Origin of the sequence: Bacteroides sp. 4_1_36, from assembly GCF_003466325.1 — a bacterium.
GTDB lineage: Bacteria > Bacteroidota > Bacteroidia > Bacteroidales > Bacteroidaceae > Bacteroides > Bacteroides uniformis.
The window spans coordinates 1-57671 of the sequence record NZ_QSOX01000018.1 but is presented as its reverse complement, the minus strand read 5'-3'; the positions used below and the strand labels follow the sequence as shown (position 1 = coordinate 57671).

The window sequence follows — 57671 nt, the reverse complement described above, 5'->3', positions numbered from 1 at the left end:
AACTCCTGATGAATCGTATCGTTCCGCAGGAAGTGGATGTCCTGCTTGTACAGGTTCGGAACGGAAAAGAACAGGGTGATAATCCCGATAAAGCACAGCACCATCAATACCGTAAAGGTTACAAACCAGCGTTGGTATTTACGGTCTTCCACAACCTTCACTTCAATAGGCAATGGAGATTCCTGATAGCTCACCCGTTTCTGTATCCATGTTACTCTGCAACGTAGGTTCGGAAACTCATGCAGGCTGAACAACTCTGGCAGTTCCTGCAAGAAATGCAGGTATTGTTTGGTTTCCATCAGCACTTCCAACTCCATAGTTACACGGATAACACTTCGTTTCATTATCTTGGGTTTCCCCGATACACCCGTAGGTTTGGCTACATTGACAGGACGGATATCCGAAGCCCCGTTATCCACGCTCATGGCAAGTTCCACTCCGGTACTACCCAAAGAGGGAGCATCCGTAGGATGATTGCCAAAAGGTGAAGAACTGTTTCGTTCTCCTTCCATGCCCTCATATTCTGCTATCAAGTCCGCTATCTCACGTACTTCGGTCACGGTTATGTTCTTCGCTTCTGCATCGGCAAAGGTCTCCACTTTAACTTTGACTGTATTAGTCAAAAAGGCTTTTATCTTCTCTTCGCTTTTTTTATGGATGAGGTAGCTGGGATACTTCTTTGTGAAGTTCCGAGCTACGTTTTCCATATAATCCATTGCATAGTCATAATTATGCCTAATAGATAAAAGGAACACGAATGACAAAGTAAAATGATTTATATTTTGCTTTTCGCTCATATAATATATATATTTTATTTCAAGTTACAATTTATCTGCTCGTTCGAATACATCTATCATTTGAACATTCATATCAATATAAGGAATCATTTTTACAATGCTAATATTATCTATACTTTCATTGCCCCCCATTGATAATGTAGGGAAATATCCATAACATTCATCAAAATCTATTTCGCCAATTTTTTCTTTTACAAAGGCATAGTTTTCTAAATCAAACCATCCTTTTAAAAAACTTTGATTGGGAATTACCTTATTAAAAATAGCTACAAAATTGTCAGGAATAATCAAAGATGTCCCATATCTAATATTTAAAAACACTACATAGTTCCCAAATTTTTTATTCTTAACATAAGCAAAAACATCACCAAAAGCAGTACACATAAAAGGCAATAAGGATTCATCATCATCCATTATATAACATTGATTTATTATATCTTTTAAATCATTAGGTTCTATAACTTTAAAAAGTCCATTATAATAGCTACCCAATCCAACCTCTTTCCACAAAGAATTTAATTGTTCACAGCTATAGTCACTATATTTCAAAATGAATTCTTCATTCACATTCTGTGTTATCTTTGAATTAACACTATTAAATAAAAACATTTCATACATAACTTTATTATTTTATGATTTCTAAATCTTCTGCAAAAATAACATTCATCTTTATATATTTCTGTTGTTCTTCATCTATTTTAGGAGGACCTTCTAATACCTTTAGTAATTCATCTTCCAAATTTTGGGCTCGTCCCTTGTCTTTAGTACCCCATTGAGAACCAATAGATGAATTTATTCTTTTATCTCCCATTTCAGTCACATCATCAAAATTTCCACCCGCAATTTGATCTGGATTATGCAAAGCTGCCAATGAACTTAATCCATCTTCAACTTTCTTTGTAATTTCATCATATTTAAAATTTTCAGCTGATAACAACATATAATCAAACATTTTACGTCTTTTATATGCATCTCGAGCATCATTTTGAGCAGTTTGACTAGACGAACGTCCTTTTTCTTTAAATGTCTTTCGATTAGTTAACCATTCAAAAACTGTCAGTTTATTAATCCCATCTTCTTGCATTTTTAGTTGTCTCCTCATTTCTTTTTCATAATGAGGATTATTTTGGAATTTTCTTTTCAATTTAAACGGAGGTTTCACATGTATAACAGAAAGTATAAAAATTGTTACAGAAGATGAGGATTTTTCTGATATATAATCATTTTTATCATTTTCTTCTTGTATAGAAGAAGCATTTCCATTAGAAACATCCGACACCTTCCAAACCTTCTCCCTCACCTCCAGATTATTCCTCTTGATAATCCCCGGCGACAAATACGCCACCATCATCATCGGAGCGTTCCCGACACTCATGTATTCCTCTATTTTCACGCAATAGCAATCCCAGAACCGGAAAATATCCGCAATCTCCACTTCGTTGTAGATGAAATGGATTTCCCCGTTGTGCATGGTTCCTTCGTTCAGCCAGTCATAGAAGAACTGCTCTTCACCCTTGCACTCAAACGCGAGCGTGATCAGGTCTCCCTCGACCGGCAGACACTCCCGATTGCCGATTTCCTCGCAGACTTGGATGTGGAGTTGCATGATTTTTCTCAGATTCGGGTCATCATAGTGCCGGACGTGGCACCGATAGTTATAATAGAGTATCGGCACCTCCCTTCCTCTTATTTTCAGAATAGTTTCATAAATCATGATAATACAGTTTCAGGTGAATGACTAAGGTAATAAATCACGGCTGATCCAGTAGTACGTCTGCCCGTTGGATTGGAATGACTTGCCGGCGGCTTCGTCCAGCAGTTTTTTCTTTTCCTTGAAATATTCAATCAGCATGTCCAGTTCCACATCCGTAATCATTTTCTTTTTCCGCAAGTCCTTGACACGGTAAACCTCAAAGAAAGGATAGTCAGCCGGACAGGAGGTAAACCTTTGCAATACCTCTGACAGGGGCATTCTCAGGAAAGTCTTTCTCCCCACCTTGCAATATCTGTCCCTGTTGCGCTCTGAAAGGAAATGTCTGACCAGTTTTCTTCTTACATGTCGGGTTGAGGCATATTCCGGCACGTTCAGGCTGTCCGTCTTGATGCGCACGGTCGATTCTTCGGTGTCTGTCTGTAGATAGTCGTCCGGACAGTCGCAAATATCCGCTTTCGCCCGCTTTTTCTTTTTGACCGCCTCGTATTTATAGTCCACAATCAGTTTGGCGGGTGCTTCCACATATTTTCTCAACCGTTTGAACTCCTCTTCATTGACAAGCAGGTAATAGTCCAGTGTGGAGGACAGCGAGTCCGGCAATGCGACAGGTTGCGCAGGCAGGCTCCAGGCGGGTTCGATACCCGGAAGTACGGACAATATGGGTTGCACATCCGGCTGGCGGATATGGTAATAATCTGTCATTGTTGAGTCCGTCCTATATCGGTGTGTACCCACTTCATCGAATGCCCTTGCCAGGCTGTTGCTCAACAGGGTATTGTCAAACTTCACTTGCAGCAGCATGGAGTCCACGGCGGCGGTCAGTCCTTCCAATTCCAGCGATTCGTTCTTTTGCGGAAACACCAGCCATCCCTGCGTCATGCTCCGGTTGGGAAAATCCAGGCAATAGATATTATGGTTCACCTCCGCGTATTCGCTTTCATTCCTGATTTGCTCGGGATATACAATCAGCTCCCGTTTCTTCCGGCTGATGCGTGGTGCCGAGCAGTCTATCATGTTCCCGATTTGCAGCACGAAGTTGTTGAAGTTGTCCGGCTCTCCTCCATAGAGCTGGAAACCAAGCAGACGGCAGTTGTTCTTTACCAATTTGTTCACCAAGGTGGAGTCCGCCCACTCGCTGTTGAATCCTTTGTCTCCGATAACAACCAGAATATTGGTCTCATCCGGACATTTATTGAATTGTTCCACCCCGATTTGAAGGCCGGACCAGTTGCCGAACCGCCCGTATGTGGGTTTCAGTTGCCCGGCATTGCGTGCCTTGGCGGAAAGGAAGTCAAGCAATTCCATGTAGTCGGGAGTCAGCTTGCAGATAGGGTCCTCCCGGTTGTCCGGTTCGTTGAAGGTAAGCACGGCGCCGAACTTGAAAGAAAAGCTCTCGTCATTTGCCAGTTGCGACTGTAATCCCTGGATGGCATTCACCACGGCAGGAAACCGCTGGATGGTGCTCTCTTTCCCTTCAAGGACGAACATGAGATTTATTTTTCGCAGGTCCTCCTCAATCTTGTGTTTGAATGTGCCGTAATATATCGGATGCCCGTTGACGTTCAGCACATAGCTCTCCCGTTTGTCTATGACCGGCATCGGCACATGCGTTCTGAAACAGAACGCCGTATCATTGTGCCGGTAGGACAACACCGGGCTGTACCGGATGGTGGGTTGGTTATCGGCGAATTGCAGTTTTTGTCGCATCTCATCGGATGACAGATGTAAGGTGTCCTTCCGTTCCCGGTCTTTGAAAACAAGCGTGCTGTCCGGCAGCGAGGCTATGTCTATATGGAGCTGCTGTTCGGGAGCGGTCAGCAACCTCCCGTCCATCCATCCGATGGCGGTCTGCCCGATACTGTCTGCGTCAAGTTGCGGTTTGTTCGCCACGAGGACACATCCTTTGTCCGCAACTGTTTGATAAGGATACACGATACCGTAGAATGGGATTTTGCCCGCTTCTTGCGTCAGGTCGGGATTTTTAAACAGCTTTACGGAATCGTTGGCAAAATAGGCATCGGGATCGGCAAACGCCAGGGTGTCGGTCAGCATGACCACCTGCTTGTTCTTGAATCCCGTAACGACATCGGTAAAGCCGCTCCGGGTCAGCAACAGGTCGTTCTGGTTGATCCACCCGCAATACTTGGCCTGCTTCCACTCTTTCAGCCTCCCGTTTTTCAGGATGGCGGGGTCGTACCGGATCAGCCGGAGCCAGTCACCTTTTCGTTTGATGACTAAAAACGCGTCCATATATTCCACCGCCTGCATCTCGTTCTTTCCGCTCGGACTCAGATAGGTCGTTCCGGCTTCACGGGCAAAAACGATCCACGGGGTATGCCTGAACAGTGTCTGGCTGCGTGGAACCTTCACTCCTTCCACGGAATAGTTCCGCATATACTCACGGGGGACATTCTTTATCCGGGTAAAACGGTGTACAGGTCCGCAGGATATCATACAGGCGATACATCCGCAAATCCATCCTCCTTTAACAAGTGCCGATATATAGTTCTTTTTCATGCCTCATTCTATTTTTTTGATTCGGAAAAGCGTTCGTGCTGAGTTACCATCAGCTGCATCACACATTCGTTGTTCAGGTTGTTTCCCATATCGACGAACACCTCGTCTATAAGGGTTTTCCTGCGTGCTATGATTTTCAGTCCTTGGCAATAGGAATAGAAATCATTCTTCTTGCTGTTGTTGACAGTTACCGCTATGTCCGGATTTCCGCAAAGGTATTTTTTCAGGATATAATTGTAATGGGTATTGAACGGCTTGCCGTCCACGATGGCCTGCAAGTGTTCACGGATGTCATTACCGATAATGACAAGCACGTCCGTCGAGTCGTTCTCCGTATATTGGGGAAGGATTTCAATGGTGTGCCTGACCGGATATTGGGTATTCTCCGTAGTCAGCAGAACCTCGTATATGCCAGGTTCTGTATAGGCGTAGAGCGGGTTCTGCTCCCGCGAATCGACAATTCCGGACTCTCCGAACTGCCAGCGCCATTCTTTCGACGGACCGTATCCTTTGAAAGATACGATTTCTCCCTGGAAGGCGGTTGCAGGTGCTTTCATCCTGACAAGTTCGTCGCTTCCGTAGTCATCCCGGCTCTTGTGTACTGTGATGATCTGTTTCCTTTCCAGTCCTCCGTCCACCTGAAGGCGTACTTGGTAGCGGCCGGGTTCCTTGAACACATATTCTCCGCTTCGTTCGTGTGATATGTCCCCGTTGCCGAACTCCCAAAGCCAGGAACGTGCGTTGCGGGTGCTGTCCGCGTAATGGACGGCTTCTCCGGTTTCCACCTCTATGGGGGTCAGTGTCATCCGTATGGTACGGTTGGAAAAGAACAGCCGGATCAGTATGGCGACAAGAACGCATAGCAGCATGGCTGCGATTACGAACAGAATCTTTCTGGTATAGATTTTTCCCATGTCATTTTCCATTTTTAGTGCCCGAGCGCAGGTCTTCCTCTTTTTTCCGCAAGCCGATCTCGCACTCTTCCAGATTGGCTTTGAACAGGCTTATGTTTTGTTCGATGCTCCATAGCTGTTTCTTGTCGGACAGCCACATGGCATAAAAGTCGGCAATATGCATGAACAGCTTGTAACGCTTGTCCCAGTTGTTTCTTTCGTATGTGTTCCGCAAGTTGTTTATCAGATAATGGATATCGTCCTCCTCATATTGGGCATAAACGCCCGGTTCAAACGCCTCGATCTTACGGAACAGGGAGTCTGTCGGAAGCTGGCATTCCGCCTGCTCCTGTTGGAATTCCTTAATGCGGTTCATTTTGATTTTCACGAACTCTTTCTGTTCAAATATCTTAAAATCCGAATTCCACATGAATATCGCCAGACAACACGCTACGGTCGTCAGGAAAAAGAACAGGAATACATAGGCATGCCCCATGAAGATTTCCCGTTTGTTCATTGTCTTTCTGTTGTTATCCATAAATTTACAGTTTTATTTATGATTGTTGTTGGGACCGACATTCAGGTTACGCCGTGTCTTCCAGTTATCCTGAATACATTGCATCAGGTCTTTCTTCACCATCTCTTCCTGGATATTCAGCAGACGGATGGAGTCCTTTACTCCGAGGAAGATGTTGATGTTTCCCAAAAGTTGCCTGTAGAGCCTGCAATCCTTGGCATCCATGCCCTGGACATATTTGAGCAGGTTCATCTTGCGTGTACTGACAACGCTTTGTAGGAGCATGTCGTTGATCTGGGGGGAAGTGTTCATCAGTTTCATGTACTGGTAGACGGAATCCACGCTGTTCGACAGGGACAGCTCCTTGGCATAGATGTGGTCATACTCCAGTGCCTGTTCCGTAATCCGCTTTACTTCTATGCCGGAGGTCTTCAGGAAACAGGCAAAGATGGTTACCGCAAGGATGATGCAGCACGTCAGATAGCCTGCGAACCTCAAATAGGCTTTCCTTACTTCTGTGTTGTTTTTCGGTTTCATATAGAATAATTTTTGTGTTTATAAATAAGTGCTGATGCCCAGATAGGCGCCTTGTTCGTCTGGGGTCCCCAGTCTGAACCGGGCATCTTCCTGTTGGATGATGTAGCGGATCTGTATCTCCTTGTCCGAAGGGAGGAACAGCTCCGCCAGCGCATTCAATATTTGGCAGTCGATGGCACCGGGGAAGAAACTTTCCATCCGCCGGGCGGGCAGGGGGCCGATTTCCATCAGCATCCGGAAAGTACCGTCGGCAAAACTGTTTCCCAGAACCATATTGTCTCCCAGGATACAGCTTCCCAATTTGGGAATAAGGCCGGTATCCGCTTCCACCACGCACTTGTCTCCTTTCCTGAGATGGACGGGCACACCCGTCAGGATGGTCATGCACTCGCCGATCTTGGAGGGACTGGCCGTAATCTGCTCCATATAGGCAAGCATATGGACAAGCATGACCGCCAAATGGGTTGGCAGCAGTTCCAGCACGGGCCATTGTCCGGAAAAGATACTCACGAAATCCGGATGCACGTTCATCTCGTCTATGCGGCGTTCCTTGTTTTGGAAAGTGACCAGCATATGGTCCAGGGAGATTTCAAAAGGCTTGAAGAAACGGCGGGCGAAGAACTCCTCTTCCCGGTGGACACGGATTTCATCCAGCACCTGCTCCTTCGATATCTTTTCGGACTGGTAAAGGTTCTTGTGGAATATGCCTTCGGGCAGTGCGTCATAAAGACTCCGCCTGTTCACATAAAGATACAGGTAGTCCGTCAGGTCGTAATGGGAATATTCAGAGTGGATGTCATGAATGTCTTTCGAGAATCCGCGCCGTATATCCCCCTTTCTGGAAATGAGGGTACGTTCCGCGTCATATCCGGCTTCTTTCAGCCCGCTGGCAACCACTTCCGCCTTGAAGTCCGTATCCGGCAGGTTGAACGAATGGGGATGTTCGTCAAAACATACGATTTTATCTGTTTCTTCTGTCATGGCTGTTCGTTTATGAGGGATTAATCCAAGATGTTCCAGCGTGATTCGCTGGACTCTTTCGGTTGTCTGGAACGTTCGGCGACCACGATGTTCTCTTTGTGCTTGCCGATATACTCCAGACGGCTGAGAGTGGTCCACAAGTCATTGAACAGGTATAGGAAACGTTCTGCCGTAACCATCAGCTGGCGGATATTGTGGTGGTTGTACAGCAGACCGCTGTTTTCCCTCAGCAGACCTTCGTAAGCGCCTGGGGTGATGCCGTTCCACTCGTTGAAATATTTCAGCAAGTCCTCTTTCTCTTCCTTGTCCATAAAACTCAGGCATACATACAGATGATGCGCCAACGTGGAGAACACGTTCAAAAAGCGCAGCGGCGAGTAATACTGCCCCTCATTGCGGAAAGAGAAATAGATGTCGGATATGAACAGCATGACATGGCGGCACAGCATACCGATGTTGGTGGCAAGGTCGGTTTGTTTCTCCGCATTCTCCACCTTGGCAAGGATGTCAAACGAGGCTTTCTCGATGGAATCGACAAGCTGGCCGAATTTGGTATAATAGCCTTTCAGGTCCGGATGACTGGACATGCTCGTGCATGGAGGGATGAAGTTTCCGTCCACCTCGCAACGGTTCCCGTTCTTACGCAGGCGGCCGATCAGCAGGAAGTGTCTTCCTAACTCGCTTCCGTCTGTCTGTCCGGTCGGTAACACGCTCAATGCGTATTTGGGCAGGGCATTGGGCTGGCGGGGGCTTATCTCTTTCTCGTCCGGAACGCCCGATGGCAGATGCTCGAAAGGGTCTGCCATCAGTATGACATCCCAGCGCCGGTCCTTTTCTTCCGTTTCATCCGTGGAGATATGGAAACTGGCGGTCAGCTCGTCATCGTCACCGGCATCGTAATCTATCAGGTAGCCTCCGGCCGTAAGGGCATGGCAACGTTTCAGACGGACTTCCAAAGTGCCGGTAACAAGTTCCGTAATGCTGAAATCACCGGAAACGGATTCTCCTTTTCTGAACGGCAGGAGTCCGTAGGTGTTGCGGTTCAGATAAAATGACTGGTATTCGCACAACCGGTCCGTAAAGTGGTCTTCCTGTTGCGTGAAATGCCCTTTGTTGACAGGCATTCCGTCCGCCCAGTTTACCAGCGGGTATTTTTTCTTCTGGCTCTGTTTTCCTATCATGACGTCTCTATTTAAAATTCATTATACTTTACAAGTTCGTTCGCCACACGCTTGGCAATGATTACATCGTGCTGTTTCAGCCTGTTGTCGGCAAGCGTGAGGTCCGGGTCTATATAGAACCGCCTTTTGAAAAAGGAGGGTTTGGTATAGAATACCCATTCGTAATATGCACCGCCCTCGTTCTTGTACACGATGGGAGAGGATGGCGATTTGAGGTTGCAGTCGTCGATCATGCGCTGGAACCATTGTCCGAAGATAACATCCTCGGATGCCTTGCCGGTAATACGTTCCGATGCCGGATCGTCCACCTTGCGGAATATCTCCACATCCATCACGATGCTCCGTTTGCGGTTGATGCGCAGGGTGTCCGAGTCATATTCCTCTGAATACTTCCAGACTTTATAGATTTCAATGGGTATGTCAAAATAGCTGTTCACCGTTTGGGTATACAGGAGCGGGAATACAAAAGGCAGCAGGCAGGTGGAGGCCCAGACTCCATACTGGAGTTCGTTGCAGAGGTTGAAGACCACGGAGAACAGTCCGGCTCCCAATAGCGTGACCGTAACCGTCAGCAGGCATTGGATGCCGAATGATGGCATCTCCTTGCCCGAGGCGAATACCTTGCGCAGGATGAACCGGTTATAATGTCCGGCAGTCCAGTACAGGACAACCAGCAGGATATAGACATAGGGCATGAAGCTATAGTCCATAAACCCGCACAGGGCGGGCAGGGCAAGAATCATGCCGCACAACAGCAGATATACGATCAGTTTTCTATTGTTGAGCAGTTTGTTCTTGCGTGCGATAAAATAGGCCGCGATTCCGAAAATCACGGTTAGCAGCGGCATCAGCAGGTACGATGAAATGAGATGTTGGGTAACTGGGTTCATAAGTATGATATTTATGCTTTATTGTATTCTATGAATATCCGGTAGTTGAATGTGTCCGGCGAACAGGCCGAGAGTTTGGTACGCAGGTTGTCTTTTATCTGTTTTTCCTGCGAAGGCTCATCCAGTTTCGTTCCAAGAATCAGATGGACCTCTTTGGTACGCACCAGCCCTTCATGGGGCATCGGGCTGATCTCCACTCCGTTCCGGATTTCTGTCCGCACCAATAGCTCACCGAGTTCCTTCTTGCAGAAACTGGCTATGTCGTTTTGTGTCAGGATTCGGCCGTGCGAGATGAAACCGTATTTGTAGATGTCGATCTGTTCCCTGTTTTTGGGGGCTTGTTTTCCACCGTAGGTGGTGCTGACCAGCGCGAGTGTCTTCGAGTCCAGATAAGTGGTGGCATTGGGTGACAGGTTCACACCGGCCTGTATCCGGTTGCCCACCTCGCAGTTGGTGGTCCAGTATTTGACGGTAATCTGTCCCTTGCCGGACAACTGGTCGATCATCAGATAATAGGGAGTCTCCCTGGACTCGTTCATGCTGTCGGCTGTCTGCTTCATTTGTGCCATCAGTTGCTCCATCTGGGTGGTAAGTGCCTGTAGCTTGATGCTTGAAACGGCATGGAAGGCATGGGTCTCGTCATCGAGCAGGTCTGACAGGTAGCCGAGCAGTTCCTTGGCGGAACGGGAATCGAAACGTTCGCATCCGCCTTTGCGGATGGAGTAGGTTCCATTGCTTTCCGTAGAATCCTTTTCGGGATAGAGAAGTTCATGATAAGTCTTCCCGTCGGAGTCTTTCACGCTGTGTACGGACAGCAGGGACTCATGGTTGCCTGTGCGTAATGGCACCACCCTGAAGGTGTCCTCAAGGGGAGTTGTTTGTTCATGCAGTGTCTTGTTCTCGACAGGTACGATATTGATGCCGGCATGCAGCTCTTCCAGGACTTCCGGCGTGAAATGGGCGGGAAACTGTATCTTCACCCAGACCAGCTTGTCCTGCATTTTCTCAAGGACGGCTTCTTTGAAGCAGGAGCGCAGGATGTCCGGAAGGTTTTTCTTCCAGGAACTGTCAAATGGAAAGGATTGCGATACCTTCAAGAAATGTTTGCTGTAAATATCCATGACTTCCCTGTCTATGACGGACATCACATCGTAGTTTTGGAAAAAGGTACGGGTCGGCTCTTCCGGTATGGTTGTCCTTTCATGGATGCCTCGTTCCATCACAACCGGCTTCCCCTCTACGGACCATTCCGTACAGGGGAGCAGGAGCAGATATTCATAGCTCTCCATGAGGTTTGGGAAATCCAGATAGAAGGAAAAGTCCTCAAGGTCGGAAATGGATTCATCCACCGCCACCCCTAACCAGACGGTACGTGGAGGCATCCTTGTTTCCGTACGGGCAATCATGGTCTTTTCCAAGGTTGGGGCTATCCGGTAGAGAAGGTCGTCGCAGACCATATATTTCACATCGGCTTTGTGCAGAAGGGTATCGCAGGCAGGATAAAACGACACGCTTCCGGTCGATAGTTTTCGGGTAAGGGAATCGCTCTCGTAATACATGCCTGACTCCCTGGTTATCTGATAGCATGGCTCTATGGGATAGGCGTGTACGATGCCGTGTGCGGGAAAGGGTGAGGTCAGTATGCCCGGAGTAAGGATTCGGGCGGTCTTTTCCAGCAGCCTGGTCTCGATGGCGGTAAAATCCTCTCCCAACATATATACCTCGTTGGACAAGGCTTCCAGCAGGAGCTTGACAACCGGGTCGAAGTTCTCCGCCTTTTTTATTCCCCAGAAAGCCGCGGCGTATTTCAGCATACGGTTTCTGATTTGCTCTTTATTGTATTTTTCTGTACTCATACGCCTCTTATCGGGTTGAAATGGGTCCTAAATAAATCACATAATAGAAACAGCGTTTTTCTCCGGTATGCACCAAGGTTCCATATACATATACCTGTACACGTTTCTTTACGGCGGGAGCGTCGAACACATTGTCCTGCCGGGTGGTGTCATCAATGATGACCCGGACATTCACACCCGTAAGCCGCTTCTCATGCTGGGTGATCGCCTTGGTGATGTATTCCGAGAATTGCCCTTCCCAACGGGTGTGTGAAACGATGCTCTCAAAGTCGAGGAAAAAGATCTCACAGCCGAACTCCTTGTCAAAGGCATGTTCGCCGGGAGCCGTACTGATAAGCAGCTCGATAAACTGGTCGATGGACTCGATTTCCGAACAGGATACGAGACGGCTGTTTTCCACATCCTCGCTGAGCAAGGCGCCAAAATCCAGGGGCAATTTGCAAAACTTTGTTTCCATGCTTGTCAGTGCCATTCGTTTTCAAATTCTTCGTTCGTAAATCTCATCGTCCTTGCCGCAAACAGAAGGACGATGCTGCCGGAATGGGATATACGGTCAACCTTGCGTTGCAGGCGGATGCAGTTCCCTTCCACAAAGCGCAAGGCAAATGCCGCCTGTTGGTCAGGTTGGTCCTTCTGATAAATCCGTATTTCGCCGTCCTCACGGGAGTCGCTGTATGCGGCCCATCTCAACAGTTCGTTACCCGGCATACCGGTAAGGGTACAGGTGACGAATCCGCCGTATGCCTCACCTTCAGGCAACCCGTCACGGTCTGTATTCCGCTTGAATTGCAGGTCGAACTCTTCAATGCTGTATGTCTCATGGCAGACGGACATCCGCATCACGTAGCGGTCATCCGGCATTGAGGATTTTTTGTTTTTGAACAATGAAGTGAACCAGTTCATGATTATAAGTTTAAGTGACACGAATCGCCGGTCTCCATTTCCCGGAAGTGGATGAATAGTGAGGTACGGCTCTCTTTGGTTGTTGAATGTACGTTGAACTCAAGGCATTTTGCTCCCTTGAAACGGATGATCTCTTTGGGAGTACCGGGCAGGCCGGAAGTGTTCATCACCTCTCCGTCCTTCAGGATTCTTGAATTGAACATCCATTCCAAGAGTTCCTCCGTTGGAAATCCGGCAATACTCACCCGTATTTTGCCGCCGTATGTCTTTCCGATTACTTGCCCGCTATAGGTGGTCTGTTTCCGGAAGTCATACTCGTAGCCCAGCAGATCGTATGCCTGCACTTCTTCATGCTCCGAGGGTTCGGCTGTCCAGAACTTGATATACGATTGTACACTCATATCCTTATACTTTTTTATTCTTCTTCACTCGTCAGATTGGTTTGCAGCATAGCGGTCAGAGTCCGTTCCTCGTTCATGCGTGACTCCACGAACAGTACTGTGTCTTGGCTGTCCAGATGCTTGCGTACATAGGCCCGCAGGTAGGCTTTGAATGCCTGTACCTTCGTCCGGTATTCCTCTAAAGGGAGGGCGAAGATGTCTTGCGTTCCTACCCGTTCCAATCCGTATTTCTCCAGTTCTTCTTCAAATGACTTTTTTGATTGGTCATTGGAAATTGTATAAATGATTAATGTTTTATACTCTTTCATAAATTATTGTTATTTAAATTGATAAAGAAAAAACATCAACAAAAGGCCAACCGTTGGTATTACATATCTAATACTTAACACTGTCTTATCTGAATATTTAACATTGTAAACATTGTCTTTATATTTTTCTAATAGGGTATTAATTCTTTTCTTATTGTAAAAAAGGTATATTATAATCCAAGGAAGAAAACAACCTATTATCCCTATTATAATTCTTGTTTCTTCAGATGTATTTGGTAAAAAAAAATCTCCTGTTAAAACAAATGATAGTATTAATATAATAAACAAATAAGTAATTGTAACAATTTCAGATAGAACGCATGTTGCTCCAAAACGAGGAAATTCCTCATTCTTAATACTTATTATGTAATATCTATAAAATAAATAGTCAATAATCTTTTTCATACAAATTATTCATTATAGATTTAACCACTCGGGTATTATCTGGCACTATGATAAAATCATCGTCATAATGTCTCTGCACTTGATGATATTTCCTACCTTTTCCTAAAATAATTCCATTTTCATCACCCAAACCAATTTTTCCAGCATAATGATCTATCCAATCACCTAAAGACTTTTCAGTATTTGCATAAAGTAATATATCTATACCTACAACAACTCCACCAAGTACCCAAGAAACAGGAAATGCTGATGTTAGCATATAAATTGAAACTAAATGGGAAACTTTTAACTGTTGAGAGTGTAAAATATCAAAAGCTGTTAAAGCACTATTTGCCCATAAAAGACCTTTTTTTATAGTCTTTAATGTATTAGGTATTAATTTGTCATTTAATTTTTCTGAAGATACATTTATTCCGTTATTTTTCAAGGATTGAGATAAATTCTCAGAAAATTCTCTTGCTCTATATAAACGATCTAAATAAGGGGGCGTTTTCAAGAATTTATCATAAAAATTTTTTTCCATTACAAACATCTCATTCAAAGGACCTACAGCGGTACCTACCACTCCACTCGCAGCAGATAATCCCCATATTATTTCTGTAATATTTGTACTAAAATTATATTCAAAAGACTGTAATTCACCTGTATGCTCTATTTTCTCACAACAACATCCTTTCAACTCACCATTATATTTGTAAGACAATATTTCTACATTTACCATTGTATCATTACCAAGAGAGTATAAATGAATCTTTAAATCATCACTTGAAAGAAGTGTTTTCTTCTCGCCTTGATATACAACATAATAATTACCTAAAGAATCTTTCTTTAGAATATTGTTTTTTAATTTATCTGCGACAAGATTAAATCCTTTATTTTTGCTCTCTTCTGACTGATCAACACATTGAATATCAATTATTTTAGAATAGCAATCGTTTCCTTGTACAACATCATATGGTAGGCGTTGTACAAAAGCATATCCCAATCCAAGTACATGACCTGTATAAAAATTTCCTATCTTATTATTCAACAAGAACAAGTCAGGATAAATTATCGTACTATCATTTTCTTTAGACATATTTCTTTATTTTACCCAGTTATTATCAAATTCAATACCATTCATATTGATTATTTGAGGAGATAGCATTAAACTGGTATTTAAACCTATACCTATCCCTATAGAACGTTTCAAACTGATACAGTACGCATTCGTAAACGCCACCTCAAATATCACCCCAGACGTACCGGTCTTGAACAGCACTGCCCCGTTCTTTTTCACCCACGGTTTAACAGCCCATCCGTAGATGTTGTTTTTCACCGTCTGCGAAAGGGTTATCATGATTCGTCCCCCTCGCACTTCGCCTTCCGGTTGGTTCTTTAGGTTATCTACTGGCTGGTGAAAACCTATTTTGAACTGTTCCACTGCATATTCGTCGCCGTCAACGCTGAATATGACATTCACGTTGCTGTCCACTTGCGGAAAATTAAAAAGTCCCATAACGCTGCTGTTTTTAAAACACCCACTGATTTTCAAATTCTTCTGTACCGAATGCCAGCTTCTGTGCCTGTACGGTCAGTTTGGTCGCAATATAGCTTTTGCCCTGCCGGATATAGCTGATTTCCATATCCACACAAGTCGCTTTCTCAAAGAGTATCTTTTCGAGTGTGGAGCCTTGGTTGTCATGGACAACGATGGCTCCGCTCTGGTATTTACGGGCATCCAGCATCCACTGGATCATGTCACGGTTGGGAAGATGAGGGTAGGTCACATAGAACGTACCGCCTTTTACCTCGGTCTGTGCCTGTCCTTTGATGTCTATCCCTTGGGCAAATCCGAATTCGCAGCCGATGAGCTGGTAGCTGTCCTTGTACATGTCGGTCAGTGAGGAGGCAGCCAGGTTACCTATCTTTAAGAATACGGTATATCCAAACATACGATACTTGATTATTGGTGAATATTCCAGGTTAATTCATTCTGTTCGTCCAGACCTACCTCCAGACTTTTTCCTTTGCCCAACTTCTCGTTGATGATAAGCCGTGAAATCGGTCTGCGCAGGTAGTTACGGATGACCCCGGCAACTTGGCGGGCACCGTATTTGGGAGTGAAGCCTTTGTGGGCGAGCATTTTCCGGGCATCATCGCTGATGGTGATGCCGATACCCTGCTTGTCCAGAAGTTTTCTGACTCCGTTGAACTGTATATCGAATATTTTTAGGAGTATCTCTTCACGGATGGGGGAGAACGGAACGATTTCAGACAGGCGTGCCAGAAACTCCGGTCGGAAATACTGTCCCATTACCTCCATGATCTGGGTGGTGGGCGGAACATTCCCGGATTCAAGTTGCCTGGTCAGCCATTCACTGCCCACGTTGGAGGTAAACAGCACGATGGAGTTGGAGAAATCCCCCTCTTTGCCTAAACGGTCATGCAGCTTCCCCTCGTCCATGATTTGCAGGAAAATGTCATATACGGACGGATGCGCTTTCTCTATCTCGTCAAAGAGGACTACGGCGTATGGCTGTTGGCGTATTTTATTGACTAACATACCGCCTTCCTCATAGCCCACATATCCCGGAGGTGCTCCGTAAAGCAGGGCTGCGGAATGTTCCTCCTTGAATTCGGACATGTCAAAGCGAATCATGGATTTCTCGTCATTGAACAGGGCTTCCGCCAGTGCTTTGGCGAGTTCGGTCTTGCCGGTACCGGTCGGTCCCAACAGGAAGAAGGAGCCGATGGGCTGTCCCGGTTTGTTCATGCCGCTACGGGATTCAAGGATGGCGTCCGTCAGCGTTTTCAAAGCCTGGTCCTGTCCGACGACGCGTCGCCGCAGATACTCTTCCATATTGAGTAGCCGTTCTTTCTCCTGTGATTGTATCTTGCCGATAGGAATGCCTGTCTTGCTGGCGACAACGGCGGCCACCTCGTAGATGCCTACCTCCTCTATTTTCTTTTCGGCAAATTGAAGGATGGCGTTCAATGCGTTTCGCAGATAAGCGGCGAGTTCTTCATACTCCTGTAATTCATGGATATCCGCCTCGTCAGGGATGACGCCTAAAAGGATAGGGCTTAATTTGTTGTGCATTAGGAAAAGCAGCGTTTTCAGCTCTTCCGTCTTTTCATGGGGCTCTTTCTCTTCCTTTTCTATCTCATCCAATCCGGACAGCAAAGTCTCCGTGTCCTTTTTCCCTGTTTCATTGACCATCTTGATGGCGGAAAGCGTCATATCCAGCAGACCGATGGCGGAGTCCGGCAGACGGCGGTCTTTCACGTACCGCTTGGCAAGACGTACACATTCGGCTACGGCATCGTCGCAGATTCTTACCTGATGGTAGTCCACATATTGTTTCTGCACGGAGTGCAGCATTTGGATGGCGGACTTTATGTCCGGCTCGCTTATCTGCACGGTTTCGAAACGGCGGCTGAAAGCATGGTCCGGCTCAATGATCTTGCGGTATTCGTCAATGGTGGTGGCGCCGATGACCGTCAGGTCGCCGTGCGACAGTTCGGGTTTCAATACATTCCCCGCACCGGAATTTCCTTGCCGGTTGTCCAGCAGTACGTGGATTTCGTCAATAAACAGGATGGCATTGTCGATATTCCGCAATTCTTTCAGGATATTTTTCAGGCGGTCCTCAATCTCTCCTTTATAGGTGGCTCCGGCAATCAGGGAGGCGTTGTCTAACTCGAAGACACGGGCTTCAGCCAGGAACGAAGGCACCTTATGGTTGACAATATCCCAGGCTAACCCGTAAACCAGTGCTGTTTTTCCCACACCGGCATCGCCGACTATCAGAACATTGGACTTGCTCCGGCTTCCCAGTATCTCCATGACCATACGGTTTTCACGGTCGCGGTTGATGACCGGATGCAGCCTGTTTGCCGCAGCCGCGGTAAGGTCCACGCAATACTTTGCCAGAAAAGAGGACGAGGCGGAGGCCGGAACATAGGCATCCGCCGTGGCGGCATGAGAACATACCGGCTGTCCGTTACCTATATATATGGAATGGATATCCTTTTCCAGAATGGGGAAAGACCTGAGCTGGTCACTGGAAAAAGCGACACCGGGCTTTGTCAGTGCCAATAGCACGCAGATGGGATTGATGTCGAACAGCCCGAACTGGATTCGTGCGTCATCGGCGGCTCGGAAAACGGAGTCTATCTGCTCCGATGGCTTGATCTCGGACAACCGGGTGGATTTCGGGCATTGCTCGATGTACACGTCCGCCCACTCCTCCAGATAGCCTAAATCCTTACCTATACTTATTATAAAATCTCGTAGCCCTACATCCTTATGAAGTAGAGCCTTCAACAAATGCGAGGGAGTATAACACTCGTTCGCATTTTCACGAGCCACTGCAAGTGCTATGTTAAGCGCAATTTTTACAGAATCATCAAGATTAATGAAACCAACTCCTGTATCCATAATCATTAAGATTTAAAAATTGCGCAGGAGAACATTGCAAATATAAGGCAAAAAAAATAATCCAGCTATTTTTGACCATTGTTTTTTTATGCTTGTGAGCATGTTTCCAACAAAAACAAGAAAAAATCCTCGAAAGTTCTTTGTAGTTTTCAGAAAATGCCATATATTGGGCGCAGAAATTGAAGGACAAAGACAGGGTAACAACAGACCGCCTCTGACCGGATATTTCAAAATCAATTTATTGTTTAATTTAAAACTTTGAGACTATGGCATTTAAAGCGTCATTTAAGTTCTCGGACTCAAGAGAGTTTGATGTATTGAACTGGAGAGTCAAGTTCAATCGTGATGTGGACCCCAAAGGTCGTCCGGCATCTGACATTTATGGTGGCACAATCTATGTGGAAGTCGAATCGACTCCCGATACCATTGTGCTGGATAAAATGTTCAAGCAGTACCAGCCTGTAAACGGAAACATCGTCTTCAAGAAAGCGGATGAGGATGCCAAAATGAAGGAACTGGTGTTCGAAAACGGTTACGTGGTAGAGTATGAGGAGGCACTGAATGTGGCTAACGCCTATCCGATGACAGTCAAGTTCGCCATTTCCGCACAGACCGTGAAAATGGACGAGGCTACGTTTACACAGGATTGGCCGGAAAACAACTAACGGTTGTTTCCTAATCAAAGTTTTAAGGTGCCGGAATATACCAATTCCGGTTATTTCGGCACCAAAAAACATACCGACTGGTCGGTTTAATAATTGAAATTCATAGTTTAAGATAGTATGGGAGCAAGTTTTCTGAATTTGGTGGCTACTAAAGTGACCGTGAAAGGAGAAGAGCAGAAGTTCGTTTCATTGTGTCTCCGTCAGGGTTTTAACCGGCATCACACCTTTACCGTGGTGGTGAATTATCTGTCGCCTAACAATACGTTCCAACAAACCCCGGAAAAATTCATCGGTTACATCGGGGAGACCGCCAGCATTTCGTTTGCCCACAAGCAGACGGGTGAAAGTTATGATTTCGAGGGTGTCATCACTCGGGTGGAAATGGTTGGAAGCATGGGTGAGACAGGCGGAGTGGCCATTCATGGAGCAAGCCCTACGATACTCTATGAGAACAACAGGACACTCGACTCATGGATGGACCAGTCCCTTTCCACCATAATAAAGGAGGCGACACAGGAATATGGAAAGGTCAACCTGGTTTCCAACCCCAAGTATGCGACGCCTATACCTTATATGGCGCAGTATAATGAGAGTGTCTTTGACTTCATGAACCGCCTCTCGGCACTCTATGGGGAGTGGTTCTATTATGATGGGACAAAAGTGTATTTCGGAAAGCCGGAGAAGGACAATACGGAGAAAATCGTTTACGACATGGATCTGGAAGAAGTGCGTTTGGTTGCCAACCTGATACCGGGAAAATCTGCAAGATACGATTATGTAGCGCAGGAGAACAAACAGCATAATGCAGATACGCCCGCCAAACCGGATGGTATGAACGATCTTCAGTCCATTGCACACGGTTGCTCCGAAAAGGCATACGCCGCAAAAACAACCTCGGCAGCCAATCCTCATATAACGGACAAGGCTGGATTGGACGAGCAGATGAAAGTCGTCAGAAACGAATCCGGAGCCAATCTATTGAATATAAAGGGCATAGGAAAGACTTGCCGGATCAGGATCGGCGAAATCATTGATGTCTCTTTCCCTGACAGGATGGGTCTGTCTCCTTTAGGAAAGTTCCGCATTGTCGAAGTCGTGCACGAGGTACGCCGTGACGGACACTATACGAACTCCTTCGTCGGTATTCCGGACGGTACGGTACATATCCCTGTCCCCGATGTGAGGCTTCCGCTGGCGTTGCCGGAACTGGCTACGGTAAGGAAGAACGATGATGAGAAGGGGCAGGGACGCGTGAAAGTGGCTTTCGACTGGCAGAAGAATGATAAGACAACCAATTGGATCAGGGTGCAGAGTCCGAATGCGGGAGTAAGCGATGCGGTTCCCAAAAATCGCGGATGGGTATTTGTCCCGGAAGTCGGAGACCAGGTCATGGTCGGCTATGAGCACGGCAATCCGGATCGCCCTTATGTAACGGGAGCCATGTTCCATTCCGCTTCGGGAAAAGGTGGCGATGAGAACAACAAGACCAAAAGCATCATCACACGCAGCGGTAACGCCATCGTTTTCGATGATGAGACGGGAAGTATCGTCATTACTGACCGGACGGGAAAGCAGCTGATTCTGCTGGACGGCACGGATGCCATTACCGTCATGGCGAAAAAAAGCGTTACCATTACCAACGAGGATGAATCGGTCATCATAATGGACGAAAAGTCGATAGGCTTGCAGGCGGATACCATTTCCATTGAAGGCAGGAAAAGCGTGACGTTGTTGTCCGGCAACGAGAACATGGTACTCAGCAGCGAGAAGAATATAATCAGTGGAAGCGGTACCAATATAAAAATGGAAGCGGCCAAAGAATATGACCTGACCACCCGGACTGGGACGCTCAACGGTACGAACCTCGTAATAGAAGGCACGGCGGATGTGGCGGTTTCGGGAGGAATGGTAAAAATCAATTCGTAATCCGGTTGGTTATGGGAGCATCTGCATCTGTTATACAGGAATATTACAAAGCGGTCGATTACTGGGCGGACATAGCCGGTAACAGGGACTGGAAACTGTCTGTATGGATTGTCGGTCAGAATGATGTGGACCTGGTGGACAGGTTTTTGGAAATAGAACGTTCTCCGGTAGGACGGTTCGACGATATATTCTTTCGTTTTGATACTCCGTATAAGGGGGATGACGAGGAATACGCCGAACAGCTCTGGCAGGAATATGCGGGCTGGTTCTCGGAAAAGGTTGAGGAGAAGTATGATATTCTCAGGGCTCTGCGGCACGACGGGCTGTTGAAGGAAGAATATACCCCCGATGTGTCGGTTGAACATACGGCGGGCAACTTGTGGAGAGAGATGTTGCGTTTCAAAGCATGTATCTCCCGGTTGGATGATGCCTTTTTCTGTCTGTACTTTCCTCCGGAACAGGAAAGGGGGTGCTCCCGGACAGGATGGTTCGGCAATGTGCTGAAAGAGGGCGTCCCGCAGGGAATCCGGATGACAACCATTGATTTGAAAGGGAACAGGAATGTCAGGCTGGACGAGTCCCGGGAGGTGGTTTGCATACGCCCCCGGTTCGATATGGCGGCGGCATTGCATAACCGGATGGCACGGTCGGATAGCGGTAATGACCTGATTGCGCCTGAAAACCGGTTCAAGCAGCAGGTGACGGTTGTCATGGATTGTACACAAAAGCAGGATTGGAAATTATTGGACAGGGAAATCCGAAAACTATTGGATATTTCCAAAGAAATGAAGGATACGAATATCCGGACTTCCGCTCTGTTCATAGCGTCTGAGGCGTGTTACGCGATCCGGGAATACAGGCATAGCATGAAGTACAGCGATGCGACCATCAAAGAGGCGGAGAAGGCGATGGAAAGTGGCGAAGCGGCAGGATACAGTTATTGGAAAATGGCCGTATCCATGAAAGCGGCGATTCTGACGGCCGGGAAAAGACGGGAGGAGGCGGTTGCCTTGTATGAAGGGATGGCACGGAAAGCCATCACGCAAAAAGACCCTTATTATGTCATGGAAGGCTACCGCATGTGTGGTTTCCTGCGCTACGAAGATGGGAAGATGGAACAGGCTTTCGAATATTTTTTGCTCGCCCTGTCCGGGGGGAGTTACCTTTCCGGGGAAATCAGGCGGAGTTCCACGTTCACTTACGCGGCACATCTGGCTCTTCACACAGGAAGACAGGTTCGTTCCCCGCTTGATGTCTCGATTTTGGAAGGACAGCTCCGGGAGTGGCTCGGGGACGACTGGAAGGAATTGGTGGACAATCCGGACATGCAGTTGGCGAAGGCCAGAAGAAAAGGGGGGATTTTCAATTGACAGAGATTTAATTAACATATATTTTTAATTTAAAATTGAATAAGTATGGACCTTGGAAATTATGGAATCGGCGGAAACGAGGTGAAGATTGACGCTTCCGAAGGTATTGCGGAAATTCCACAAAACCGAACGTTATTGGTGGAACAGTTGACAAAAGACGAACCGGTGGCTCCCGAAGTGATCGCAGGCTTGACCAACATCGACGAAGTGTTTGCACATTTCCGGCCGGAAATAGATATCGAGTTCTCGGATGCGGAGGGGGCTCCCGTAGAGGAAAATTTCCGTTTTCAAAATGTCGGCGATTTTTCTGTCAAGAAGATGACGGAACAGAGTCCTTTCTTGTCCGGGCTGAATGCGGAGAAACAGTTTGCGGACAGGATGGAGAAGTCATTGCGCTCCAACAAGGTGTTGCAACGGGTACTGGAAAATCCGGAGACACGCGGGGCTTTCGTCAATGCGATTTCCGCCATTTTGGACGATTTGAAGAACAACGAGAAGTCTAATCCTGCTAATGAATGATAGTTATGAGCGAACAGAATACACAAAGAGAAGCTGCCGTACAGCAGCAACAGGCTGTGGAGCAGTCCAGAAATCTGAATGCAGAATTGCAGGTTCTGGCTAAGTTTGGAGGTTTTAATGTCCTGGAATCTTCCGTGGACGGCATACAGAACCTGAACCCGGAACGTAAGGCGCGGCGGAACATATTCCTTTCCGATCCTGAACGGACGGGTGAGCGCAAGGAACTGAAAAAACGGCTGGAAATGTGGCTGGATATGCTGGAGGGTAACAAATCCATCGGCGAGATGGTGGAATTGTGCCAGAAGAAATCGGCGGCGGTATCCGGTCTGCTTTCCCAAAACCAGTTGAAGGCGGTAGAGGAGGTCAAGCAGTTGGAGAAGTCTTACCGCACGGTCATGCTCTTCTACAAGAATACGGATTCCGACAAGATCAAGAACATCTCCATCGTGAACGCTTCGATGGACCAGCTTACCGATTTGGACAATTCTTTCTTCATTGATGCCATTGCGAACGAGCTTCGTGCGAACTATGACCGGTTGGACTTGCGTACCAACTACTCTCTTTTGGTTATTCCCGGGTATTTGGGTTCCAACAAGGTGATTGAAAAATGGGCAAAGATAGCACATGACAACAAGGTGATGATTTACACCGATTTCGCTGATTTGGAAAAGCCGGATGACGTTATAGAAATGTTCTTTGACTCCAACCTTTCGGGAGGCGATGTGTACAAGTCTAATGTATGTATGACCTGCAATTACCTGGTGGGACGCGGACGTTATGCGGAACTGGGCGAAACGGAAGATTTGTTGATTCCTCCTTCTGCGGCGTTGGCGGGCAGTGTGTACAAGACGGTAATGGCACAGGTTACCGCCGGAAAGAAGTACGGTTCCATGAGTGAGGTGGACGGGGTTGCATTCAACCTGAAAAAGAGTGAGATCTCTGAAATCGAGAAGATTGGCCTGATTCCGATGGTGAAGGAGTACGGCAAGGTGATGGCTTTCTCTGCCAAGACTCTGTTCAATGGGGATAATCTGGGATTGCAGACCTATTCCGTGGTCCGTGTGTTCGACTGGGTGACGAAAGTGCTGATGGACTTCCTCAACCGCCGTGCCTTTGAAAACTGGAACAGCAAGGCGGAAAGGGATTTGCGTGGTCAGATCAGCAAGTTCTTGGACAGCATACAGGGACCCGGACGCTTGATTGAGAAGTTCAAGATTCTTCGTTTCGAGCGTGACCCGAAGCAGAAAGACCGCATTTTCCTCGACATTCACCTGACTCCTTATTTCCCGGCAAAGAGTTTTGTCATCAAGCTGGAAGGTACAAAAGGGGATGACGAGAACGACTGGAACAGCGATTATGCGCAGGATGCATAGATAAAGTCCTTTCTTAGACGGCCGGAGTGTTCCGGTTGGTGACTCCGGCTGTTTTCTTTTTTACATTCTAAAAATTTCTCACCATGTCAGATGTGTTCAAGAATATAGCTGACGCTACCGGCGATAGTAGTGTCAGACGGGGCTTTGCCGACCTTTTTGCAGACTCCAAGGCGGCTTTGGACGAGATTCAGGCTGGTTTGGGCGGAATGCTTCCTTCCATGCCGGGTATGCCTGTCGCCAAGTTCGGCGATCTGTCCATAGGGATAGACATGCATCCTACCGTCACCCCTCCCTCCCCCATCATGCCTGTACCTCACGTGGGTAAGGTGTACGACCTTATGGCGGACATCATGGCAGGCATAGCGGCGGCTATTCCGCCTGTGATCGGCGGAGTGGCGGGAGTGGCATGCAGCATCCTCAAGAGCATGGCCCCGTCGGTAAAGGTACACAACCAGTGGATTGCGCAGGCGGGCATCGGCATTGTGCACCTGCCTGCGTTCGTGCTGCATCCGGCTCCGTTGGTCAGCGGAATGTCCGAGTCGGAAATGTGGATGGGTAGTTCCACAGTCCTGGTGGACGGTGCGCCCTGTTCCACCCTCACACATCCGGCGCTCTCCTGCAATATCGTAGGAGTACCCACAATTCCCCGCAAGGGAAAGCCCAAGAAGGTGAGCAAGGCTTTGCTTGCTCCCACTTCCATGCTCTCTACCATCACATCGGTAGGCAAGCCTGTGCTTGTGGGCGGACCGCCTACCATTGACATATTCGCGTTGGCAATGAAGTTCGGGCTGAAGGGCTTGGGTAAAATGTGGAAGAAGATAGGTGACCAATTCCAGAACCTGATTGACAGACTGAGAAAGAACGGTATGAACAAACTGGCGGACATCCTCCAGCCCATAAAATGCAAGACATTCGGCGAACCGGTGGATGCTGCCACAGGCAGGGTATATCACACCAACGTGGATTTCGAGCTGCCCGGCCCCATCCCTATCGTCTGGGAACGTACCTATTACAGCGACGCCGCCGTGGACGGTCCGTTGGGGTATAATTGGCATCATAGCTACAATCTGGGAATACGGCAATTGGAGGAAGGAGCCTTTCTGTTCCGCCATGCTGACGGACGGGAGTCTTTCCTGCCCGTGCTGAAACCCGGAGATTGCTATTTTGACCGCAAGGAGCAGTTGTCCTGGACGCTCGACACTCGGGGTTATCAGCTTACAGACATCCGGGGACTGCAATACCGCTTTGACGGTCCTGAAAACCGTTTCGGCTACCGCATGGTGTCAGGCATTTCTGCGAAGGATGGGTTCCGGGTCCGCTTCGAATATGCTTCGGGGGGAAGGCTGGCAGGAATCATATCCTCACGGGGAGAATTCCTGAAAGTAGAGACCGACGAGTCGGGACGGGTACTCTGCGTATCCGTAAATCAGGACGGTGAGGAGGTGAAGCTGGTCCGCTACCGTTATGACGACCGGGGCGACATGGTGGAAACCATCGATGCGCTGGATGTCAGCAAGCATTTCGTCTATTCCGGCGGGCACCTGCTGGTACTGCTTACCAACCAAGGGGGTATGTCCTTCCATTGGGAATATGAAGGTAAGGGGGAGAATGCCCGCTGTGTGCATACATGGGGTGATGGAGGCGTGATGGAATATTTCATCCGTTACGGCAAGGGATATACCCATATTCGTAACGGGGAAAGTGCCGAAACCGAATATTATTACGGTGAGGACAAACTCATCTATAAGATAGTGGATGCCAACGGAGGAATTACCCGTCATCAATACAACAGCTTTCAGGAGCTGGAGGTCACGGTCAATCCCGAAGGCTATACCCGTAAGACCGCCTACAACGAGTTCGGCCGGCCGGTGCGGATAACGGACGAAAACGAGGAGGACACCTTCTTGGACTATGACAAAAACCGTAACTTGGTTTCACTCCGCACACCGGGAGGCAAAAGGCTTTCATGGGACTATGATGAACAGGATCGGGTCATCAGCCGTACCACGTTGGGCGGAGAAACAGTGAAATATGCCTACGAGGGAGGCGTGTTGCGAACCATAACGGACGGACAGGGGCGTGTCTATACGCTCACATTCAACGGACGTTACGATTTGGAGCTGCTGCAGTTCCCCAACGGGCTGTTCCGTCGGTGGGAATATGACGGCAGGGGCAGGCTCGTACAGGCGGTGGATGTCAAAGGCAATGCCACCCGTTATGCCTACGACCGGGCGGACAACCTGATACGGCTGGAAGAGCCGGACGGCAATGTGCACCTGTTTGAGTACGATGCCATGGGGAACATGGTACATGCCAAGGACAACATCCGTGAGGTAAAGTTTACCTACGGGGCGTTGGGGGTATTGAAAAGCCGTGAGCAGGACAGGCACTGGATTACGTTCGGCTACAACAGTGAGTTGCAGCTCCGCCGCATCGGCAACGAGGCAGGCGACAACTATTTCTTTGAGCTGGACGGGCTGGGGCAAGTCGTTACGGAAATAGGTTTCGACGGCTTGCGGCGTGAGTACGAGCGCGATGGTGCGGGACGTGTTACCCGTGTGAACCGCCCCGGGGAAAAATGGACGGAATACCTGTACGATGGATTGGACAATATCTTGAAGGAAGAACAGTATGACGGAGAGGTGTCTCTTTACACGTATGACAAGGACGGAATGCTCATCAAGGCGAAGAACAGCGAGAACCTGCTGGAGTTCACCCGCGACAGGAAGACGGGACAGATTATAGAGGAAAAACAGGGAGAATATATCGTCAACCGCACGTACGACAGCGAGGGCAACTGTACCCGCATCACCAGCAGCCTGGGAGCGGACATCCGTCATACGTACGACCGGGAAGGCAACTTGCAGACCATGCAAGCAGGCGAGAGCTGGCAGGCGTCATGGGTACGTGACAATACTGGGCTGGAGGTGCAGCGAAGTTTCTCCGGCGGTGTGACTGTCAGGACGGAACGCGACTGTTTCGGCAGGGAGATACGCAAGTCGGTGCGGTCAGGCGGCATAGAGAAAGGTGCCTACCGCTACCAATGGGGCATCGCCAACCGCCTGCTCTCCAAGGAGAACGAGTTGACGGGTACTGTCACACGGTACGACTACGACCGTTTCGACTTCCTTATCCGGCAGGAGACTATGCAAGGTTCGGAAACGGATGTTATTTACCGTGTGCCGGACTTCGTGGGCAACCTCTTTGAGACACCGGACAGGAAAGACCGCAAGTACGGTGCCGGAGGAAAACTTTTGGAGGACCCGGATTGTTTCTATCATTACGATGACGAGGGGAACCTCGTTTTCCGTGAGTTCAAGCAGTTGCAGGAAACGGGCGTAAAGTTCGACTACAAGCGCATGGAGAAGGAGCGCGGCATCCGCTGTCTGGCTACAGGTACAGGATGGTTCTACGAGTGGACTTCCAACGGGATGCTGAAGAAGGTTATACGCCCGGACGGAAGACCGGTGGAGTTCCGGTATGATGCGTTGGGGCGCCGCACTGCCAAGCGGTATTTCGGAAAGATCACACGCTGGGTGTGGAACGGAAACGTACCTTTACACGAATGGAGCTATAAAGCCATTGGCTTACAATCGGACGAAGAGGAAAACATCCCTCCAAAAGAACCGGTAGAAGATATTACTACCTGGGTGTTCGAGGCAGGTACATTTGTACCTACGGCAAAGATACAGGATGGCAAGCAATATTCCATTGTGTCCGATTATTTGGGTACACCTATACAGATGTATGATGAAAAAGGATACAAAACATGGGAATGTACTTTAGATATATATGGGAAAGTCGTAAATTTTGAAGGATTTTTTTTAAATGATTGCCCTTTCAGGTTTCAAGGACAATATGAGGATAAGGAAACAGGACTGTATTATAATAGATTCAGATACTATTCACCTGAAACTGGTAGTTACTTTTCACAAGATCCCATAAGACTATATAGTTCTAATCCGACATTTTATGGATATATATATGATACCAATATTGGTGTTGATATTTTCGGATTTACAGGAACTTATATGTTTACAGATGGCAAGAAGTGGTATATAGGGAAAGGACCCAAAAGTAGAATGTACCAGTCTATGGATATTAGAGTTGGTGGATACACAAATGTCACAAAAGGACTACATATTGATTATGGTAATAATAATACAGGTCTCATGGTTGAAGCAGCACTTATGAGGCGAAATCAAGCTGTCACAAGCATAGATTTTCTAAACCAAATCAATTCCCCAGGAGAAAAGATGTTAACAGATGCATATCAGAAAAACAGAGCATTATACGATGATATAATGAAAAAAGCAGATGATTTTGAAGCTGAATTTAAACAATTAAAAGGAATAAAATGTCATTAGATAAAAATATACGAGAAAATATTGATGGAAAATATCTAACAATATATGCAGATGATTTTCTAGAAGGTATAGAATTTGCTAGACAAATAAAAATATCTCAAATTCAGTTTGTCAATATGTCCAATGATATATTGATTGACTTTATTAACATAGAAAAACTTTCCGAGTATTTGCAAGTAATATCATTTGTTGGCATTTGGGAAAATATCTCAAATTTAAATTCAATCTATTCTCTAAAAAATATAAAGAAAATATATATCCAACAAAAACAAAAATTTACAATAGACATCTCTAAATTCCCTAATATCATTCATTTGGGATGTGAATATTGGAGGGGAATTTTATTCGAGAATGCCCTTTCTTTGACAAGTCTTGTTTTGGTAAAATTTGCTAACAATAATCTACAACAATTAAAAAAACTAAAGAAGTTAAATGCACTACATATATATTGTTCAAAAATTAAAGAATTAAAAGGGATTGAATATCTACCAATTGAAATATTATATCTTGCAAGAAACAAATATCTAGAAGATATTTTAACTATTGAACAACTACCACAACTAATTAAATTGACAATTGAAAAATGTAGCAATGCGTCAATAGATGCAATTCACTCTAACATTCTAAATAGGATAGATATACAAATAATAAAATGAAAGTTAGAATTTATGAGAAAATAACTCTGTATAATTGAATTCTGCGAATCAAGACGTTGGTACCCATTCCGGTGGATTTATAATCCCATTATGATACGGAATTCTAACACTATCAATAGGAGATGTAAGCCTAATAGGGAGTGGTCTATGTTCAGTAAAAGTTTTCAAACGATAAGGTTTGGAAAACAATCTTTTAAAAAACGCCACTCCTATTTCCGTTTTGGGTGCAAAAAGGATATGTTTTCAAAACAGACAGACCGATTCATTCCTATTCTGTACAAAATAAACATGGGACACGAAATAGATGCGAACTTTATATTAGTTCCTATGTTTGTAATTGCAAAATAGTTTGCTAATAAAATAGCATAAGCCGTGAGTATTATTATATTTGATTTAAAAATCAACAAATATCCAATATTTAAAACTTATGCTAGTACAAAGAAACGAATTAAATTTCTCCATCCCTGCGGATTTATAATCTGCCGGTTATGAGTATTAGGATTGGTAATTCTTAAATTTCCTCTGAAAGTATATGGAGGTAAGCAAGATACCAATCTTTATAAATTTGCGATTGTTTGTTAATTAGTAAAAGGACTTAAAATAGAAAAGGTATAATCAAGCTGTACAAGAACTCTTATCTAAAACATAGCATAATGCAGATAAACAGGATATGAGTTTTTGGACAGCTTTCTATTTCTACTAAAAATACACCAAGACTGTACAAAGCATTACCCCCACATCACTCAACTCATGATCCAAATCAAACCTCAACACATAAAAAACGCCATTATCCACATAACCAAAACACCTGTTCCGCTGAGTAATTCTGAATTTCTTAACGCCTTTCTTCCATAGGTCATCTGAAAAATAACGCTTGATTTTTTTATTCTTAATTATACATTTTGTAATCCAGCCCTTTGTCCGTTGCTATGGCATCCCAATCCAATTCCTCTATTTTTTGGAATGAACCAATAAACTCGTTTCGGTTCTCATCGTCAATAAGGGAAAATCCATGAGTATCATCAATAAGACTGAAATCAAGTTTCCCTCCGCCAATACGGGCTTCCGGTGCTGTCAGCAAATCATTGATAGTTCTAAAACATAAGGCTAATAATCATAACTTTTTTAAAACCGGGTTTGTCGCTTCCGTTTTTTAAATTACCTTTGTAGTTACTTAGTATAAATGAAACATATTCAATGATTAACAGCATATTATTAACTGATTTTACAGGCTTTGCAAATACCCGGTTTGATTTCACCAAAGGGATAAACGTCCTTATTGGCAAGAATGGTACGGGCAAGACGCACGTTCTCAAATGCTTGGCGGCAACTTTGCAGGCACGCCATGACTTCCTCGGCAAGAACTCAGCTTCCAAGGAACAGTTTGAGTATATCTTGGCGGAAGACATGATATTTTATTTCAAGCCGGATGTCATAGGCAACCTGGTCAACAAGGGAGTGCCTTCAGGCAGGGCAAACATTACAGTCACGATAGACGGCAAACTGTTGCAATACAGCTTCTCATCCGCATCCAAAACAACTGTAAAATTAGAAACGGACGAAAAGTGGGACGACCGCCACTTTATCTATATTCCCCCACGTGAGATGTTCTCTTTGTTCGAAGGCTTTATCGGTTTGAGCAGTAAACGTGAAATCTCATTTGACCAAACGTATATCAACCTGGCACACGCGTTGTCACTCCCCATATTGCGTGAGTCGGAAGACAATCCGTTGAAACCGGCCATCGAGTTGCTGGAGCAGGAATTGCAGTTCAAGGTCTTGCAGATGAACGGACGTTTCTATATACAGACAGAAAAAGGGAACATGGAAGCGCACTTGGTAGCCGAAGGACTCCGCAAGCTGGCTTCCATCTTGTACCTCATACTGAATGGGGAAATCAATGCGGACACCATCCTGTTCTGGGACGAGCCCGAAGCCAACCTGAATCCGGCTCTTGTGAAAGTCGTGGCAAAGTTTATCCGCGTGCTTCAGGAATGCGGCTTGCAGATTTTCGTCGCCACTCACGACTACCTGCTTACACATACGCTTTCTCTCTATTCCGAATACAAGGAGCACACGAACATATCCGTCAAGTTCTTCGGCTTGAAAAAAGAAGATAAGGGAATCATGGTAGAGGAAAGCGAAACCTTGGCAGGCATACAGAACAATCCGATATTGGAGGAATATGCGGCATTTTACGATTTGGAACAACAATTCATCAGCAGATATGAGTGATTTTCAGGAAAGCGGTATAAGCTTCAAGTTTAGTTCTCCCCAATGGGCTGTTGTCAAGTATGATGAACATTTGGCACACAAAAAGGTAAGCAATGCCTTGCAACCTACCAAGGCGGTGGACTTCTTGGGCATTCACGATAACAGACAGCTGTTCCTGGTCGAGGTGAAGAATTACAGGGGGCATACGCACGATGCGGAGACTCAGGAGGTTTTTCAGGCAAAAGGCGATGAGTTGATGCGCAGGATTGCAGTCAAAGTCAGGGACACGATTGCTACGGCAACCAATGCGGCACGTTTCTCAACCAACGATGAAGATTTTTTCACCCGGATTAACCGGTTGCTGCTTGACAGGCAGAAAAAGATAGTCGTCATTGCCTGTATAGAACTGGATGTGGCAGATGAAAAAGGACATAAGGTCCGTATGAGTATTTGGATGCAAAAACTAAAGCAAAAGTTGTCTTGGTTACATGCTGCTAAAATTTCCATCAATCCGGTTGAAAATATTTCCGATGTATTGCCGGATACGGAAATCTCGTTCTTATAGTCTCCCGTCGGATTCTGGTATCCTTTGCCACCGTTCTTTTATGCTCCCTTTTTATTGCGGATTGATTGCGTAGCCTGTTTATGTATTGTTTTCTGAAAAATAAATCCTGCATTTTCCTCTTGTTTGAAGGGAAAAAGATATATTTGCAAAAACAGACCCGTTAATCGGTTTGTTGCCGAACGGAAAGTGTTTGCTCGAATGAAAATAGAATATATTATTGAGGTTGCAGTGATTTTCGGCGAAAAACGGAACTCCGGTACGAAACTTGATGCCTACATTTGCACTGTTAACAAAATGTTTCACTTAAAACCAATTGTTTATGGACTATACCCAAAAGATTAAGTTGCTGAACGAACTGATGCTCAATGCAACGCCGCAAAATGTAGATTTCACGCCGCAAAATGGCAATTATTGTGTGACGCTGATAGCTACGCGGCCTGTTCACACTTGGGGATATCAAAAACGTAATTTCAAGATTAAGGGACGGCTGGAAGAAGGCAAGACAATCTCTGCCGACTTGATAGCGGAAAATGAAATGCTTTTTGGAGTGGAAAACCTGCCTTACGTGGCACACGAGGGTGACCGTACCCCTATCTTCAAGATTATTCGTGCTTCCATTTTCTGCGCTTATGCGGGCTTGCAGCTCACGGGCCTGCATCGGGGAATGCGGAAGATTGCCTGGTCAGATTATCCTTTCAAAAAATCGGATAAGGAAGAACAGGCAAAAGCGGAAATCAGATTCATGAAAAGGCTGGCATCGGTAATGACTGTTCCGGATCACTGTATGATAGGACGTTCCGTGGTGACCCATCTCACTTCCACCCGTTTGCGGGATGTTATACTGTACAACAAAGAGTACGAACCATCCTTATATGAAAAGATAAAGGATTCCATCGAATCCTTGTCTCACTTCATTCCGGCAAAAGACCATGCCGACAATGTGGTTCCCGATGTGTTTGTCTCCCAACAGGATTGGGAAAATCCCCGTGACACTTATGGGCATCAGGTCGTCATACTCAACGCCAAAAGCAAAAGGAAAGAGCAGTTCTGGTGGGATTACCTGAAACTCAATATTTTCTTGAGCGATTTGGAGTATTATTTCGGTTACTATATCTTGATGAACCGCTGGCAGATTCCGATGATCCAAAAGTGGATTGCCGAATACCGTGAAAAAGGTCTCTTCGAGTCCCAGCGTGCGAAAGATTATCTTTTGTTCTATTTGAAAGCCGGAGAAAAGACACCGGTTCGTGTTTTAAACTCTCAGGGGGTACAGGTTAATATAAAGATGGTTTCGAGATAAGACAACTGCATATTGTTCCTCATAGGGAAAAGCGAATAATGTACATTTTACCGGTATTTTTTTGCCGATAGGATGCATAATTGGCTTTTCCCTTTGTTTTTGTTGGGGATATTTATACTTTTGCACTCAAAAAAATACCGTCCAGTCGGTATTTTTTTTGAGTGCAATAAATGGAATATGGATGAATTATCGGAATATGGAATGAAAAACACAGGGGAACATCTCTGTTTGAAATTCCACTTTCTGTTTGGGTTCCCCTATGTTAAACAAACCGACTAATCGGCTTATTTGAAAACAAATATAGTGAAAAATAATATATCGCATAGGAAACAAAAGATAAAAAGGTGTTGCAAATCGGTGTGCCGTAAATGCATAAAAGGCTTTGACTCATATAAAAAAGGCATATTTAATAATACTAAAACAAAATGCATATTCTTTTAAAAAGAACTACTTTTGTATGATGCAAAAAAAAGAATATCATGAAAGGAACAAAAGGTTCAGAAACAAAAGCTTTAATAAGGGAGACTGCTTTCAAACAGTTTCTGACAAAAGATTATAGCATGGTCCCCTTAAAAGATATAGAGAAAAGCCTCAATTTGTCGAGAGGATGTATGTCATATCACTATCCTACAAAACAAGAATTGTTTATTGATGTGATAGATCAATATATACTCCGAAAGCAGGATGTTGACAACAAACTGCAAACTTCAAAGGCCATGTCTTTATATGAATTTATAGAACACTATATTGTTAATGTTGAGCGTACTATGAATTATTTAACTCAGTTCATCTTGCCGGAAGCTAAAACTAATGGAACACGAGCATATATGAACTTAATTCTACAAGCTGAAAAATTTTATCCTAATTTCACAAAAGAAACAACAATAATAACACAAAAAGAATTGTTGTTGTGGGAAAGAATATTGAAACAGGCTCAGAATGAGGGAGAAATAAATAAACAATATGATTGCAGGTATCTTGCCAAACAGTTTAAATATCTTTTCTTTGGGCAATCTTATAATGATGCCCTAGAAAACGGATTAAATATACCAGAGCTAAAAAAGCAATTTATATTCATTTATAATTTAATAAAAATATAATTTAAATGCAGAAAGAAGTTTTTATAACAACAACAGCAGTTTACTTCCCCAACTCTCCTATAGGCAATGACCAAATAGAGGAGTATTTGGGCTTAATTTCCGGTTCACACTCTCGTGTCAAAAACATTGTGCTTAGACAGAATGGTATAAAGCAACGCTTCTATGCCATTGATACTAATCAGACTATGACACATACTAATGCAGACTTGGCGGCACAATCTATATATAGTCTGTTGGCGAAACATCCTCTTCCAATGCAGGATTTGGATTTGTTAGCGTGCGCAACTGCTAGTCCGGATCAGATATTACCCTCACACGCCTCTATGGTACATGGCTTGCTAAAAAACAAGCCAATGGAAATATATTCATCAGCCGGTATTTGTTTGTCATGCATTCAAGCATTTAAAATCGCTTATTGGAGTATTTTATCTGGTGAAAAACAGAATGCTGTTTGTAGCTGTTCAGAATTGGCATCAGCTGGCTTGCTATCCAAAAACTATGATTTAGAGTATGAGAAATGCGCTAATCTTGGAATAAAGCCATACATGGCATTGGAGAAAGATTTTCTACGTTTCATGTTGAGTGATGGGGCCAGCGCTGTATTGCTTCAAGACAATCCTGGTAATGAAAAGGCTTTAAAGGTTGAATGGGTGGAAATGACCTCATTTGCGAATGAATTACCAACATGTATGTTTATGGGGGCAGAAAAAACAGAAAATGGAGAATTAAAAAGTTGGAAAGCATTTAATTCTCAAGATTTTGTAGATCGTTCACTCTTTACAGTAAAACAAGATATTAAATTATTGGAACAAAAGGCTGTACCATATTGGGCAAAACATATCAAATATTGTTTAGAGAAACACAAAGTATCACCGGATACGATTTCTTATGTACTGCCTCATGTTTCTTCCATGTTCTTTTATGACAAAATAATAAATGAGTTGAAACAAACGGGAATCGGAATTGATGAGGGCAAATGGTTCACGAATTTGCCAAAGGTCGGCAATATCGCTTCAGCAGCTATATTCGCAATTTTGGATGAGTTCTGGAAGACGCACGAACTTACATCTGGAGAAAAAATATTGCTGCTTGTTCCTGAAAGCGGGCGTTTTTCTTATGGAACTGTATTATTAAGTGTGGTTTAAGTTTGGAAATAAACGATAAATAGCGTATTTTTGCGCAGATAAAAACGACATAGTATAGTATCATATATCATCTTTCAAACGAAAAGTGGAAAATTTCAAAGAGATAAGATGGAATATGACAGCTTGCGCTATATTAAGATATATAGCACAGGTGCGTCAGCTTCATCTCTAGGCATTCCACTGCCACGTTTGGGTTGTTGATTGCATCTGTGCTATTTCTTCTGTAATATAGCTGTAAGATGAACCCGAACTTGAAACAAAGGATTATTAAGGAGGCGTATAGGTTATTCATCGCGAAAGGTATGAAACAAACTTCATTTTGTGATGTGGCGTTTGCCGTGCATAAATCCAAGGGGGCCGTCATTCATTATTTTCCTTCCAAAAGACTGTTGGTGGATGCGGTTGTGAAAATGTGTTTTTTTCCTGCATCCCAACTTCCAACCGAAATAGACTCAGCAGTAGAAAAAAATTGGGATGAGTTTCTAAGGCTGTACCGGAATCCGATAGAACGGGTGATAAACAGTTTTCCTGAACAATTGAATGGTAATGGCTTGATGCATTATATGCAGTTTGTATCTTCCGCCCACGAGTATATGGACGATTTTTCTCAAATGTACCAGGAACTTTTTGCCAAGGAACAGGACTTCCTTTCAAATATGGCTTGCAACCATAAGATGTGTGTAAACGATACTGCGGAATTCAGCAGGCAGATATTGAACACCTCCATCGGTAAGACGTTTTTGGGTATGTTCTTAAAAATGTAATCTCAACGTTTGTATTTCTTTCCTTTTTTTGAGCCACAACATTGGTCTTTAGGCAGATAAGCTGTTAAATATCATTTGCTGAAACAAATTCTCCTTTCATTATTCTTGGAAAAAACTTACCTTTGCAAAACAAACCGACTGGTCGGTTTATTTTGCAAAGGATTTTTAATTGAGTATAACTAATCAGAAAAGGAAGTAGATAATTGAAAAGCTGGAATAAATTGTTGGGACAATCTTTATGTTCGCAACCTCTTCTCGCCCCAATAGCGGTCGGGTACATCACCAAAATTATAATCATAAGCTGTATTGTATACGCCGGTATCCATGAATGGAAAGAGATGAAGGTCCGGGAAGTGGAAGTCCGGGGAATCAACCGTCAGAAACATGACATGAATGATATATATGTGGAAATGCTTAGCCTTTCTTTATTGTGTGAAACCTTCATGGAATGGAACGAGCAGGATTTTCTTACATTCCGCAAACGGAAACAGCATATTGACAGCTTGTTATATGAATTTAACAACAGCAATCCCAACTCCCACATGGACAGTATCCGTACTTTATGGAAAGACAAGGAACTGTATATGCAAAAAATCATATCTCTGGTGCATAAACAGGAAGAGGTCAGTCAGGAAATTGCGGCACAAATTCCGGTTATTGCCAGACAAAGTGAACGGGAAACCAATAAAAAGGGGGGATTGCTGAAGAGGCTGTTCAGAAAACGTGATAAGGCGGATTCCCCCTCCACGGCTTCCATGCTTTATGCACTCAACCAAAAGGTAGTGGGCGAACATCAGGCATATACCCGGGAACTGGCTGAGCAGACGAACTATTTAGCCGGAAAGAACAGAATGTTGAACAAGCAGCTACAGCAGATGATTGTACACATGGACAAGGCGGCAAGAACAGAGCTGAAGAAACGGGAAGATAGGATTGCAAAGGCTGAAAAACAATCATTTGCCGTAGTCATTGGTTTGACGGCATTCATGATACTGTTATTAGTAGGGTCTTATCTGGTTATACACAGGTATATGATACGCATAAACCGCTATAAAAGAAGATTGGAGGATACGGTCCGGCAGTTGAGGCAGACTGTCGTTGAAAACAAGAAGCTGATTGAAGCAAGAAAAAAAATCATGCTGGCGGTGACGCACGATTTACGTTCTCCGCTTGCCACCATCAGCAGCTATGCGGAATTGCTTGCCACGGAGAGGAGGACGTTGAAACGTAAGGAGTATAACCAAAATATACGGCAGGTGGCAGAATATATGGCTTCCATGCTGAATGCCCTGCTGGGATTTTTCCGTTTGGAAAGCGGCAAGGAAAAAGCCAGTCCCGCCCCGTTCAGGTTATGCTCTGTCATGGAGGTATTGGAAACGGATTTCCTGCCGTTGGCGGCAGGAAAGAACTTGTCCTTAAACATGGAAAGTGCCGGGGATGCGGTTGTTGTCGGGGATAAAAAAAGAATAATCCAGATAGGGAGCAACCTGTTGTCAAATGCGATTAAATTTACAGAACAGGGAACGGTGACATTACGTACGCGATTTGAAAAAGGGATATTGGCGCTTACGGTGGAAGATACCGGAACCGGTATGGATGACGAGGAGCAGGCGCGTATTTTTACGGCATTCGAACGGCTTCCCAACGCGATTGCGGAAGAAGGGGTCGGCCTTGGGCTTTCAATAGTCAAAAGCCTGGTCGAGTTGCTGGAAGGCAGGATAGAGCTGACAAGCCGGAAAGGTGTAGGCAGCCGTTTTACTGTCTACTTGCCCTTGCCTGTGGCAGAGGAAAGTGTGAACGGCAACGACAAGGACAGGATTCCCATACAGCCGTTTACGGTTCTGGTATTGGACAATGACACCGTCTTGTTGGCTGCGATCAGGGAAATGTTCGCGCATCATGGAGTCACTTGTACGGTATGTGAGAATACACGTGACTTGATGGAACATGTACGTTGCCAAAGCTATGACCTGTTGATTACGGATTTGAAAATGCCACAGATGAACGGGTTTGAGGTGCTGAAACTCCTGCGCATGGCAAAAGTGGGAAATTCAAGGAGCATTCCGGTCATAGCGGCAACCGCTTCGGGGAGCTGCAAGGCGGAAGACCTGCGTGAGGCGGGGTTTTCGGCTTGTTTGAAAAAACCGTTTTCGGCTGAGGAATTGTTGCAGGTATGCGCAGAATGCTTAGGAAACGAAAGGCAGTTGGAACAAATTGATTTCCATACTCTGTTGGAGCATGGAGACAAAAAGGCGATGCTTGATACCTTGATTGAGGAAACCGCAAAGGATATGGAAGCGGTGGCTGAGAGTGCGGAAAAGAATGATCACGAGGCACTGAAGGAGTGGGTACACCATCTGACATGCTCATGGGAGATTATTCATGCCGGTAAACCGCTACGTGAATTGTTTGCGCTGCTTCAGGGTTCCGGGGAGCTTTCGGTTGAAGAATTGAAACGGACTGTTCAAAAAGTATTGGATAAAGGAAAAGAAATAATTTATTTGGCACAACAGGCAAAGAAAATCTATGAAAGTGATTGTTATTGAGGATAATATCTTGTTCTGTGACTATATCTGTAGTCTTTTGCAAAAGGCGGACTTTAAGACAATGAAGGCACACGGGCTGGCACAGGCAAAAAAAATGATTAGGGGTTCCATCCATGAGGATGATATGGTATTGGCGGATTTAAGGCTGCCGGACGGGGAAAGTACCGCCTTGTTGAAATGGATGAGGGATAACGGGTACATGCATCCGTTCATAATGATGACCAACTATGAGGAGATACATTCTGCCGTCCATGCCATGAAATTAGGTGCGGAGGATTTTATCCTCAAACCACTGGTTGAAGACAAGCTGTTACCCGCCATAAGAAAGATAAAAGCGGCAAACGATACTTTTTCCAAAGTGATTTACGAACGCAGGAGTGCCTCTTTTTGCGAATTGAACCAATATATCCACCTGGTTGCACCAACAGACATGACAGTGTTGATACTGGGGAACACGGGAACCGGAAAAGAACATCTGGCAAATAAGATACACAGGAGGAGTCTCAGAGCCAACAAACCGTATATTAAGGTTGACTGTGGCAGTTTGTCCAAAGATCTGGCCGCTTCCGCCTTTTTCGGCCATGTCAAGGGAGCCTTCACAGGGGCTACCGAGGAAAAGGCGGGGTATTTCCTGGAAGCGCAGGGAGGCACCTTGTTCATGGACGAAGTGGAGAATCTCTCAATAGAGACACAACGGATGTTGTTGCGTGCCATGGAGGAACGGAGCTATCGTCCGGTGGGCGGGAAACAGGACAGGCGGATGGATGTGCGTATCATCGCGGCAACCAACGAGGACTTGTTCCAGGCGGTGGCCGAGAAACGTTTCCGCAAAGACTTGTTGTATCGTTTCCATGACTTTACGATTACCGTACCTGCGCTGCAAAATTGTTTGGAAGACATACTTCCCCTGGCGGATTTTTTCAGGGAACAGTCTTGTGCGGAACTCCGGAAAGAGGTGGTGGGTTTTGACGGACCGGCAAAAGAAATGCTGTTGGGGTATAGCTGGCCGGGAAATGTCAGGCAGTTGAAACAGGTTGTTTATGCGGCGGTATTGATATGCAAAGGAAATTTGATAACTCCCGATTTTTTACGGTTGAAACAGACGGAAACGGATGCTCCGAATTCTGCCAAGAAAAAAAAGATAGACAAATGTTTGCAGAAAGACGAGAAAAGGAACATTGAACAAATCAAGACGGCAATATCCATATCCAAAGGAAACCTGACACAAGCGGCGGCGTTGCTGGGAATAAGCCGCCCCACCCTTTATAAAAAAATGAGCATACATGGTATTAGCAAATAATATGTTAAAAGGACAGGCGGATGGATATTGCCAGAACAGTTTCCCCCTTCATCAAAGGAAAATCGAATTAGTCTTGCCAGCCGCATTTCCTACACTTTTTTCGTGAAAATTTTCCTTGCGGCTTCGCCGTGGAAAATTTTCACGAAAAAGAATGCGGCGGCAATCCAAATTCGATTTGAGAAACGATTACAGGGGCAAACTGCGACCGACGTGACGCATGGATAAAAAATATCGGATATTGAGGAAGGCATATCTCATACCCCACGAAATCCCACATGTACCGTCTGGGGTATAGGTCTCACAAGAATCTTTTCGCAAAAATAAAAGAAGCCATGAGAAGACAGGGGGCTTCAGCTCCCTCCGCTCTGCATGGTTCCGCATTGTTTGTTCCGCCTGCTCCTTCTCCTGCCATACATACCGCTTCTCTTTTTTCTTGTCGCATATTTCTTTTTGCCCGGCTTTCCCCCTGTTCGCCGACATTCCACCCTCATCTGAAAACCACTTTTTCAGACATATGATGACATTTGATGACATCTGATGACACCTTTTTGAAAATCAGCGTTTTATTCAAATTTAGCCTATACATTTGAAGCGTCAAAGCAATTTATTAACCCCTAAAAGGAAAATGTATGGCACAGGAAAAGAACCTGAACGAAAAGCCTAAACGGACCCGAAAACCGAGGGCTAAGAATGATGCACTTCCGGTGGAACAAATCACCGAACTGATGCTGGTCCATAACAAGAGCGACCCGAAAGCCGGTGTACAAGTAGTCAGCGAGATCGACAAGGACGGGAAGGTCAAGACGGTTCCGGCGGACGAGAAGAATGAGAACTCATTCCTGAAATTCGACAAGAACTCGAGCATACTCGAAAACTTCATCAAGAATTTCTGGAGCCAGCTCAAGGAACCTACCCATTTCCGCCTGCTCCGCATGACCTTCCACGACTACAAGATGAACAAGCAGGCCATCAAGGACCTGGCGGAAGGGAAAAAGACGGACGCAGTGAAGGAGTTCCTCAAACGCTACGAAATCCGTCCGAGAGAAAACAAGAAGGAACAAAGTGTAAACCAAAAAGAAAAAACAGCTATGGCAGACAAAGAGACACAACCGCAGGAACCCCTGCAACAGAGCGAGGTACAGCAGGCGGCACAGCAACAGCAGCAGCCCCAGGCTCAACAGGCAGCGCAGGAGTCGCAAGGACCGCATTACCGGTATAATGAGAACATGGTCAACTGGGAGGAGTTGGAAAAGGTCGGAATCTCAAAGGCTTCGCTGGAACAGCAGGGACTCCTTGATTCCATGCTGAAGGGCTACAAGACCAACAAGCTGGTGCCCCTGACAATCCATCTTTCCGGTTTGCTGACAGCCAAACTGGATGCAAGGCTCTCACTCATCCCGCAACAGGATGGACAGGTGGGACTGGCCATTCACGGCATACGCAAGGAGCCGCAGTTGGAACGCCCTTATTTCGGATTCAACTTCAGCGAGGAGGACAAGAAGAACCTGCGTGAGAGCGGCAACATGGGGCGTGTGGCGGAACTCAACCTGCGTGGCAGTGAATATACCCCCTGCCTGATCTCCATCGACAAGAACACCAACGAGCTGGTCGCTGTCCGCCAGGAGCATGTCTACATCCCGCAGGAAGTGAGCGGGGTAAGGCTTACGGACGAGGAAATCAGGTTGCTGAAGGAGGGACAGCCCGTCAAGGTGGAGGGCATGACCTCCAAGGCGGGAAAGGGGTTCGACGCCACGCTCCAGTACAGCGCCGAGCGCAGGGGGCTGGAGTTCATCTTCCCGAAAAACCAGATTTTCAACGAGCGTTCCATCGGGGGCGTGCCGCTCTCGCCCACCCAGATAAAGATGCTCAGCGAGGGGCATACCATCCTGGTGGAGGACATGAAGTTCAAGAACAGAAACGGGACATTCTCCTCATTTGTCACGATAGACCAGACAACGGGACGCCCGAACTACACCCGCCACAACCCGGAAACGGGGGAGATCTATATCCCCAAGGAAATATGCAATGTGCAGTTGACACCCGAGGACAAGGAAACCCTGCGCAAGGGACAGGCGGTCTATCTGGAAAACATGATCGGACGTACGGGAGAGGAATTCTCCTCGTTTGTCAAACTGGACATGAATACCGGAAGGACGATGTATTCACGCACGCCGGACGGGTTCAACGAGCAGCAGGCGCCACGCATCCCGGCGGAGGTTTACGGTCATGTGTTCACGGCACAGGAAAGGGCGAACCTTCAGGATGGAAAGACCATCCTTGTCGAAGGGCTGAAAAACAACGGGCAGTCCTTCAGCTCCTACCTGAAAGTCAACCCCTATTCAGGACAGTTGCAATATTTCCAGGAGAATCCGGATATCCGCCGGGATACTTCCCGTCGTGCCGCACAGACGGAGACCGCACAGGGGCAGCAGCAGGAACAGAAGAAAGGCGCTTCACAGGCGGTATAACCCGGCCAAAGGGAAACAGAACGAATTACACAAACCTAAAATCCCCGAATCGTATGAATACGAATCAGAATGTCCGCCACATCTATAAGGCGGAAGACATTGACTGGAACGGTCTGGAGGCCGCCGGCATCAGTAAAAAACAACTGGAAACCAGCGGTGACATGGAACTGTTGCTGCAAGGCAAGGAAACGGAAATCGCCCCGTTGAAACTCCGCACACCGGTCATCAGCCTGACGATGGACGCCACGCTGAAGCTGGTACCTGACGGCAACGGCAGACCGGTCATGGAAATAAACGGTCTCCGTCAGAAGGAGACACCGGAAATTTAACCGGGAAACAACAGGTTTAACCCACGTTCCGTGCCGCCAGAAACGGCACGGAACATCAAAAAGAAAAAGAATATGATAGCGATAGTGACTGACAAGCCCAATGTGGGCAGAGAGATAGCAAGAGTTCTGGGAGCAGACAGAAAAGAGAACGGATACATGACCGGAAACGGATACATGGTGACATGGACATACGGCAACATGCTTTCCCTGGCGATGCCGAAAGATTCCGGTACGTCATGGGTGGAGCGGGAGGACTTCCCCCTGCTGCCCCCTCCTTTCCTGACGGTAAGGCACGTCAAGACGGATACGGGATGGAATCCCGATATCAATGCGGTACTCCAGTTGAAGGTGATAGCCAAGGTGTTCGACGCGTGCGACACCATCATTGCGGCAACCGACGCTTCCCGTGAGGGGGAAATGCTGTTCCGGTATCTTTACCGCTTTCTGGGATGCAAGCAACCCTGCCTCCGCCTGTGGATCTCATCCCTGACGGACGAGGCCATCACCAGAGGCATGGAAAACCTCCGCCCATGCGCCCTGTTCGACAACTTGTTCCTGGCGGCAGACAGCCGCAACAAGGCCGACTGGCTTCTGGGGGTCAATTCAAGCTATGCCGTCTGCAAGGCGGTAGGCTTCGGAAACAATTCGCTGGGCAGGGTGCAGACCCCTGTACTGGCGGCCATAAGCGGACGGTACCGGGAGAGGGAGAACCACATTCCCGCTGACAGCTGGCCCGTGTTCATCAGCCTCTGCAAGAACGGGAAAATAATGAAGATGCGCCACGTGGAAGACTTGGGGAACCGCCGGGACGCCCTGGAACTGTACGAGGACTGCAAGGCGGCAGGGTATGCACGTGTCACGGCTGTCGGCAGCCGGACAGAGGAAATCGGCGCGCCGGCCCTTTATAACCTGACCGAGCTTCAGAAAGATGCGAACCGTTACCATAACCTGACGGCCATACGGGTACAGGAAATCACCCAGAGCCTGTACGAGAAAAAACTGATCTCCTGTCCGCGCACTTCCAGCCGCCTGCTGCCCCGGGATGTGTATGACATGTTACCTCCGGTTATGGAAAAGTTGCTGTCCGGCAAGGATTTCCGCCAATATGCCGGTATGGTTAACCTTACGGCAAGGAAAGGTATGACCGGGACACAGGATACGGCGGAGCACCATGCCATTGTCATCACCGGCGTACAGCCCGGCGAGCTGGACAGGGAGGAAAGGCTGGTTTACACGCTCATTGTCGGCAGGATGCTGGAAACGTTCATGCCACCGTGTAAGGTGGAATACACAACGGTTGAAACGGTATGCGCCGCACGCAAGTTCCGAATCCGTACATACCGTATCCTGGAAACGGGATGGCTCGGTGTCTTCCAGAGGGAACACCTTGTTTCAGAAAACTGTGTCCTCTGCCCCGTTCCACCTGAACTTTTGCGGGAGGAGACGCTGCCGGTGGCGGGATGCAGCCTCATACACAGGAAATCCCTGCCTGTTTCCCCCTATACGGACGAGGAATTGACGGACTATATGGACAAGGCCGGACTGGGAACCGTATCCACACGTACGAACATCATCCGTACGCTTCTGGACCGCAAATACATCCGCTATTCGGGCAGGTACATCATCCCGACCCCCAAAGGCCTTCTTTTATATGAGACGGTACGTGGAATGAAAGTGGCGGAAGCCTCCCTCACCTCCGGTTGGGAAACGGAACTGGTACGCATAGAGCGGGGGGAGCTCACGCAGAAGGAGTTTCTGGACGGCGTGCTGGAAACGGTAAATGAGGTGACCGGAGAGATATTCCGGAACCATCCGGAAGAAGCCCGGCCACATGGCTCCATGTAAGCGGTTGCCGGCATGTCAGGGTACAAGAGAGGTGCGGACTAGGGTCCGTGCCTCTCTTTTTATATGTGCAAGATACGTTTTCCGCTTTTAAGCGGCAAAGGTCTTGGATTGCCTCGTTTTTGCCACAAGGCGGCCCCCCTTGGGGGCTTGGTTGGCTAAAAGAAAATCATCCTCGCTTCGCTGCGGTATTTTCTTTTGCCAAGCCTTGCGCAAAAAGGCAATCCAAGGGCCGGAGGCCTATAAAATCGGGAAAACATATCCCGATGGGATTATTTATTCATTCTTAAAAAATTAAAGACATGAAACTGCAACTCATCGAAAACATCTGCAAACAAGTGGTCTCACTGGTTCTGCTTGCAGGAATATGCCTGCTCTACAGCAAAGGTATCATTCCCGTGTATCTGCTCGTCCTGTTCCTTTTGTCGGGAACTCTGGTCAGTCTTATCTTCAGGACATTCACCTTCATCCTGAAAACAATCCTTGTCCTGATTGCCATGGGCATGCTTGTATAATCATTAAATGCTGAAGATATGAGAACTTTTACATTTACCCCGTCGGCTCCGGTCATGCCGGCTGCATGGCCCACCACAAACCGTGTGAGACCTGTAAAAAGACAGATTCCCGATACGACGGACGGACCGAAACGTATCGGCTACTATCTGGAGCCCTTGAAAGGCATCGCCTCGAATCCGGACAGGCAGAGAATCCTGAAGGATTTTTTCAAGGAAACCCATGTATAACATTTTAAATTTTACCATTATGTTTTTTCAAGCAATCAACCAAATGATTACGGCAGGCACAGACCTGAGCATCAACATCAGACGAGTAAACAACAACCTGACGGTGGCCGTTGTTCCCAGACGGTCAGGAGTAAAGGATGGGGAACGCATCGTTCCGCTCATCCTGAACGGCACGCCGGAAGAGCTGGACGCAGGCTTCCTGCAGGCTGTCGGCACACCTTTACAGAAAGCGCAGGGCATCCTTACCAACCTGGAAACGTTCGAGAAGCAGGCGGAACAGGCGGCCTCACAAAGCAAAGCCGCCAGGTCTGCGGTGGAGAAAGAGTCCAAAGAGGTCCGCGAGAAACGGGAAAAGATGGAAAAATTGCTTAAGAAGGCGGAGGATGCCATGACCGGCAAACGCTATTCCGAAGCGTTGACATGGCTCAAGCAGGCAAAGGTGCTGGCACTTCCGGACAAGCAAGCGGAAATCGACGATAAAATGGCGGAAGTGCAGAAAAAGGCATCGGAGGGAAGCCTGTTCGGTATGGAACAACCGCCAATGCCCAAGCCGCAGCCGGCTCCACAACAAACGGCATCGCAACCGGCGGCAGCCCCGGCACCGCAATACCGGAGCGGAGAGCAAATCCCGATGTTCTTGCCCGAGCAGCCGTCTCCGGTTCCGCAACCCGTCTCACAACCGCAAACGCCTCAACCGGCAGTATATCCCGGACAGCCGCAAACGCAGCCCGTACAATACGCGCAGCCTGCACCACAACCGCAACCGGTTCCACAACCGCAAGGTATCCAGTTCCATCAACCGGTACAGATGCCGCAACCGCAGATAGACGGAAAGCAATGGATGCAACCGGCTCCGTCACAGTATGCACCGGTGCAGGAGGCTGTAATGTACAACTTCGACAAGGACTGCGAGGATGACCGGGAAATGCTCAGGGAAGACCCGTACGCAGAATATCCGGACTTCCCGAAGGAATGCCGCATGACGGACATGGCACAAATGGACATGGTATATTGTTGAACCTTATAAAATAGAAAAATTATGGCACTTGAAATCAAAGGATTACAGAGAATTTTCAAATTCAAGAAGGACTCCAAGGAACTGGTATTGAGCGATCCGGACAGCAGCCTGTCCGTAAACGAGGTGATGGACTTCTACTCCATGACCTATCCCGAACTGACAACGGCGACCGTTCACGGGCCGGAATGGGAGGAGGACAAGGCGGTCTACCGCTTCAAGACAACCATCGGAGTGAAAGGATAAGCGTATGGGCAAGAGAAAGAAAAAGGAGGACAAACCATGCAGACAGCTATCAGAATCAGCCAAGGAAAATCTGGCGGGACTCATTATCCGCTCGATCGGCGCATCAGACATCCGAAGAGGAATCTCGGGACAAAAAAGAAGGATACTGCCGCCACCGGGAGGCACAATGCTTTTCTGACCGGCAGAATCACTCCTTTCGCACCGGATTTCTGGCATAAATACGAACATGACGGTTCCCTGGTCAATCTCACGACACCGGATAATTTCAATTATCTCTATCAATCGGCATTGAACTATGCCGGACTTATGGGTATAAAGCTCCCTTTCCGATACAGGAAAGGGGGCAGCCCCCGTCTGAAAATCATCGAACTGCACAAGGTTATGGAAGAGAACGTGCCGGAGTGTGTCAATCTGGAAGAGAAAGACGGAAGGCTCCACTTCTGCCTGTTCCGATACCACGACTGGCCGGAACCCGCATTGTTCTGGATTCCCATCGACTTTACGGAACGGCTTCCCGTATCATTGAGGAACATTGTCAGGGAGTTCGTCCGGCAATTCGTCCGGCATCACGGAGTCTGCAATGTCACCGAGGCGTTTTGCTATGATTTTGCCATAGAGGAACTGGAAGACTGGGAAAACCGGGATTCCGACGCCTCCCCGAAAGAGATCAGGGCGAACAGGCGGCTGGCGGATTCCTACCAGTCCGGGAAACGGGCAGAAGCTCTCAAACGGATGTCGGGAAAACCGTTCTGTAACTCTCTGGAAGAGGCAGTACGGAATTACCGGGCAAAAAAGGGGAAGGAGCAAAAACTGCTGGAACTGATAAGGGAGGGCATGGCACTGATTACCCCGGAAAGCCCGGACCTCACAGACTACCTGTACGATTGGGCGTATGAGGAGGAGCGCGATTTTTACCCGGTGGGAATGGAAAGCCAGGTCATGCTGGTCTATTCCACCTGCGATGCACTGGCAGAGTGTATAAAGGGGTATATGAACTCGGACTACCAGGAGACTTATGCCCTTACCCCGGTCACATACAAGCTACTGACACCGGAAACGGACTGTCTCCTACAAATGGGCGACTACCCGGAAAGGCTTTCCAAATGGCTGGACCGTTTTACAAAACATATAGCTGATAACTTCTAAAATGAACGATATGAATGAATTGACTGGCAAACTTAAACAGATAATGGTGCCCAAGGCGGCACTGATCGCATATGAATACCGTGAGAACAACTATAGGAGCGGGACGTATTACCTCGAACTGCATCCCATCAACGACAGGGGCAGGATGGAGGCTGCCGCTCCCGTTACCTATGAGTTCATGAACGCCCTGGTGGAATCCTATATGGATGACCGGCTGAATGTGCCGCACGGGAAAATCCCCGCCAACATGCTGTGGTGTGATGTCCGCAAGGGGCACGAGAGGTATATCTGGTACAATCCGCCCGGAAAACGGCAGATGTTCTTTGCCGGAAGCCTGAATATTCCCGACGGGACATTCAATATGCCCGGCGTCATCTACAAGGTTTCCGGCGACAGGATGGAGATATTCTCCTACAAGGGAGAAGTCCTGGCGGAAAACAGCCCGCTTTTCCTCGCTCCTTTCTTCAATGTCACGGGCAGCAGTGTCTGTCTGGGAAACGCCTCGCTGGAAACTCCGGAAGAAATGACGTTCTCAAAGCTCCTTGAATATTGGGAAAAGCGTTTCTGGCTCAGCGAATTCTCCCATTTGGGAGGAAACAGGAATCCGACTGAAAGCAACCTGGTCTCGGTAACGGAAAAGGCACGCACCAATCCGTTTGACGAGAACGAACTGAAACCCATGAACAAACGACTTAAAGACTTACTGGCATGAAAAAGATTCATTATACAGACAAATACCTGCTCAACCCCTACCATCCCGTGACCGTCTTCGTAATCGGTGCGGGCGGTACAGGCTCACAGGTGGCCACCGGTCTGGCGCGGATGAGCGTGGCATTGCAGGCACTCGGACATCCGGGGCTGCACGTGACGGTCTTCGACCCCGATACCGTTACGGAAGCGAACATCGGACGCCAGCTGTTCAGCGGATCGGAACTCGGATTGAACAAGGCGGTGGCACTTGTGACCCGCATCAACCGCTTTTTCGGCTTCTCGTGGGAGGCAAAAGGGCAGCGTTATCCGCTGAAAGCCTCTGCGGACCGGGAAGAACCCGTCCTGGCGAACATCATCGTCACCTGTACTGACAACACCCGCTCCCGGATGAACCTCTGGCGATTCCTGAAGAAACACCGGGAACACACTTCCAACAACGAGCAATCACCCATATATTGGATGGACTTCGGCAATGCCCGGACCACCGGACAGGTCCTGATAGGGAACATCCGTAGCAAGATCCTCCAGCCCGTATCCAACGAATACCTGGCCATTCCCCGCATGAATGTCATTACCGAAGAGGTACGCTACTCCACCATCAAGGAAAAGGATTCGGGGCCGAGCTGCTCGCTGGCGGAAGCCTTGCAGAAGCAGGACCTTTTCATCAATTCCATACTGGCACAAACCGGTTGCGACATCCTGTGGCGCATGCTCAGGGAAGGAAGGACATTCTACCGGGGGGCCTATCTCAATCTCGATACACTACGGATAAATCCCATCCCGGTATAGACAACGAACGTCAGTTTCCTTTATGCCATGGCAAGGATGCATAAAAGGAAACTGACGGTTCCTGATTATTCCCGCCGTGCGGTTCAGCCTTTCAGCCGCACGGCACTTGCCACTCCCTTGTCTGTCATGACCAGCTCGTACCGGTCCAGCCTTTCATAAAGTTTGCCCAATGTCTTGCATCCATATCTCCTGACCTTGAATTTGGGCATCATTTTTTTCAATGCGCCGCCGATCAGCGAAAGGGACACCTCCCCTTTGCCGTCAGCCGCTTGCTCAAAAGCCTTGTCAAAATACTCCATGTCCCTTCGGATAAAGAATTCGGGAGTATTGTCCGAAACCTTGTTTTCCTTCCGGTCGGCATACAGGAACACGGAACAGGACCGTACCAGCGATACGGGAGTCTTGCCCTCCCCATATCCCAGCACCTTCAATCCGGCTTCCCGTATCCGTTGGGCAAGCAGGCTGTAATCACCGTCACTGGCTACCAGACAGAAACAGTCCGCCCGCCCGTCACGAAGAATATCCATCGCGTCTATGACCAGTGCAATATCCGTCGTGTTCTTTCCGGGAGCATGGGAGGAAGCCTGTACAAGCCTGAATCCATGCTCCCGGGCAGTTTCCTTCCATGCGGAAAGCGATTTCCTCGTCCAATCTCCATAAATTCGTCTCACGACGGCATCCCCATAACGGGAAACAAAGCCCATTATATCCTCCATCTTCTCAAAGGAGGCGTTATCCCCGTCAATAAGGACCGCAACGGCATATCTGGAATTGGTATTTGTCTTCATAACAATCGTTTATAAGACAAAGTTAGCACAACTTCCGCATATCCACATTCTCCCGTTCAGTTTTTCTTTCCCCGTTTCTGCAAAAAATCCTGTATATCCGAACTCCTGTAGAAATTCTTACCGTTCTCATCCGTCTGGTAATAGCGGATCAGTCCTTTTTCCCGGTAACGGGCGACTGTCCGCAGCGACACGTTGAGCAGCCGGGCTATGTCATAGTTGTCCAAAAGCTCGTCACCGTTCAAGAACTCTTTCACACGTCCCATCCTGTCCAGTTTCTTCTCTATGCGGTCAAAACCTTCCACTATGGTCATTATCATTTTCTCGAGCACTTCATTGTCTATATACATCATGGCATGTATCTCCTGTATTTTAAAGGTTATTACTGAAATACCCTTTCTTGTGCGCACTCTCAAGAGTATATGCCATCTTTAGTGAAAAATCTATGCCGTACTGTCCGCTTCTGTTTATATGAATATCATATCATTTTGATAATCAAGTTTGTATAATCTCAAAATTATTGTTGGAGGATAATAAGTGTAAATTTTTGAAGTGTAAAACTGTAAAATCCGAATGTAAACTTTACAATTTACAGAAAATACCCCGCCTGTTTTCGCCAAATTCGGGCAAGCAGATGGCGTTTCCATACCAGGCGTTTTACTCTTGCCGGCGAAGGCATCTGAAAGGTTCTGGCAAGAAATACGGCACCCTCCACTTTGGCACCGGCCCTTTCCAGGTTATGGGCGTATTCCAGCAGGCTGGTCCCGCTGGTCAGCAAGTCATCGACAATCACGACCCTCTTCCCATACAGGGCGTTTGACATCATATAGTTGGCGGTATTTATTTCGGAACGTTTTTCTGAGGCGTGTTTACACTCCCTGCTTTCCGTAATGCATATTAAATCCAGTCCTGAACGGACATAGCCATGCGTTTCCAGAAAACTGGCAATGCCTGAGAAACGTCTGTAATAGCGGTCTGATGTGCTGCACGGCATAAACATGGCAGTAATATCCTCATCAGTGGAAAGAAGCAGGAATGCTTGTGAAAAATATTCCGTACAGCTGTCTTTTCCATCCTTGAAATCATATACTTTTTGCACGAATGCCAACTGGTCATCACAAAGCCAGCTTTCAAAGCGTTTGGGAAAATAATAGCCGGCAAACACGCAGCGAATGCTCCCGAATGAGAACAATCGCAACGGACGGACTTTATCAAACAGCTCAGGACAAGTCAGCGCATATAACAGCGGTGCATGAGGATTTCCTGCTATGATGGCTTGACGTAGCGGTTTCTCCCTGTCTTCCCGCTCATCGTAGGCTGCTGCATATTGGCATAGCACCTTGCCGCACTTTTTCCTCCAGTATTGTCCGTATATCCAGAGAACGATAGCCGCTAGTAATAATGTTGCATTGATTATCAGTTCCATATTTCCTGTTTTTTTATTTTCGGACAGATTGCCCGGGATAAAAATACTGTTTTTCCGGTAAAGAAACAGACTTTTAGCCATTCTTTTAATTTGCTGCCCCAAACAGAGCGGTCTCTGACATCTGATGACATCTGATGCCGTTTGATGACATCCTTTTGCCCACGACTTTTACTTCCCGTATTTTCGTGCCGGACAAAAAAAGCAGAGTTTATGGAGTTTGTATGTATCGAAGCTAAGGCATTCATGGAAATGAATGAGGCTTTGGAAGCCGTTGAAAAGAAAATGCGTGAAACATGCGGAGGAGGCATCTGTAGTATGGATGACTGGATTGATAACCAGGAAGCGTGTATGCTTATGAATGTCTCGCCCCGAAAGCTGTTGCAACTTCGGAGAAGCAGGATTATCCCTTACAGCCATATAGACCGCAAGGTATATTACAGGCGTCAGGAGATTATACGTTATTTGGAAAACAGTATTCACCATGTAACCCCCGAATCCTTATGACTCAATTCATACTGACCAAAGAAAGCCCTGAGATTATACGTTTTTTTCGGAACATAAGCACCCTGTCCAAAATGCTGGATGACCAGGAGAAAAACTTTCGTCCGGTCCTGAACGGAGAGCGTTACATTACCGACAGCGAGTTGGCGGAGAAATTAAAGCTGACACGAAGAACGCTGGCTGATTACAGAATGAACGGCAGGTTGCCCTATTACAAAGTAGGAGGCAAATTATTATATAAGGAAAAGGACATTCTTGTTCTGTTGGAAAAAAACAGGGTGGAAACATTTAATCATTGGTAATACCCGTTTCCAAGTATCACGACATAAACATAAGAAAGTCATGGAAACGATAAAAAGAGAGGGTTTCATGGCTTTCTTATTACAGAACCGGCAGATTATAAGTTTTTTATGGTGAGTATTTACGACAATACCCTAACTAACTTTGCCAATAATGCCGTTCAGAACAAGAGTTTTGGGCGGTATTTCTATATACACAGATAACTGTTTTCCCAAGCAACTTTTCTCACCAGAGTTATATATAGCAAGAACTATAAACTTTAGTAAGATGAATATTGGTAAATTCACTTCTTTATATGACCTCTTGGAAGCATTTCCTACAGAGGAAAGCTGCATCAAGTATCTGGAACAGCAACGCTGGGCAAACGGTATTCCTGTTTCTCCTTATGACCCCTACGTCCAAAGTATATAACCGTGGCGATGGAATGTACCGCTATAAGAATACGGGCAAGAACTTCAACGTCAGAATAGGAACTATGTTTGAAGGCTCTAATAATCCTGCCTTTATCTAAATTTAACCTTGGGAGCTTGCTCTGCGGTTTTCTTTACTTTCTTAACCCAGCATTGTTTTTGGTCACTCCAATAATTTATCTTGAGACTATGCCTTAAAGCAGTCCATGTTGTTTGAGCTTCCATAACGTTTTATTTATCAAGTGTTCTATAATCGGGATTAGCTTTCATTTTACTCCGTATCGTTATATCATTGAATAGTTTACGGATACAAAGAATACCTACACTCTCGCCAAGTTTCGAAAATTTTTCCATAAATCGCCCTTTCAGAAGATGAAGACGTAAAGAGTACTTTTCTTCGTCCTTATAATCAAACTGTTCCTCAAACATAATCTGATTGTTCCGTTCCCCTTTGACGATGATATTCGCTTCTTTACCACCGCGGTCTTGTACTTCAATTGAAATAATTGTTCTATTTATATCTACAAATTTTCTTTATTCTATATCTGATAACTTTGGGCATAGATTGCTATGACATTTTGTCAGGAAAAGGGTATTGGCACTCATTTTGTTTACCTTTTCCATAAGGTATCGCAAGCCTTTTCTTAAAGTCCGTGAGGATATGCGACAGGCTTTTATAGACTTCTCCCCTGAAAACTGAGAATAAGAGACATATACGATACAATCTTGTTGCAGGGGCGACATAAACTTATCGTATACAAAGATTCCCCGAATTAAAATTGCATATTATGGCTTTTTCAGAAGAAACCATTCAACAAGTATGGGAAAAGGCAACACCAGTTGCTGGAAATGACCCGGCTGTTTGGCGTCAAGACCAATGCAAGGCTTGGATTGGAAGAAGGTTCTACGGAAATAGAAATAGTGAATATGGTTGGGAAATAGACCATATCGTTCCTGTTTCAAAAGGTGGAACTGATAATCTATCCAACCTCCGTCCCTTGCAATGGGATAACAATGCTTCACGCCAAAATGACCGTCTTGTATGCAAAATTACAGCTTCAGGAACTCACAATACTGAAAAGTAATTTTGTATTGCTTTTATCAAGTCGTACTCTAATACGATTTTGCAATTTTTATAAAACTGCCGTCATTTGGGTACTATGACGGTAGTTTTTTCTTATAAAAATGCAAATATAACGTATTGTATCTGAAAACGTTCAATTCCTTTTCAAAGTTTAAGATTTCAGTTATTATAAATCAGATAAGCCTATTTGGGATATTATCGTAAATACTCACCTTTTTTATTTTGGAATCATATATCAGTCAGCATTTCTATTTCTTACATGTAAAGGTAGCCTTTTGCTTCTGATGCGCAAGGCGGTCCTTCGGACTGGTTGGCTGAAAAAATCATCCTCGCTTCGCTGCGGTATTTTTTCGCCAAGCCTTGCACTATCAGAGCAAAAGACAAATGTCTGACATGTAAGAGATAGAAATATCGGCTTTGCCAAAGCCGGAAATGTTTAATCACGAAATAAGAAAATTATGATTCAGACAACAAACAAGTATAGCAAAGAAACTTTCATCCGCCTGAACTACTGGTATGATCGGATACACGGACTTGTACAGGAAGATATAGATAAAGTGAATACCATGGTGGAACACATCGAAAAGACACGCTCCGACCGGTATCTACGGACAGGAGACAACCTGTTCTTTGTTTCCGGTTATGGTGAGCGTTCCCGGCTGTTCTTTATAGATGCCGTATATGGAGATGACATTATACTCCGGGATTTTTCCCGTGTTCCATTCGTGTCCCGTGACAAAGAGGGTATCAAATGCGATATGCATGGCGGTGAGTGTCTGTTGGTAAAGGCAGGCGATGTAAGGTTCAAGGCATGGACTACCGGCCGTTTCAAGCATTGGGGGCATTACGGGGCATGTGAAAACGGGGAGGTTTACTACGATGCGAAAATAGCCCTGTGGGAGTGTGGCGCACCTGAACAGCCGGAAAGCCGGGAATGGTTCAAAATCCATATCCGCAAAAACACCCGGTCGGGCGAGGATATGTACGTCGGAGAAATATCCTGTAAGGATGAGGATGGACTCAAACAGTTTGTCAACGATCATGAAGGTACCATATTCGCAGAAGAGGATTCTCAGGAAATGGTCATGCTGTGTTTCAGGCATTCCGACATGAGGATTTCCCCGGAAGAATGGGAAAAGATGGATTGTCCGGTATCCATGCGTGAGATATACGGACAGATGCAGGAAGTAAAGATTGTAAAAGACCATAAAACGCATCTGACCACATTCTACTATTAACATAGTATCACCACATGAAAAATCACCCTTGTTTTCTTCTGCCACATATGACAGGAAGGAAACAAGGGCATATCATAAGGCAGTCTTTTCAAAACTTCTATTAGATATGGAGCAGATTGTTCTTCCCGCACAAATATTCATTCAGATCCTTATATCCGGAATATTCATGCGAAAGATCGCATATACGGATTCCGTATTTGTCCTTTAATGCCTGCACCGCATTTTTCCCGGCGGTATCATTATCCAGACAGCAACGGATGCCGTCATATTGTGAAAGGAAAGAAAAAGCCTTCTGTAAGTTACTGACAGAATTCAACACTATATAATCCCCCTCTTCCAAAGATGGAAAAGCCAGTCTGAAAGACAGAAAATCCATAAACCCCTCAAAAATATAGCAAATCCTGCTTTCCGGCGTGCTAATGATGCGACTGATGTCCTTGGGAGCAATACAAGCCTTGAAATACCTGTTCCTGATTTCGTACCCTCCGGAAATATTAGGGAAAGCGATGGCAAAATAATTCTTCCCATTCCGTTTAAAATGGGCTTCCCTGCATATTTTTCGGGCAGTTTCCAGATCGATGCACCGTTCCTTCAGATAAGTAAGCAGTATCCGGTTGGCAAGAGGAATGATTTTCAGATCTTGAAAGGCGGGATATGCCTTTTCAAACGGACAGGAAACAGTAACCGGTTTCAGTACGGCTCTTTTATTCTCAATACACTGTAATACATAACCTATATCTTGTGTCCGATAAATCTCCTTGGCCAACGTTATAATATCCCCTCCCTTCCCCAGACCGAAATCATACCACAGTTCCTTATGGAGGTCAACCTTGAAAGAGGCTTCCTTTTCCGTCCTGAAGGGCGATTTGTACCATACGCTGTTCCCACGCTGTATTACCGGTTCGTATCCGAATCCGGCTAAAAAATCAACAAGCCTGATGTTCTTTGCTTCTTGTATGTTCATGGCATCTCATTTTCAAGGGTTAGTTCACTATTAATACACGACAAAGAACCGCTTTATACCCGAAACATAAAAAGCAATGTCATCAGATGTCATTAAAAGTCATCAGATGACATCCTGTATATCCTTTTTACATGAATGGCTCAAAAAAACTTTTCTGTTTTGGCATGCACACCTCCTTCATGCAGCAATGCCGCAAAGTATGATAAAGGCATGAATTATAAGTAAAACAAAACTGTACAAAATAATATTTATGGAGAAGTTATGACATTCTGAATAGTATCTGTATATTTGTAGAATCCAATAACACATAATATATTTGAATGGTATAATCTGTAGACATTATATCGAATAAGGTTTTAGGATATTGATAACCAATAGCCCTGTTTCTTTTCTGTATAAACTCTATATTTTAATACAATGGAAATTTAAAAACTGTTGACTGCCGCTTTACTATAAACTATTAATTTAAAAAAGTATTTATGAACAACATGAAAGATTTGATTGCGTTATTTGACAACCACAAGATTTATGATACGGATATATGGACAAATGTCCTTATTCTATTGGTGTTTACAGATTTGTATTTAGGTGTGTGTTGTCCCCAAAAAGAACCTGGAATTACGTTTCAGGATTTAACTCTAATAAACCTGATTCCATTCGTAATATTAGGTATTGTCTGTATTTGGACTGTGAAATTTTTTACTTGTATCCTCTTTGCATTATGTACACTAGCAGTACCCTTAATTGGGAATTATATTTTTCTATTTAAGAATGAAGAAGTTTCGATATTTACGTTGAAAGAATATGCAATGAAAACCAATAATACTGTGATTGCACAAATTGTAAGCGATATAGAGATACAAAAATCAAGAAAGGTAAAGAGTGCTTTAGGAAAGGTGGGAGCCATAATCTTATGTTTAGTAGATCTCTTTGCAGGTGCCTTCATGCCCAAGTCAGTTCCAAACTTTTTGGCACCTAGTGAAATAGTCGTCATTTGTATTTTTGCTCTTTTAGTGCTTTTGGTTTATTCATGCAAAATAAAGATTCAAGGGGTATATCTTTCTAATGATTTGCGAAGCAAAATTTCCAACTTTAAAGTCAACACCCCAAACAATAAATAAATTCTTAATGCATTTAATTAAGCACATATTTTTATTTTTTTCTCTTGTTGAAAACTATAATTAAAAGGAATGAAAATATTTGCAGAAATCGAACCTGTGTATTATATTTGCAGTGTCAAAGAGACAAATTTTGTCAGATTAGTAAAGAAAAACAATGAATTTAGCGTAAGGCCAATTCAATGGTTTTCATAAAAGATAAAGCAAAAAGGTACAGTCACTCAAGGAGTTAGAATAAACCGAAGCAAAAGGTTCGATTCCTGGTGGCACCACTTTTTAAGAAGGCAAAACGATGTAAATCCCTGAATTTCAAAGAAGTTCGGGGATTTTCCTTTTCCAAGAATAGGCAAAATTAGTGGGATTAAAGCAAACCATACGTCCTTATTCAAGGGACTGTTTTTAAAAGCCCGAAATGTTCCACTG

At 45.9% G+C, this 57671-nt stretch carries 58 protein-coding genes (1 of these 58 running past the window's edge); 32 read left to right on the top strand and 26 right to left on the bottom strand.

Translation table 11 applies throughout. The features are described 5' to 3' along the window. The 3 genes in view from DXD65_RS15630 to tssD (DXD65_RS15620) are tightly spaced (at most 24 nt apart) and all read right to left on the bottom strand, a layout consistent with a single transcriptional unit that may run on beyond the window. Nucleotides 1-797, bottom strand: the 5' portion of a protein-coding gene (locus DXD65_RS15630; RefSeq protein ID WP_117884320.1) for a translation initiation factor 2. The gene continues 106 nt to the left of window position 1, outside the view; the window shows 797 of its 903 coding nt (coding positions 1-797); it begins with the start codon at nt 795-797; the stop codon falls past the left edge of the window. A gap of 24 nt (nt 798-821) precedes the next feature. After that, complete coding sequence (locus tag DXD65_RS15625; RefSeq protein WP_117884322.1) at nt 822-1415, bottom strand: T6SS immunity protein Tdi1 domain-containing protein; 594 nt, start codon at nt 1413-1415, stop codon at nt 822-824. Between the two features lie 7 nt (nt 1416-1422). Continuing rightward, a complete protein-coding gene (gene tssD / locus DXD65_RS15620; RefSeq protein ID WP_233556151.1) occupies nt 1423-2334 on the bottom strand; it encodes a type VI secretion system tube protein TssD in 912 nt (303 codons plus the stop codon). Between tssD (DXD65_RS15620) and DXD65_RS21300 the strand changes: the two genes are divergently transcribed. Continuing rightward, nucleotides 2248-2535, top strand: a complete 288-nt coding sequence (locus DXD65_RS21300; RefSeq protein ID WP_233556152.1) for a hypothetical protein — start codon at nt 2248-2250, stop codon at nt 2533-2535. The two genes, tssD (DXD65_RS15620) and DXD65_RS21300, sit on opposite strands and share 87 nt — an antisense overlap. Here DXD65_RS21300 and tssR read toward each other — a convergent pair whose 3' ends face one another. From tssR to DXD65_RS15535, 17 genes are read right to left on the bottom strand one after another with little or no spacing between them, the layout of a single operon-like run. Continuing rightward, entirely contained in the window at nt 2536-5028 is a 2493-nt protein-coding gene (tssR, locus tag DXD65_RS15615; protein ID WP_117884326.1) for a type VI secretion system protein TssR domain-containing protein, read from the bottom strand. 8 nt (nt 5029-5036) lie between these two features. After that, complete coding sequence (locus DXD65_RS15610; RefSeq protein WP_117884373.1) at nt 5037-5942, bottom strand: PKD domain-containing protein; 906 nt, start codon at nt 5940-5942, stop codon at nt 5037-5039. A gap of 1 nt (nt 5943) precedes the next feature. Further along, the gene (locus tag DXD65_RS15605) at nt 5944-6459 is read right to left on the bottom strand and encodes a type VI secretion system transmembrane protein TssO (RefSeq protein WP_005942799.1); all 516 of its coding nucleotides are present in this window, start codon (nt 6457-6459) and stop codon (nt 5944-5946) included. A 12-nt stretch (nt 6460-6471) separates the two neighbouring features. Beyond that, nucleotides 6472-6975 carry a type VI secretion system TssO gene (locus tag DXD65_RS15600; RefSeq protein WP_005942797.1) on the bottom strand — a complete coding sequence of 168 codons (504 nt, stop codon included), beginning with the start codon at nt 6973-6975 and terminating at the stop codon, nt 6472-6474. 18 nt (nt 6976-6993) lie between these two features. Continuing rightward, a complete protein-coding gene (locus tag DXD65_RS15595) occupies nt 6994-7956 on the bottom strand; it encodes a type VI secretion system baseplate subunit TssG (protein WP_074783320.1) in 963 nt (320 codons plus the stop codon). A 20-nt stretch (nt 7957-7976) separates the two neighbouring features. Next, nucleotides 7977-9137, bottom strand: a complete 1161-nt coding sequence (locus DXD65_RS15590) for a hypothetical protein (RefSeq protein WP_117678120.1) — start codon at nt 9135-9137, stop codon at nt 7977-7979. Nucleotides 9138-9148: 11 nt separating this feature from the next. Then, a complete protein-coding gene (locus DXD65_RS15585; protein WP_005942792.1) occupies nt 9149-10027 on the bottom strand; it encodes a TssN family type VI secretion system protein in 879 nt (292 codons plus the stop codon). Nucleotides 10028-10038: 11 nt separating this feature from the next. Continuing rightward, complete coding sequence (locus DXD65_RS15580; protein ID WP_117884328.1) at nt 10039-11883, bottom strand: type VI secretion system baseplate subunit TssF; 1845 nt, start codon at nt 11881-11883, stop codon at nt 10039-10041. 7 nt (nt 11884-11890) lie between these two features. Beyond that, nucleotides 11891-12355: a GPW/gp25 family protein gene (locus DXD65_RS15575; protein WP_005942788.1), complete on the bottom strand. Its 465-nt coding sequence runs from the start codon at nt 12353-12355 to the stop codon at nt 11891-11893. After that, nucleotides 12346-12786 carry a type VI secretion system tube protein TssD gene (tssD, locus tag DXD65_RS15570; RefSeq protein WP_233556149.1) on the bottom strand — a complete coding sequence of 147 codons (441 nt, stop codon included), beginning with the start codon at nt 12784-12786 and terminating at the stop codon, nt 12346-12348. The genes DXD65_RS15575 and tssD (DXD65_RS15570) overlap by 10 nt, the downstream gene beginning before the upstream one ends. Before the next feature lie 2 nt (nt 12787-12788). Then, entirely contained in the window at nt 12789-13187 is a 399-nt protein-coding gene (gene tssD, locus DXD65_RS15565; RefSeq protein WP_117884330.1) for a type VI secretion system tube protein TssD, read from the bottom strand. Between the two features lie 14 nt (nt 13188-13201). Beyond that, the gene (locus DXD65_RS15560) at nt 13202-13495 is read right to left on the bottom strand and encodes a hypothetical protein (RefSeq protein WP_117884332.1); all 294 of its coding nucleotides are present in this window, start codon (nt 13493-13495) and stop codon (nt 13202-13204) included. Between the two features lie 9 nt (nt 13496-13504). Further along, complete coding sequence (locus DXD65_RS15555; RefSeq protein WP_117884334.1) at nt 13505-13900, bottom strand: sodium transporter; 396 nt, start codon at nt 13898-13900, stop codon at nt 13505-13507. Next, entirely contained in the window at nt 13884-14978 is a 1095-nt protein-coding gene (locus tag DXD65_RS15550) for a hypothetical protein (RefSeq protein WP_117884336.1), read from the bottom strand. Before DXD65_RS15550 ends, DXD65_RS15555 begins: the two co-directional genes overlap by 17 nt. 6 nt (nt 14979-14984) lie before the next feature. Then, the gene (gene tssD / locus DXD65_RS15545) at nt 14985-15398 is read right to left on the bottom strand and encodes a type VI secretion system tube protein TssD (protein ID WP_117884338.1); all 414 of its coding nucleotides are present in this window, start codon (nt 15396-15398) and stop codon (nt 14985-14987) included. 13 nt (nt 15399-15411) lie between these two features. Next, entirely contained in the window at nt 15412-15834 is a 423-nt protein-coding gene (tssD, locus tag DXD65_RS15540) for a type VI secretion system tube protein TssD (protein ID WP_005858603.1), read from the bottom strand. An 11-nt stretch (nt 15835-15845) separates the two neighbouring features. Then, a complete protein-coding gene (locus tag DXD65_RS15535) occupies nt 15846-18323 on the bottom strand; it encodes an ATP-dependent Clp protease ATP-binding subunit (protein ID WP_117884376.1) in 2478 nt (825 codons plus the stop codon). Nucleotides 18324-18589: 266 nt separating this feature from the next. Between DXD65_RS15535 and tssD (DXD65_RS15530) the strand changes: the two genes are divergently transcribed. The 7 genes from tssD (DXD65_RS15530) to DXD65_RS15500 all read left to right on the top strand — a co-directional run bounded on the left by tssD (DXD65_RS15530) (nt 18590) and on the right by DXD65_RS15500 (nt 29199). Next, the gene (gene tssD, locus DXD65_RS15530; protein WP_005942768.1) at nt 18590-18988 is read left to right on the top strand and encodes a type VI secretion system tube protein TssD; all 399 of its coding nucleotides are present in this window, start codon (nt 18590-18592) and stop codon (nt 18986-18988) included. A gap of 117 nt (nt 18989-19105) precedes the next feature. Further along, nucleotides 19106-20914: a type VI secretion system Vgr family protein gene (locus tag DXD65_RS15525; protein ID WP_117681492.1), complete on the top strand. Its 1809-nt coding sequence runs from the start codon at nt 19106-19108 to the stop codon at nt 20912-20914. An 11-nt stretch (nt 20915-20925) separates the two neighbouring features. Next, entirely contained in the window at nt 20926-22284 is a 1359-nt protein-coding gene (locus tag DXD65_RS15520) for a hypothetical protein (RefSeq protein ID WP_117834239.1), read from the top strand. A 45-nt stretch (nt 22285-22329) separates the two neighbouring features. Then, complete coding sequence (locus DXD65_RS15515; RefSeq protein ID WP_005942760.1) at nt 22330-22803, top strand: hypothetical protein; 474 nt, start codon at nt 22330-22332, stop codon at nt 22801-22803. Continuing rightward, on the top strand, nt 22800-24176 hold the full coding sequence (locus DXD65_RS15510) for a DUF5458 family protein (RefSeq protein WP_181980037.1): 1377 nt from the start codon (nt 22800-22802) through the stop codon (nt 24174-24176). Before DXD65_RS15515 ends, DXD65_RS15510 begins: the two co-directional genes overlap by 4 nt. An 83-nt stretch (nt 24177-24259) precedes the next feature. Further along, nucleotides 24260-28543 (top strand): DUF6531 domain-containing protein, encoded by a 4284-nt coding sequence (locus tag DXD65_RS15505; protein WP_117887782.1) that lies wholly within the window; start codon nt 24260-24262, stop codon nt 28541-28543. Further along, complete coding sequence (locus tag DXD65_RS15500) at nt 28534-29199, top strand: hypothetical protein (RefSeq protein ID WP_117884342.1); 666 nt, start codon at nt 28534-28536, stop codon at nt 29197-29199. The genes DXD65_RS15505 and DXD65_RS15500 overlap by 10 nt, the downstream gene beginning before the upstream one ends. Nucleotides 29200-30088: 889 nt before the next feature. Here the strand turns inward: DXD65_RS15500 and DXD65_RS21295 are convergent. Beyond that, the gene (locus tag DXD65_RS21295) at nt 30089-30280 is read right to left on the bottom strand and encodes a hypothetical protein (protein WP_229533167.1); all 192 of its coding nucleotides are present in this window, start codon (nt 30278-30280) and stop codon (nt 30089-30091) included. 116 nt (nt 30281-30396) lie between these two features. Between DXD65_RS21295 and DXD65_RS15485 the strand changes: the two genes are divergently transcribed. The 8 genes from DXD65_RS15485 (at nt 30397) to DXD65_RS15435 (ending at nt 40133) form a co-directional block, all read left to right on the top strand. Then, nucleotides 30397-31434, top strand: a complete 1038-nt coding sequence (locus tag DXD65_RS15485; RefSeq protein WP_117678108.1) for an AAA family ATPase — start codon at nt 30397-30399, stop codon at nt 31432-31434. Further along, the gene (locus DXD65_RS15480) at nt 31427-31978 is read left to right on the top strand and encodes an NERD domain-containing protein (protein ID WP_117884346.1); all 552 of its coding nucleotides are present in this window, start codon (nt 31427-31429) and stop codon (nt 31976-31978) included. Before DXD65_RS15485 ends, DXD65_RS15480 begins: the two co-directional genes overlap by 8 nt. 319 nt (nt 31979-32297) lie before the next feature. Further along, the gene (locus DXD65_RS15470) at nt 32298-33278 is read left to right on the top strand and encodes a pseudohemocyanin (protein WP_117884348.1); all 981 of its coding nucleotides are present in this window, start codon (nt 32298-32300) and stop codon (nt 33276-33278) included. Between the two features lie 479 nt (nt 33279-33757). Continuing rightward, nucleotides 33758-34378, top strand: a complete 621-nt coding sequence (locus DXD65_RS15460) for a TetR/AcrR family transcriptional regulator (protein WP_117884351.1) — start codon at nt 33758-33760, stop codon at nt 34376-34378. Nucleotides 34379-34383: 5 nt separating this feature from the next. Further along, nucleotides 34384-35523: a StlD/DarB family beta-ketosynthase gene (locus DXD65_RS15455; RefSeq protein WP_117884353.1), complete on the top strand. Its 1140-nt coding sequence runs from the start codon at nt 34384-34386 to the stop codon at nt 35521-35523. 239 nt (nt 35524-35762) lie between these two features. Beyond that, nucleotides 35763-36287: a TetR/AcrR family transcriptional regulator gene (locus DXD65_RS15450; protein WP_074783566.1), complete on the top strand. Its 525-nt coding sequence runs from the start codon at nt 35763-35765 to the stop codon at nt 36285-36287. Between the two features lie 224 nt (nt 36288-36511). After that, nucleotides 36512-38833, top strand: coding sequence for a hybrid sensor histidine kinase/response regulator (locus DXD65_RS15440; protein WP_117884380.1), 2322 nt, complete (start codon nt 36512-36514; stop codon nt 38831-38833). After that, nucleotides 38814-40133: a sigma-54-dependent transcriptional regulator gene (locus tag DXD65_RS15435; RefSeq protein WP_005942696.1), complete on the top strand. Its 1320-nt coding sequence runs from the start codon at nt 38814-38816 to the stop codon at nt 40131-40133. Before DXD65_RS15440 ends, DXD65_RS15435 begins: the two co-directional genes overlap by 20 nt. Nucleotides 40134-40319: 186 nt before the next feature. Here the strand turns inward: DXD65_RS15435 and DXD65_RS15425 are convergent, their stop codons facing one another. Further along, entirely contained in the window at nt 40320-40667 is a 348-nt protein-coding gene (locus tag DXD65_RS15425; protein WP_117887781.1) for a hypothetical protein, read from the bottom strand. A gap of 95 nt (nt 40668-40762) precedes the next feature. On the opposite strand from DXD65_RS15425, the gene DXD65_RS15420 reads away from it, so the two are divergent. From DXD65_RS15420 to DXD65_RS15375, 10 genes are all read left to right on the top strand, one after another. Next, nucleotides 40763-42601, top strand: coding sequence for a DUF3945 domain-containing protein (locus DXD65_RS15420; protein ID WP_117834287.1), 1839 nt, complete (start codon nt 40763-40765; stop codon nt 42599-42601). 53 nt (nt 42602-42654) lie between these two features. Beyond that, complete coding sequence (locus tag DXD65_RS15415) at nt 42655-42930, top strand: DUF4099 domain-containing protein (RefSeq protein ID WP_117681482.1); 276 nt, start codon at nt 42655-42657, stop codon at nt 42928-42930. 72 nt (nt 42931-43002) lie between these two features. Then, nucleotides 43003-44775 carry a DNA topoisomerase gene (locus tag DXD65_RS15410; RefSeq protein WP_008778772.1) on the top strand — a complete coding sequence of 591 codons (1773 nt, stop codon included), beginning with the start codon at nt 43003-43005 and terminating at the stop codon, nt 44773-44775. A gap of 299 nt (nt 44776-45074) precedes the next feature. Further along, entirely contained in the window at nt 45075-45287 is a 213-nt protein-coding gene (locus DXD65_RS15405) for a hypothetical protein (protein WP_005942681.1), read from the top strand. A gap of 18 nt (nt 45288-45305) precedes the next feature. Next, nucleotides 45306-45515 (top strand): hypothetical protein, encoded by a 210-nt coding sequence (locus DXD65_RS15400; RefSeq protein WP_117681481.1) that lies wholly within the window; start codon nt 45306-45308, stop codon nt 45513-45515. A 19-nt stretch (nt 45516-45534) separates the two neighbouring features. Then, entirely contained in the window at nt 45535-46533 is a 999-nt protein-coding gene (locus tag DXD65_RS15395; RefSeq protein WP_117834293.1) for a PRTRC system protein E, read from the top strand. Nucleotides 46534-46554: 21 nt separating this feature from the next. After that, complete coding sequence (locus tag DXD65_RS15390) at nt 46555-46776, top strand: PRTRC system protein C (RefSeq protein WP_005942675.1); 222 nt, start codon at nt 46555-46557, stop codon at nt 46774-46776. A gap of 36 nt (nt 46777-46812) precedes the next feature. Then, nucleotides 46813-47922, top strand: a complete 1110-nt coding sequence (locus DXD65_RS15385) for a hypothetical protein (RefSeq protein WP_117681480.1) — start codon at nt 46813-46815, stop codon at nt 47920-47922. Nucleotides 47923-47932: 10 nt separating this feature from the next. Next, complete coding sequence (locus tag DXD65_RS15380; RefSeq protein WP_117681510.1) at nt 47933-48634, top strand: prokaryotic E2 ligase family D protein; 702 nt, start codon at nt 47933-47935, stop codon at nt 48632-48634. Next, on the top strand, nt 48631-49422 hold the full coding sequence (locus DXD65_RS15375; protein ID WP_117681479.1) for a PRTRC system ThiF family protein: 792 nt from the start codon (nt 48631-48633) through the stop codon (nt 49420-49422). Before DXD65_RS15380 ends, DXD65_RS15375 begins: the two co-directional genes overlap by 4 nt. A gap of 83 nt (nt 49423-49505) precedes the next feature. Here the strand turns inward: DXD65_RS15375 and DXD65_RS15370 are convergent, their stop codons facing one another. From DXD65_RS15370 to DXD65_RS15360, 3 genes are all read right to left on the bottom strand, one after another. Next, the gene (locus DXD65_RS15370; RefSeq protein ID WP_117681478.1) at nt 49506-50210 is read right to left on the bottom strand and encodes an NYN domain-containing protein; all 705 of its coding nucleotides are present in this window, start codon (nt 50208-50210) and stop codon (nt 49506-49508) included. A 56-nt stretch (nt 50211-50266) separates the two neighbouring features. Continuing rightward, entirely contained in the window at nt 50267-50560 is a 294-nt protein-coding gene (locus DXD65_RS15365) for a helix-turn-helix domain-containing protein (RefSeq protein ID WP_005864565.1), read from the bottom strand. A gap of 236 nt (nt 50561-50796) precedes the next feature. After that, the gene (locus tag DXD65_RS15360) at nt 50797-51633 is read right to left on the bottom strand and encodes a phosphoribosyltransferase (protein WP_181980038.1); all 837 of its coding nucleotides are present in this window, start codon (nt 51631-51633) and stop codon (nt 50797-50799) included. Between the two features lie 210 nt (nt 51634-51843). Here DXD65_RS15360 and DXD65_RS15355 point away from each other — a divergent pair, with 210 nt between their 5' ends. The 5 genes from DXD65_RS15355 to DXD65_RS15330 all read left to right on the top strand — a co-directional run bounded on the left by DXD65_RS15355 (nt 51844) and on the right by DXD65_RS15330 (nt 55166). Then, nucleotides 51844-52137 carry a helix-turn-helix domain-containing protein gene (locus DXD65_RS15355; protein WP_074783555.1) on the top strand — a complete coding sequence of 98 codons (294 nt, stop codon included), beginning with the start codon at nt 51844-51846 and terminating at the stop codon, nt 52135-52137. Continuing rightward, nucleotides 52134-52436, top strand: a complete 303-nt coding sequence (locus DXD65_RS15350) for a helix-turn-helix domain-containing protein (RefSeq protein WP_074783554.1) — start codon at nt 52134-52136, stop codon at nt 52434-52436. The genes DXD65_RS15355 and DXD65_RS15350 overlap by 4 nt, the downstream gene beginning before the upstream one ends. A gap of 265 nt (nt 52437-52701) precedes the next feature. After that, nucleotides 52702-52845: a transposase gene (locus DXD65_RS20930; RefSeq protein ID WP_139147471.1), complete on the top strand. Its 144-nt coding sequence runs from the start codon at nt 52702-52704 to the stop codon at nt 52843-52845. A gap of 787 nt (nt 52846-53632) precedes the next feature. Next, nucleotides 53633-53929 (top strand): HNH endonuclease signature motif containing protein, encoded by a 297-nt coding sequence (locus DXD65_RS15340; protein WP_044269012.1) that lies wholly within the window; start codon nt 53633-53635, stop codon nt 53927-53929. Between the two features lie 457 nt (nt 53930-54386). Next, nucleotides 54387-55166, top strand: coding sequence for a DUF4121 family protein (locus tag DXD65_RS15330; RefSeq protein WP_074783553.1), 780 nt, complete (start codon nt 54387-54389; stop codon nt 55164-55166). Nucleotides 55167-55266: 100 nt separating this feature from the next. Here DXD65_RS15330 and DXD65_RS15325 read toward each other — a convergent pair whose 3' ends face one another. Further along, complete coding sequence (locus tag DXD65_RS15325) at nt 55267-56130, bottom strand: toprim domain-containing protein (RefSeq protein ID WP_044269007.1); 864 nt, start codon at nt 56128-56130, stop codon at nt 55267-55269. Between the two features lie 479 nt (nt 56131-56609). Between DXD65_RS15325 and DXD65_RS15320 the strand changes: the two genes are divergently transcribed. Continuing rightward, complete coding sequence (locus tag DXD65_RS15320; RefSeq protein ID WP_044269005.1) at nt 56610-57251, top strand: hypothetical protein; 642 nt, start codon at nt 56610-56612, stop codon at nt 57249-57251. Nucleotides 57252-57671: the final 420 nt, after the last annotated feature.

Excerpts from the sequence above, each read along its gene's own strand:
- DXD65_RS15375 (WP_117681479.1), top strand. The coding sequence starts at position 48,631 with ATGAAAAAGATTCATTATACAGACAAATACCTGCTCAACCCCTACCAT.
- DXD65_RS15400 (WP_117681481.1), top strand. The coding sequence starts at position 45,306 with ATGAGAACTTTTACATTTACCCCGTCGGCTCCGGTCATGCCGGCTGCA.
- tssD (WP_005858603.1), bottom strand. The coding sequence starts at position 15,834 with ATGTTTGGATATACCGTATTCTTAAAGATAGGTAACCTGGCTGCCTCC.
- DXD65_RS15590 (WP_117678120.1), bottom strand. The coding sequence starts at position 9,137 with ATGATAGGAAAACAGAGCCAGAAGAAAAAATACCCGCTGGTAAACTGG.
- DXD65_RS15370 (WP_117681478.1), bottom strand. The coding sequence starts at position 50,210 with ATGAAGACAAATACCAATTCCAGATATGCCGTTGCGGTCCTTATTGAC.
- DXD65_RS15380 (WP_117681510.1), top strand. The coding sequence starts at position 47,933 with ATGAATGAATTGACTGGCAAACTTAAACAGATAATGGTGCCCAAGGCG.
- DXD65_RS15550 (WP_117884336.1), bottom strand. The coding sequence starts at position 14,978 with ATGTCTAAAGAAAATGATAGTACGATAATTTATCCTGACTTGTTCTTG.
- DXD65_RS15510 (WP_181980037.1), top strand. The coding sequence starts at position 22,800 with ATGATAGTTATGAGCGAACAGAATACACAAAGAGAAGCTGCCGTACAG.
- DXD65_RS15500 (WP_117884342.1), top strand. The coding sequence starts at position 28,534 with ATGTCATTAGATAAAAATATACGAGAAAATATTGATGGAAAATATCTA.
- DXD65_RS15455 (WP_117884353.1), top strand. The coding sequence starts at position 34,384 with ATGCAGAAAGAAGTTTTTATAACAACAACAGCAGTTTACTTCCCCAAC.
- DXD65_RS15450 (WP_074783566.1), top strand. The coding sequence starts at position 35,763 with ATGAACCCGAACTTGAAACAAAGGATTATTAAGGAGGCGTATAGGTTA.
- DXD65_RS15625 (WP_117884322.1), bottom strand. The coding sequence starts at position 1,415 with ATGTATGAAATGTTTTTATTTAATAGTGTTAATTCAAAGATAACACAG.
- DXD65_RS15585 (WP_005942792.1), bottom strand. The coding sequence starts at position 10,027 with ATGAACCCAGTTACCCAACATCTCATTTCATCGTACCTGCTGATGCCG.
- DXD65_RS15485 (WP_117678108.1), top strand. The coding sequence starts at position 30,397 with ATGATTAACAGCATATTATTAACTGATTTTACAGGCTTTGCAAATACC.
- DXD65_RS15385 (WP_117681480.1), top strand. The coding sequence starts at position 46,813 with ATGCAGACAGCTATCAGAATCAGCCAAGGAAAATCTGGCGGGACTCAT.
- DXD65_RS15460 (WP_117884351.1), top strand. The coding sequence starts at position 33,758 with ATGAAAGGAACAAAAGGTTCAGAAACAAAAGCTTTAATAAGGGAGACT.
- DXD65_RS15560 (WP_117884332.1), bottom strand. The coding sequence starts at position 13,495 with ATGAAAGAGTATAAAACATTAATCATTTATACAATTTCCAATGACCAA.
- tssD (WP_005942768.1), top strand. The coding sequence starts at position 18,590 with ATGGCATTTAAAGCGTCATTTAAGTTCTCGGACTCAAGAGAGTTTGAT.
- DXD65_RS15365 (WP_005864565.1), bottom strand. The coding sequence starts at position 50,560 with ATGATGTATATAGACAATGAAGTGCTCGAGAAAATGATAATGACCATA.
- DXD65_RS15600 (WP_005942797.1), bottom strand. The coding sequence starts at position 6,975 with ATGAAACCGAAAAACAACACAGAAGTAAGGAAAGCCTATTTGAGGTTC.
- DXD65_RS15410 (WP_008778772.1), top strand. The coding sequence starts at position 43,003 with ATGATAGCGATAGTGACTGACAAGCCCAATGTGGGCAGAGAGATAGCA.
- DXD65_RS15470 (WP_117884348.1), top strand. The coding sequence starts at position 32,298 with ATGGACTATACCCAAAAGATTAAGTTGCTGAACGAACTGATGCTCAAT.
- DXD65_RS15415 (WP_117681482.1), top strand. The coding sequence starts at position 42,655 with ATGAATACGAATCAGAATGTCCGCCACATCTATAAGGCGGAAGACATT.
- DXD65_RS15360 (WP_181980038.1), bottom strand. The coding sequence starts at position 51,633 with ATGGAACTGATAATCAATGCAACATTATTACTAGCGGCTATCGTTCTC.
- DXD65_RS20930 (WP_139147471.1), top strand. The coding sequence starts at position 52,702 with ATGAATATTGGTAAATTCACTTCTTTATATGACCTCTTGGAAGCATTT.
- DXD65_RS15330 (WP_074783553.1), top strand. The coding sequence starts at position 54,387 with ATGATTCAGACAACAAACAAGTATAGCAAAGAAACTTTCATCCGCCTG.
- DXD65_RS15395 (WP_117834293.1), top strand. The coding sequence starts at position 45,535 with ATGTTTTTTCAAGCAATCAACCAAATGATTACGGCAGGCACAGACCTG.
- DXD65_RS15515 (WP_005942760.1), top strand. The coding sequence starts at position 22,330 with ATGGACCTTGGAAATTATGGAATCGGCGGAAACGAGGTGAAGATTGAC.
- tssD (WP_117884338.1), bottom strand. The coding sequence starts at position 15,398 with ATGGGACTTTTTAATTTTCCGCAAGTGGACAGCAACGTGAATGTCATA.
- DXD65_RS15535 (WP_117884376.1), bottom strand. The coding sequence starts at position 18,323 with ATGGATACAGGAGTTGGTTTCATTAATCTTGATGATTCTGTAAAAATT.
- DXD65_RS15355 (WP_074783555.1), top strand. The coding sequence starts at position 51,844 with ATGGAGTTTGTATGTATCGAAGCTAAGGCATTCATGGAAATGAATGAG.
- DXD65_RS15505 (WP_117887782.1), top strand. The coding sequence starts at position 24,260 with ATGTCAGATGTGTTCAAGAATATAGCTGACGCTACCGGCGATAGTAGT.
- tssD (WP_233556149.1), bottom strand. The coding sequence starts at position 12,786 with ATGAACTGGTTCACTTCATTGTTCAAAAACAAAAAATCCTCAATGCCG.
- DXD65_RS15595 (WP_074783320.1), bottom strand. The coding sequence starts at position 7,956 with ATGACAGAAGAAACAGATAAAATCGTATGTTTTGACGAACATCCCCAT.
- DXD65_RS15435 (WP_005942696.1), top strand. The coding sequence starts at position 38,814 with ATGAAAGTGATTGTTATTGAGGATAATATCTTGTTCTGTGACTATATC.
- DXD65_RS15575 (WP_005942788.1), bottom strand. The coding sequence starts at position 12,355 with ATGGCACTGACAAGCATGGAAACAAAGTTTTGCAAATTGCCCCTGGAT.
- DXD65_RS15610 (WP_117884373.1), bottom strand. The coding sequence starts at position 5,942 with ATGGGAAAAATCTATACCAGAAAGATTCTGTTCGTAATCGCAGCCATG.
- tssR (WP_117884326.1), bottom strand. The coding sequence starts at position 5,028 with ATGAAAAAGAACTATATATCGGCACTTGTTAAAGGAGGATGGATTTGC.
- DXD65_RS15605 (WP_005942799.1), bottom strand. The coding sequence starts at position 6,459 with ATGGATAACAACAGAAAGACAATGAACAAACGGGAAATCTTCATGGGG.
- DXD65_RS15405 (WP_005942681.1), top strand. The coding sequence starts at position 45,075 with ATGAAACTGCAACTCATCGAAAACATCTGCAAACAAGTGGTCTCACTG.
- DXD65_RS15350 (WP_074783554.1), top strand. The coding sequence starts at position 52,134 with ATGACTCAATTCATACTGACCAAAGAAAGCCCTGAGATTATACGTTTT.
- DXD65_RS15420 (WP_117834287.1), top strand. The coding sequence starts at position 40,763 with ATGGCACAGGAAAAGAACCTGAACGAAAAGCCTAAACGGACCCGAAAA.
- DXD65_RS15425 (WP_117887781.1), bottom strand. The coding sequence starts at position 40,667 with ATGTCATCAAATGTCATCATATGTCTGAAAAAGTGGTTTTCAGATGAG.
- DXD65_RS15320 (WP_044269005.1), top strand. The coding sequence starts at position 56,610 with ATGAACAACATGAAAGATTTGATTGCGTTATTTGACAACCACAAGATT.
- tssD (WP_117884330.1), bottom strand. The coding sequence starts at position 13,187 with ATGAGTGTACAATCGTATATCAAGTTCTGGACAGCCGAACCCTCGGAG.
- DXD65_RS15390 (WP_005942675.1), top strand. The coding sequence starts at position 46,555 with ATGGCACTTGAAATCAAAGGATTACAGAGAATTTTCAAATTCAAGAAG.
- DXD65_RS15580 (WP_117884328.1), bottom strand. The coding sequence starts at position 11,883 with ATGAGTACAGAAAAATACAATAAAGAGCAAATCAGAAACCGTATGCTG.
- DXD65_RS15480 (WP_117884346.1), top strand. The coding sequence starts at position 31,427 with ATGAGTGATTTTCAGGAAAGCGGTATAAGCTTCAAGTTTAGTTCTCCC.
- DXD65_RS15325 (WP_044269007.1), bottom strand. The coding sequence starts at position 56,130 with ATGAACATACAAGAAGCAAAGAACATCAGGCTTGTTGATTTTTTAGCC.
- DXD65_RS15520 (WP_117834239.1), top strand. The coding sequence starts at position 20,926 with ATGGGAGCATCTGCATCTGTTATACAGGAATATTACAAAGCGGTCGAT.
- DXD65_RS15525 (WP_117681492.1), top strand. The coding sequence starts at position 19,106 with ATGGGAGCAAGTTTTCTGAATTTGGTGGCTACTAAAGTGACCGTGAAA.
- DXD65_RS15555 (WP_117884334.1), bottom strand. The coding sequence starts at position 13,900 with ATGAAAAAGATTATTGACTATTTATTTTATAGATATTACATAATAAGT.
- DXD65_RS21300 (WP_233556152.1), top strand. The coding sequence starts at position 2,248 with ATGGATTTCCCCGTTGTGCATGGTTCCTTCGTTCAGCCAGTCATAGAA.
- DXD65_RS15340 (WP_044269012.1), top strand. The coding sequence starts at position 53,633 with ATGGCTTTTTCAGAAGAAACCATTCAACAAGTATGGGAAAAGGCAACA.